Origin of the sequence: Haladaptatus sp. CMAA 1909, from assembly GCF_043952005.1 — an archaeon.
Classification (GTDB): domain Archaea; phylum Halobacteriota; class Halobacteria; order Halobacteriales; family Haladaptataceae; genus Haladaptatus.
Window position 1 is genome coordinate 1 of the sequence record NZ_JBIOAV010000004.1, and the last position, 56,128, is coordinate 56,128.

Annotated in this window: 57 protein-coding genes and 1 pseudogene (1 of these 58 cut by a window edge); 23 read left to right on the top strand and 35 right to left on the bottom strand. The window is 58.5% G+C overall.

What is annotated here, in order from left to right; translation table 11 throughout:
* The 5 genes from ACGYLY_RS24685 to ACGYLY_RS24705 all read right to left on the bottom strand — a co-directional run.
* Positions 1-258, bottom strand: a 258-nt coding sequence (locus ACGYLY_RS24685) for a DoxX family protein (protein ID WP_395285427.1), incomplete at its 3' end; no start/stop codon positions are given.
* A gap of 188 nt (positions 259-446) precedes the next feature.
* Positions 447-626, bottom strand: a complete 180-nt coding sequence (locus ACGYLY_RS24690; RefSeq protein ID WP_395285428.1) for a hypothetical protein — start codon at positions 624-626, stop codon at positions 447-449.
* A 21-nt stretch (positions 627-647) separates the two neighbouring features.
* On the bottom strand, positions 648-806 hold the full coding sequence (locus ACGYLY_RS24695) for a hypothetical protein (protein WP_395291292.1): 159 nt from the start codon (positions 804-806) through the stop codon (positions 648-650).
* Between the two features lie 88 nt (positions 807-894).
* Positions 895-1,158 (bottom strand): type IV toxin-antitoxin system AbiEi family antitoxin domain-containing protein, encoded by a 264-nt coding sequence (locus ACGYLY_RS24700; RefSeq protein WP_395285430.1) that lies wholly within the window; start codon positions 1,156-1,158, stop codon positions 895-897.
* Positions 1,159-1,487: 329 nt separating this feature from the next.
* The gene (locus tag ACGYLY_RS24705) at positions 1,488-2,267 is read right to left on the bottom strand and encodes a class I SAM-dependent methyltransferase (RefSeq protein ID WP_395285431.1); all 780 of its coding nucleotides are present in this window, start codon (positions 2,265-2,267) and stop codon (positions 1,488-1,490) included.
* 81 nt (positions 2,268-2,348) lie between these two features.
* Between ACGYLY_RS24705 and ACGYLY_RS24710 the strand changes: the two are divergent.
* The 3 genes and pseudogenes from ACGYLY_RS24710 to fer all read left to right on the top strand — a co-directional run.
* Positions 2,349-2,519: pseudogene (locus ACGYLY_RS24710) on the top strand (transposase); the annotation flags it as partial.
* Positions 2,520-3,307: 788 nt separating this feature from the next.
* Positions 3,308-3,694, top strand: coding sequence for a hypothetical protein (locus ACGYLY_RS24715; RefSeq protein ID WP_395291293.1), 387 nt, complete (start codon positions 3,308-3,310; stop codon positions 3,692-3,694).
* Positions 3,695-4,203: 509 nt separating this feature from the next.
* Positions 4,204-4,686 (top strand): ferredoxin Fer, encoded by a 483-nt coding sequence (gene fer, locus ACGYLY_RS24720; RefSeq protein WP_395285432.1) that lies wholly within the window; start codon positions 4,204-4,206, stop codon positions 4,684-4,686.
* A 61-nt stretch (positions 4,687-4,747) separates the two neighbouring features.
* Here fer and ACGYLY_RS24725 read toward each other — a convergent pair whose 3' ends face one another.
* The gene (locus tag ACGYLY_RS24725) at positions 4,748-6,466 is read right to left on the bottom strand and encodes a pyrroloquinoline quinone-dependent dehydrogenase (RefSeq protein ID WP_395285433.1); all 1,719 of its coding nucleotides are present in this window, start codon (positions 6,464-6,466) and stop codon (positions 4,748-4,750) included.
* A 349-nt stretch (positions 6,467-6,815) separates the two neighbouring features.
* On the opposite strand from ACGYLY_RS24725, the gene ACGYLY_RS24730 reads away from it, so the two are divergent.
* Positions 6,816-9,086, top strand: coding sequence for an AAA family ATPase (locus tag ACGYLY_RS24730; protein ID WP_395285434.1), 2,271 nt, complete (start codon positions 6,816-6,818; stop codon positions 9,084-9,086).
* A 77-nt stretch (positions 9,087-9,163) separates the two neighbouring features.
* Here ACGYLY_RS24730 and ACGYLY_RS24735 read toward each other — a convergent pair whose 3' ends face one another.
* Positions 9,164-9,457, bottom strand: a complete 294-nt coding sequence (locus tag ACGYLY_RS24735; protein WP_395285435.1) for an amphi-Trp domain-containing protein — start codon at positions 9,455-9,457, stop codon at positions 9,164-9,166.
* 99 nt (positions 9,458-9,556) lie between these two features.
* On the opposite strand from ACGYLY_RS24735, the gene ACGYLY_RS24740 reads away from it, so the two are divergent.
* A complete protein-coding gene (locus ACGYLY_RS24740; RefSeq protein WP_395285436.1) occupies positions 9,557-9,856 on the top strand; it encodes an ArsR/SmtB family transcription factor in 300 nt (99 codons plus the stop codon).
* Between the two features lie 94 nt (positions 9,857-9,950).
* Here the strand turns inward: ACGYLY_RS24740 and ACGYLY_RS24745 are convergent, their stop codons facing one another.
* A complete protein-coding gene (locus ACGYLY_RS24745; protein ID WP_395285437.1) occupies positions 9,951-10,769 on the bottom strand; it encodes a hypothetical protein in 819 nt (272 codons plus the stop codon).
* 70 nt (positions 10,770-10,839) lie between these two features.
* On the bottom strand, positions 10,840-11,139 hold the full coding sequence (locus tag ACGYLY_RS24750) for a DUF4242 domain-containing protein (RefSeq protein ID WP_395285438.1): 300 nt from the start codon (positions 11,137-11,139) through the stop codon (positions 10,840-10,842).
* A gap of 476 nt (positions 11,140-11,615) precedes the next feature.
* On the opposite strand from ACGYLY_RS24750, the gene ACGYLY_RS24755 reads away from it, so the two are divergent.
* Together ACGYLY_RS24755 and ACGYLY_RS24760 are read left to right on the top strand one after the other, a co-directional pair.
* Positions 11,616-12,674 (top strand): ABC transporter substrate-binding protein, encoded by a 1,059-nt coding sequence (locus ACGYLY_RS24755; RefSeq protein WP_395285439.1) that lies wholly within the window; start codon positions 11,616-11,618, stop codon positions 12,672-12,674.
* An 8-nt stretch (positions 12,675-12,682) separates the two neighbouring features.
* Entirely contained in the window at positions 12,683-13,459 is a 777-nt protein-coding gene (locus ACGYLY_RS24760) for an ABC transporter permease (RefSeq protein WP_395285440.1), read from the top strand.
* A gap of 2 nt (positions 13,460-13,461) precedes the next feature.
* Here ACGYLY_RS24760 and ACGYLY_RS24765 read toward each other — a convergent pair whose 3' ends face one another.
* Positions 13,462-14,220: an ABC transporter permease gene (locus ACGYLY_RS24765; RefSeq protein ID WP_395285441.1), complete on the bottom strand. Its 759-nt coding sequence runs from the start codon at positions 14,218-14,220 to the stop codon at positions 13,462-13,464.
* Entirely contained in the window at positions 14,217-14,957 is a 741-nt protein-coding gene (locus tag ACGYLY_RS24770; RefSeq protein ID WP_395285442.1) for an ABC transporter ATP-binding protein, read from the bottom strand. The genes ACGYLY_RS24765 and ACGYLY_RS24770 overlap by 4 nt, the downstream gene beginning before the upstream one ends.
* Before the next feature lie 212 nt (positions 14,958-15,169).
* On the opposite strand from ACGYLY_RS24770, the gene ACGYLY_RS24775 reads away from it, so the two are divergent.
* Positions 15,170-15,334, top strand: a complete 165-nt coding sequence (locus tag ACGYLY_RS24775) for a hypothetical protein (protein ID WP_395285443.1) — start codon at positions 15,170-15,172, stop codon at positions 15,332-15,334.
* Between the two features lie 9 nt (positions 15,335-15,343).
* Here the strand turns inward: ACGYLY_RS24775 and ACGYLY_RS24780 are convergent, their stop codons facing one another.
* The 3 genes from ACGYLY_RS24780 to ACGYLY_RS24790 all read right to left on the bottom strand — a co-directional run bounded on the left by ACGYLY_RS24780 (position 15,344) and on the right by ACGYLY_RS24790 (position 19,237).
* The gene (locus ACGYLY_RS24780; RefSeq protein WP_395285444.1) at positions 15,344-16,252 is read right to left on the bottom strand and encodes a hypothetical protein; all 909 of its coding nucleotides are present in this window, start codon (positions 16,250-16,252) and stop codon (positions 15,344-15,346) included.
* Positions 16,253-17,349: 1,097 nt separating this feature from the next.
* Positions 17,350-18,147 carry an IclR family transcriptional regulator gene (locus ACGYLY_RS24785; protein WP_395285445.1) on the bottom strand — a complete coding sequence of 266 codons (798 nt, stop codon included), beginning with the start codon at positions 18,145-18,147 and terminating at the stop codon, positions 17,350-17,352.
* A 118-nt stretch (positions 18,148-18,265) separates the two neighbouring features.
* Positions 18,266-19,237, bottom strand: a complete 972-nt coding sequence (locus ACGYLY_RS24790; protein ID WP_395285446.1) for a D-2-hydroxyacid dehydrogenase — start codon at positions 19,235-19,237, stop codon at positions 18,266-18,268.
* 249 nt (positions 19,238-19,486) lie between these two features.
* Between ACGYLY_RS24790 and ACGYLY_RS24795 the strand changes: the two genes are divergently transcribed.
* The 4 genes from ACGYLY_RS24795 to ACGYLY_RS24810 are packed head-to-tail and all read left to right on the top strand — an operon-like array spanning position 19,487 to position 23,730.
* Complete coding sequence (locus tag ACGYLY_RS24795; RefSeq protein ID WP_395285447.1) at positions 19,487-20,794, top strand: extracellular solute-binding protein; 1,308 nt, start codon at positions 19,487-19,489, stop codon at positions 20,792-20,794.
* 1 nt (position 20,795) lies between these two features.
* Positions 20,796-21,722 carry a carbohydrate ABC transporter permease gene (locus tag ACGYLY_RS24800; protein ID WP_395285448.1) on the top strand — a complete coding sequence of 309 codons (927 nt, stop codon included), beginning with the start codon at positions 20,796-20,798 and terminating at the stop codon, positions 21,720-21,722.
* Entirely contained in the window at positions 21,719-22,552 is an 834-nt protein-coding gene (locus ACGYLY_RS24805) for a carbohydrate ABC transporter permease (protein ID WP_395285449.1), read from the top strand. Before ACGYLY_RS24800 ends, ACGYLY_RS24805 begins: the two co-directional genes overlap by 4 nt.
* Positions 22,549-23,730: an ABC transporter ATP-binding protein gene (locus ACGYLY_RS24810; protein ID WP_395285450.1), complete on the top strand. Its 1,182-nt coding sequence runs from the start codon at positions 22,549-22,551 to the stop codon at positions 23,728-23,730. Before ACGYLY_RS24805 ends, ACGYLY_RS24810 begins: the two co-directional genes overlap by 4 nt.
* 274 nt (positions 23,731-24,004) lie before the next feature.
* Here the strand turns inward: ACGYLY_RS24810 and ACGYLY_RS24815 are convergent, their stop codons facing one another.
* From ACGYLY_RS24815 to ACGYLY_RS24840, 6 genes are all read right to left on the bottom strand, one after another.
* The gene (locus ACGYLY_RS24815) at positions 24,005-24,433 is read right to left on the bottom strand and encodes a transposase (protein WP_395285451.1); all 429 of its coding nucleotides are present in this window, start codon (positions 24,431-24,433) and stop codon (positions 24,005-24,007) included.
* A gap of 297 nt (positions 24,434-24,730) precedes the next feature.
* Positions 24,731-25,957 (bottom strand): CaiB/BaiF CoA transferase family protein, encoded by a 1,227-nt coding sequence (locus ACGYLY_RS24820; RefSeq protein WP_395285667.1) that lies wholly within the window; start codon positions 25,955-25,957, stop codon positions 24,731-24,733.
* A 257-nt stretch (positions 25,958-26,214) separates the two neighbouring features.
* Complete coding sequence (locus ACGYLY_RS24825) at positions 26,215-28,095, bottom strand: CocE/NonD family hydrolase (protein ID WP_395285452.1); 1,881 nt, start codon at positions 28,093-28,095, stop codon at positions 26,215-26,217.
* Between the two features lie 141 nt (positions 28,096-28,236).
* The gene (locus ACGYLY_RS24830; RefSeq protein ID WP_395285453.1) at positions 28,237-29,226 is read right to left on the bottom strand and encodes a TatD family hydrolase; all 990 of its coding nucleotides are present in this window, start codon (positions 29,224-29,226) and stop codon (positions 28,237-28,239) included.
* Between the two features lie 6 nt (positions 29,227-29,232).
* On the bottom strand, positions 29,233-30,120 hold the full coding sequence (locus ACGYLY_RS24835) for a fumarylacetoacetate hydrolase family protein (RefSeq protein ID WP_395285454.1): 888 nt from the start codon (positions 30,118-30,120) through the stop codon (positions 29,233-29,235).
* A 34-nt stretch (positions 30,121-30,154) separates the two neighbouring features.
* Positions 30,155-30,562, bottom strand: a complete 408-nt coding sequence (locus tag ACGYLY_RS24840) for a DoxX family protein (protein WP_395285455.1) — start codon at positions 30,560-30,562, stop codon at positions 30,155-30,157.
* A 284-nt stretch (positions 30,563-30,846) separates the two neighbouring features.
* On the opposite strand from ACGYLY_RS24840, the gene ACGYLY_RS24845 reads away from it, so the two are divergent.
* Complete coding sequence (locus tag ACGYLY_RS24845) at positions 30,847-31,734, top strand: fumarylacetoacetate hydrolase family protein (protein WP_395285456.1); 888 nt, start codon at positions 30,847-30,849, stop codon at positions 31,732-31,734.
* Positions 31,735-31,753: 19 nt separating this feature from the next.
* Here ACGYLY_RS24845 and ACGYLY_RS24850 read toward each other — a convergent pair whose 3' ends face one another.
* The 3 genes from ACGYLY_RS24850 to ribB form a co-directional block, all read right to left on the bottom strand.
* Entirely contained in the window at positions 31,754-32,758 is a 1,005-nt protein-coding gene (locus tag ACGYLY_RS24850; protein WP_395285457.1) for a TatD family hydrolase, read from the bottom strand.
* Between the two features lie 46 nt (positions 32,759-32,804).
* The gene (locus ACGYLY_RS24855; RefSeq protein WP_395285458.1) at positions 32,805-34,028 is read right to left on the bottom strand and encodes an iron-containing alcohol dehydrogenase family protein; all 1,224 of its coding nucleotides are present in this window, start codon (positions 34,026-34,028) and stop codon (positions 32,805-32,807) included.
* 128 nt (positions 34,029-34,156) lie between these two features.
* On the bottom strand, positions 34,157-34,846 hold the full coding sequence (gene ribB / locus ACGYLY_RS24860) for a 3,4-dihydroxy-2-butanone-4-phosphate synthase (RefSeq protein WP_395285668.1): 690 nt from the start codon (positions 34,844-34,846) through the stop codon (positions 34,157-34,159).
* A 171-nt stretch (positions 34,847-35,017) separates the two neighbouring features.
* Here ribB and ACGYLY_RS24865 point away from each other — a divergent pair, with 171 nt between their 5' ends.
* The gene (locus tag ACGYLY_RS24865; protein WP_231187650.1) at positions 35,018-35,566 is read left to right on the top strand and encodes an HIT family protein; all 549 of its coding nucleotides are present in this window, start codon (positions 35,018-35,020) and stop codon (positions 35,564-35,566) included.
* Between the two features lie 53 nt (positions 35,567-35,619).
* Here the strand turns inward: ACGYLY_RS24865 and ACGYLY_RS24870 are convergent, their stop codons facing one another.
* The 6 genes from ACGYLY_RS24870 to ACGYLY_RS24895 all read right to left on the bottom strand — a co-directional run bounded on the left by ACGYLY_RS24870 (position 35,620) and on the right by ACGYLY_RS24895 (position 41,721).
* Positions 35,620-36,009, bottom strand: a complete 390-nt coding sequence (locus ACGYLY_RS24870; RefSeq protein WP_395285459.1) for a DUF120 domain-containing protein — start codon at positions 36,007-36,009, stop codon at positions 35,620-35,622.
* Between the two features lie 87 nt (positions 36,010-36,096).
* The gene (locus tag ACGYLY_RS24875) at positions 36,097-36,996 is read right to left on the bottom strand and encodes an alpha/beta hydrolase (RefSeq protein WP_395285460.1); all 900 of its coding nucleotides are present in this window, start codon (positions 36,994-36,996) and stop codon (positions 36,097-36,099) included.
* An 82-nt stretch (positions 36,997-37,078) separates the two neighbouring features.
* Entirely contained in the window at positions 37,079-37,477 is a 399-nt protein-coding gene (locus ACGYLY_RS24880) for a VOC family protein (RefSeq protein ID WP_395285461.1), read from the bottom strand.
* A gap of 129 nt (positions 37,478-37,606) precedes the next feature.
* Complete coding sequence (locus ACGYLY_RS24885) at positions 37,607-38,770, bottom strand: LLM class flavin-dependent oxidoreductase (protein ID WP_231187642.1); 1,164 nt, start codon at positions 38,768-38,770, stop codon at positions 37,607-37,609.
* A 143-nt stretch (positions 38,771-38,913) separates the two neighbouring features.
* A complete protein-coding gene (locus ACGYLY_RS24890) occupies positions 38,914-40,389 on the bottom strand; it encodes a CoA-acylating methylmalonate-semialdehyde dehydrogenase (RefSeq protein WP_395285462.1) in 1,476 nt (491 codons plus the stop codon).
* Between the two features lie 99 nt (positions 40,390-40,488).
* A complete protein-coding gene (locus ACGYLY_RS24895; RefSeq protein WP_395285463.1) occupies positions 40,489-41,721 on the bottom strand; it encodes an iron-containing alcohol dehydrogenase in 1,233 nt (410 codons plus the stop codon).
* Positions 41,722-41,901: 180 nt separating this feature from the next.
* Here ACGYLY_RS24895 and ACGYLY_RS24900 point away from each other — a divergent pair, with 180 nt between their 5' ends.
* The 3 genes from ACGYLY_RS24900 (at position 41,902) to ACGYLY_RS24910 (ending at position 44,697) form a co-directional block, all read left to right on the top strand.
* Positions 41,902-42,627: an ABC transporter ATP-binding protein gene (locus ACGYLY_RS24900; RefSeq protein ID WP_395285464.1), complete on the top strand. Its 726-nt coding sequence runs from the start codon at positions 41,902-41,904 to the stop codon at positions 42,625-42,627.
* A gap of 2 nt (positions 42,628-42,629) precedes the next feature.
* The gene (locus tag ACGYLY_RS24905) at positions 42,630-43,328 is read left to right on the top strand and encodes an ABC transporter ATP-binding protein (protein ID WP_395285465.1); all 699 of its coding nucleotides are present in this window, start codon (positions 42,630-42,632) and stop codon (positions 43,326-43,328) included.
* Between the two features lie 265 nt (positions 43,329-43,593).
* The gene (locus tag ACGYLY_RS24910; protein WP_395285466.1) at positions 43,594-44,697 is read left to right on the top strand and encodes an ABC transporter substrate-binding protein; all 1,104 of its coding nucleotides are present in this window, start codon (positions 43,594-43,596) and stop codon (positions 44,695-44,697) included.
* Positions 44,698-44,766: 69 nt separating this feature from the next.
* Here ACGYLY_RS24910 and ACGYLY_RS24915 read toward each other — a convergent pair whose 3' ends face one another.
* From ACGYLY_RS24915 to ACGYLY_RS24935, 5 genes are all read right to left on the bottom strand, one after another.
* Entirely contained in the window at positions 44,767-46,104 is a 1,338-nt protein-coding gene (locus ACGYLY_RS24915; RefSeq protein ID WP_395285467.1) for a lactate racemase domain-containing protein, read from the bottom strand.
* A 72-nt stretch (positions 46,105-46,176) separates the two neighbouring features.
* A complete protein-coding gene (locus tag ACGYLY_RS24920; protein WP_395285468.1) occupies positions 46,177-47,184 on the bottom strand; it encodes a branched-chain amino acid ABC transporter permease in 1,008 nt (335 codons plus the stop codon).
* Positions 47,181-48,044, bottom strand: coding sequence for a branched-chain amino acid ABC transporter permease (locus tag ACGYLY_RS24925; protein ID WP_395285469.1), 864 nt, complete (start codon positions 48,042-48,044; stop codon positions 47,181-47,183). The genes ACGYLY_RS24920 and ACGYLY_RS24925 overlap by 4 nt, the downstream gene beginning before the upstream one ends.
* 197 nt (positions 48,045-48,241) lie before the next feature.
* Positions 48,242-48,862 carry an FAD-dependent oxidoreductase gene (locus ACGYLY_RS24930; RefSeq protein ID WP_395285470.1) on the bottom strand — a complete coding sequence of 207 codons (621 nt, stop codon included), beginning with the start codon at positions 48,860-48,862 and terminating at the stop codon, positions 48,242-48,244.
* Between the two features lie 52 nt (positions 48,863-48,914).
* Positions 48,915-49,727, bottom strand: coding sequence for an alpha/beta fold hydrolase (locus ACGYLY_RS24935; protein WP_395285471.1), 813 nt, complete (start codon positions 49,725-49,727; stop codon positions 48,915-48,917).
* A 112-nt stretch (positions 49,728-49,839) separates the two neighbouring features.
* On the opposite strand from ACGYLY_RS24935, the gene ACGYLY_RS24940 reads away from it, so the two are divergent.
* From ACGYLY_RS24940 to ACGYLY_RS24965, 6 genes are all read left to right on the top strand, one after another.
* The gene (locus tag ACGYLY_RS24940; RefSeq protein WP_395285472.1) at positions 49,840-50,616 is read left to right on the top strand and encodes an SDR family NAD(P)-dependent oxidoreductase; all 777 of its coding nucleotides are present in this window, start codon (positions 49,840-49,842) and stop codon (positions 50,614-50,616) included.
* Positions 50,617-50,859: 243 nt separating this feature from the next.
* On the top strand, positions 50,860-51,777 hold the full coding sequence (locus ACGYLY_RS24945) for a CoA transferase subunit A (RefSeq protein ID WP_395285473.1): 918 nt from the start codon (positions 50,860-50,862) through the stop codon (positions 51,775-51,777).
* Positions 51,778-51,779: 2 nt separating this feature from the next.
* Positions 51,780-52,538: a CoA-transferase subunit beta gene (locus ACGYLY_RS24950; protein ID WP_231187615.1), complete on the top strand. Its 759-nt coding sequence runs from the start codon at positions 51,780-51,782 to the stop codon at positions 52,536-52,538.
* Between the two features lie 190 nt (positions 52,539-52,728).
* Complete coding sequence (locus ACGYLY_RS24955; protein WP_231187613.1) at positions 52,729-53,685, top strand: VOC family protein; 957 nt, start codon at positions 52,729-52,731, stop codon at positions 53,683-53,685.
* Between the two features lie 90 nt (positions 53,686-53,775).
* Entirely contained in the window at positions 53,776-54,840 is a 1,065-nt protein-coding gene (locus ACGYLY_RS24960; RefSeq protein WP_395285474.1) for a 2,3-butanediol dehydrogenase, read from the top strand.
* Positions 54,841-55,060: 220 nt separating this feature from the next.
* The gene (locus tag ACGYLY_RS24965) at positions 55,061-55,828 is read left to right on the top strand and encodes an IclR family transcriptional regulator (protein WP_395285475.1); all 768 of its coding nucleotides are present in this window, start codon (positions 55,061-55,063) and stop codon (positions 55,826-55,828) included.
* 25 nt (positions 55,829-55,853) lie between these two features.
* Here ACGYLY_RS24965 and ACGYLY_RS24970 read toward each other — a convergent pair whose 3' ends face one another.
* Positions 55,854-56,128 carry the final stretch of an IclR family transcriptional regulator gene (locus ACGYLY_RS24970; protein WP_395285476.1) on the bottom strand. It continues 529 nt past the right edge of the window, so only the last 275 of its 804 coding nucleotides appear in the window; its start codon lies off the right edge, out of view; its stop codon occupies positions 55,854-55,856.

Here is a 56,128-nt window from a genome sequence, read left to right on the forward strand (position 1 = left end):
TATCGCAACTGCAAATGCGGCAAACCGGGTGAGGAAACCCACTAGGAGACAGAGACCGCCAACGAGTTCAACGAGTGCAACAATCCATGCAACGACAGATGGTGCGGGAACACCGAGACTGGCGAGAAATCCCGTAAACTGAGGTATCGACATCGCAGCTGGACCGACCGAAAACAATTTTCCAGTACCGTGGACGATCATGATGCTGCCAAGGGCTAGGCGAATCAAAAGCGTACCAATCGAGAGATTGATGGGCATAATTAGCATTTATCCAAGGATAAGAAATAAGTTCATAATGCAGCGAAATATTCCGACTACCACTCTTTTCAAGTATTATTCAATCGTGTTACTCTAGGAAAACGTAGTCAACCAGCTGTGACTTGAATATGACATATTCGACAGACAATAAGAACAAAATCAAGGTTGTATTTCGTTCCACCCGCCGTTCATTGCGCTCGGGTTAAGATATTCCACTCGAATGCATTGAACAGAAGTTCATGAAAATGCGCATCCGCGACGTCCGCCGCGTGCGCTTGCGCTCGGTCGAGCAGGGCGCGTTCGGTCGTATCTGCACACTCGGTTAGCGTTCGCTGGGCACCATCGGTCAGCGTTGTTTGGCGTGACATAAATGAAAAAGGGAGACGGGGTTAGTTGGGCAGTTCTTTGCGACCCGTTCGCACGCATGGCCAACACGGGAAGTCACCGAGGCCGTCACAGTCGCACTCCTCCGGTTCGGCATCGTCGTCGTCCTTGGAGGGGAAGGCGTTGAACGTTCCGTCGTCGGTTGCAGTTTCGACGGCGGCCATGTATTTGAGCATGTCTTTGCCTTTGATCGGGATTTCACGACGCTCGGACTCACTCGTGTGCCTGCGGATATTCACTTTCCAGAGTGAGCTATTCGTGTTCGGTATAGACGGGATTCTCGCCCGCAGAGAGTGGCAAAATGAGATACTTCCCGTGAGCGATCCGCTCCAGCCAGCCTTTCTCCTTGAGCGCATACGGCATGTCCTTAGCTGACTTCTGAGGGATGTCGAGGACTTCTGCAATGTCGCTGATGGTGATTACCTGCTGGCTTTCGCTTGCGAGCCGTGACAGCGCCTGCGACTCACGCGTCGACAGGCTTTTTCGTCGAGTCTCTTCGTCGTTTGTTGACCCCATAGCCGCTCATCGTACATAGAGTCTAAATATAGGCCGGAATTACATATTTTGAGATTCTGCGCCCAGAGAACCTCACGATCGCGGCGACGGTGTCGTAGTCTCGGAACGACACTTAGCAGGCTCTGTTCGCGGAACGTTCTTTGGCGTTATAGGTTGTATTCGCGCATTCGATGGCATTTCACCGAGGGAAGTAGTTGATACACCTCCGAAGTAGGGCCGACAGAGCCACGATAAGCCCAAAAACACGAGAAAGTAGTCCATCCTCCGAAACTGTGCATCTTCCCCGAAGCGTGGAAGTTGAGACTAGTGCGCTCAATGCATACGGCAGATCACTCAGCCAAATACACGGCAACGATGCGGAGCCTTCGATAGTCCGCAACCCATGTCCCGTCCCTGAACTGCCGATCCCGGAGATTGTCCTCGACGGTCGAGATGATCCCTTGTTGCTTTTCGGCCGGAATCGGGGACAAGAGACTATCACCAAACATTCTGAGCCATGACGAGAGTCCGTCCGCGCCGCCGTCGAGTTCTGTTGGCCGGTCAAAGAGGGTCGCATAGCGGACCTCAAAGCCGTGTGCTTCGAGTTTCGTAGTGTATTCGCCGACAGTTGGGAAATACCACGGGCTTTTGACGTCATATCCTTGCTCAGCCGCGACATCTTGTACTGTCTCAACAATAGAAGCGACATTTCCCACTCCGCCGAGTTCGGCAACAAGCCGTCCGTTGGGTTGGAGTACATTCGTGATCGATTCGAGGACGGCGTCTTGTTCGGGAATCCAGTGAAGGGCTTCATTCGAGAACACAGCATCGAATGACTCTGCGAACGAGAAGTCGCGGGCATCCGCATGGACGAAGTCGCATTCGGGGTAGGTCTCGCGTGCTTCTGTGATCATTTCCTCTGATGCATCGAGGCCGATGACATCCGCTCCGGCGTCGGCAATTCGATGGGAGAGATGGCCGGTGCCGCAGCCAAGATCGAGGATACGTTCGCCATCCTTTGGTTCGAGCAGATCGACGACGCCTTCGCCGTACTCGAAGACGAACGAGTGGTCCTCATCGTAGGTGGTTGTATCCCAGTTGTTTTCTTTCTCCTTGGACGGCTGATTCATATTGGTACTGTTCCTGCAAAGTCCATTTCAATCCGACGAACTGACAGTTGTTTTGTCGAGGTGTATTGCCGCAACGATATCGAGAATTTCGTCCTTCGATTCTTCTACTTCGCATTCGCGTGCTTGCTGTATTCGATTTGGCGTGCTGTTGATCTCTTGATACGGATCGAAGTGACCGGCGAATACGTCCGGTCGCCTGTTGTAACGGCAAACACGGTTCTCACGCTGTTGAAGCAGACAGGAATCGGCTAAGGTCGACGGATAACATAGTGAACGCCCGTCGGTGAGCGACTGCATTGGCTCAAGCAGCGCGAAAATCGTGAGAATATTAGAATACTAACTAGAATTGATTCTTAGATCCCGGTTTGCAATTGTTGTAGATCGATGTGCCCGCCGAAATCGTGCATCCTGGGTACGCTGTTTCCGGTGTAGTCTCATCTTCCCCCGAAGCGATTTTGATATAGCTATATATGATTCATGTCTACTTATTCGCTTCTTTTCGGCAGCTGTGGGGTCTGAAAACCTCGGTTTCAAGAAGGGCGGTGATATCCCTATCACTTCCGAATATTGCGCTAATCGGAAGTACAACTACCCCGGGACCGTTACTCAAAACGATGCGCGAACACTACTCCCCACCCGCACGCCGTCCAGGTGAGATGGGACCCACCATTACGAACGGAATCGATGGACTGTACCTCAACTGTGGCTCTCCGACGTCTCGAAAAAGCTCGAACAAATCGAGTAGTATCACGGGGAAGTAAACACCTCACCCTGCTCGCTCGCGGAGTACCCCGCTCGCCCTGAAGGAGGCTTTGATGTTGACTCCCGGCAACCGGCCACCTGCAACGTGCCGGTGGCTCTTGCTCTAGATTCAGCTCGGATGATCTACGACGGTTTGAGAATCCCAAGGGGCGAAGTAGCCTACGCTCGCTAAGCGAATTAGCCTCCCGCGATCCCCATATGTGACCACGATAGTCACTAGCGAAAAACATTCCGCATGTCGGCCACAGCGTTATCCCTTTCGTGCACCTATATCTGATATGGCGGACAACAAAAAGAGCCGAAACAAGCAAGCCCGTGACGAAGAAAACCGCCAGCGAGCGTGGGAAGTCAAACAAGCGCGTGAACGTATGGACGAAACTGAACCACGTGACGACCGGAACGAAACGGATGAATCCCGATACGAGGGAGAAGAACATTCGGAGCCACCTCCGACGTGTCACCGTCGTGGGTGCGACGAGCCAGCGAAATTCGTCGTTCTTGAACGCTACCAAGAAGAAACGGGTCACGGGGCCGTTGAGTCGGCGGCCCGTCTCTGTCAACGGCATACCGCTGAAGAAAGCCCCGCGAATCTGGATGGCGTCTATGCGGACTATGTGTTTCGTGTTGATCCGTTGACGGAGACAAATGATACAAGCACAGCGTGATTCCTTTCCCCCATCTAGCTCTTCACGGCATGAACGAACGGCAGATACGCTGGTGTACATCCTTCGAATCGTATTATTAATCGGCGTCACCCGCGCTACGATACCGTGCACAATCGGTCATCCATGCTCTTCGAGCACTGCTTTCGTCTCTAACGGCTCTGTCGCGATCCTTCGAGAGAGATCCATTTGTTCCCTCGTGGTCGGTACGGGGAACTCGGGAATCGCTCAGCATAGTTGTTCCGACAACTCTGCCTTGAGTGGTCGGTAGATACTCATAGAAATAATGCTCGAATGCTCCCAACCGCGGGATAAATAAACCAAGCGGTGGAAATCTGTAGTGGAACCCATCTACTGCACGATAACGTGTACGGACCGTGTCAATACTCGTGGCTACGACTGGAGTCGTCAACGGCGAAATACCCACATTATTGACGCAACTATTACAATCATGAATCACGACAATTAGATATCGATGCGGAAATCAACCGCGGAACGGTATGGGAGCACCGATGAATAGTGATTTCGATCTACCGAAAGTCGGCCCGGGAGCCGATTCCGCCGATGAAGATGACGCGGAGGCGCCGGACGAATCACCGGCGACCATCGAATATCTGGATTATCGGGTAGTCGATATCAACGATTGGGATATCGAGACGGATGACATCTTCGAGATGGCCGCGAACGCGGACCTTCCGGAATCACAGTACGGCGTTATCGATGTGGACCGTAACGATTCGCTGCTTCAGTCAGCCGAGAGTGAGGGGCTCAAGTGGCCATTTCAATGTCGCTCGGGCACGTGTGCGCGCTGTTCAGCCATCCTCGTCGCGGGCGAGGCTCAAATGGACATGAACCTATTTCTCGATGACGACGAAGTAAACGAGATGGATTATCGGCTCACCTGTACGTGTCGCCCCGAAAGCGATGACGTACGAATCGTTTTCAACGCCATTCACTCGGAATACATTCGCAAAATAGCACAGGACCGGGGCTGAACCCTGAATCCGTCGAGGACTCCACTCGGATTCGAAGATGGAAACGTCCGAACAGGGAACGTCAGGCTTGCAATGAGAACACGACGAGGCGGTCACCACGCGGGCCACGGCCGACGAACCCGCTGCCACCGACCTGAATGGCGATGTATTGCTTTTCGGTCTCGGGGTCGAACCACGAAACCGGGTCGCCACTGATCGCCTTATCACTCAGATCGAACTCCCAGAGCCTGTCGCCCGTCTCGCCATCGTAGGCGACCATGTTCCCGTTCTGTGTGCCCGCGAATACCAGCCCGGACGCGTTCGACATCGTTCCTCCCCAGAGGTACCGGTCGCTGTCGATCCAGTCCCGCCAGACGACCTTCCCGGTCGACGGGTCGACGGCACAGATGGCGCTAATGTGACCGTTCCATTCGTCCGGAATGATTTCCTCATCGGGTTCGACCTCGACGATTCCACCCCAGAACTTCTCTCCGGGTTTGTACTCCTCGTCGCGCCAATAAATCTCGTGAGGCGTGTTCAGGGCCTTGAAGTAGCACAATCCCGTCTCGGGACAGTAGGTCGGTGGCTGCCAGTCGACCCCGCCGAGCAAGCCGGGAAGCATGACGTAATCCCGCTGTTCCTCGACGTGCGGAACCATTCTCATCATGTTGATTTGCTGTGTCAGCGGTTCGCTCCTGACTTTGAGTTCGCCGGTTTCGATGTCGAGGGTGTACGCCCATGAGGTCTTCCCGGCGTTGTACGAGACGTCGCCTCGCCAGTCCAGGTGTTCGATTTCCAGGTCGCGGATGATCATGCGCTGGTTGGCGGAGTCGTAGTCCCAGGTATCGTGTGCGGACTCCTGATGCGACCACTGAATCTCGCCGGTCTCGATATCGAGCGCCACCGTCGAAGAGGTGTTACGGTTCGGTCCCGGACGGACGGTGCCGTTGAAGTCCGGGCTTGGATTACCGACGTTGATCAGGAGCAAGTCCCGTTCGGTGTCGAGCGTCGGCGTCATCCAGTTCGTCCCACCCGACTGTTTGACGCTATCTCCGACGTACTCTTCTTCCGGACAAGTGTCGGTCCGCCAGAGTTCCTCGCCGGTTTCGGCGTCGAAACAACAGTGGAATCCACGCACGCCGTACTCGCCGCCCGCACTGCCCGTAAACAGTTTGCCATCGTAGACGATCGGTGCCCACGTTGCGGAGTATCCCTCCTCGTGGTCGGCGGTACTCACGTACCATTCTTCCTCACCTGTATACCGGTCGAGTGCCTGCACGCCGGAGTCCAGTGAGGTCATATAGATTTTGTCCTTCCAGACCGCGACCCCGCGGTTGTTGTCGTCACAACAGAGCACCGCGTCCTCGGGTGCGGGATAGGTGTACGCCCAGAGTATCTCCCCTTCCCGAGCATCGATCGCTTTCACGTGACTCGGGCCGTTGGTTTGATACATCACCGGCGGGTCGCCGGGAACGATGACCGGGCTTCCTTCCATACTGGAGTTGGCCCCGACCTCCATATCGTACTCCAATTCGAGTCGATCGACGTTTTCCTCGGTGATGACTTCAGATGGATCGAAGCGGTGGTTTTCGTAGTTCTTGCCGAACATCAGCCAGCTTTCGGGGTCCCGCCCCGACTCGTTGAGCATCTCCTGGGTTACGTCGTACCTGGGAATTCGATCCGTGTCTCGCTGGGACAGAATCGCTTCGTCGGGTGCGTTGAACACCTGATATCCGAGTTCGGTCTCTTCCACTATCGTTTCGGCTGCGGCCTTGACGGCCTCGTCGTCTTCGATTGACATAGTTGTGTATCTCCAGTGATTACCTCGCCGCACGTGGCGCACGCTCCTCTTCGGTGAGCCGGAACACGTCCTTCATCGGTTCCTCTCGATCACCGATGAGCGTACCAGTAACCCGAGACTCGTGCGTTCTTGCCATGGGCCGAATAAACGATCTTTCTACATCATTATTAATGTTTTCTGTATCCAAAACAGGGATTTTTATTAGGAAATCAATATTATATGTATTGTATTCTATGGTTTTATATCTCAAATCGTTGTTGATCGAGAGTTGAGTAGCGTGTGTCTCGCGTACCGTTCCCGTGGGACCTCCCTGGGCATTAATTAGTGATGGCGAGAAAACCGATGACCGATGAAGCAGGTGGTCAAACCAGTCACGAAGCGTAACGCCGGACACGGATTGGTCGTCCTCGTCCCCGGTGCGATGGAGCAGCTATCGGTAGCGGAGGGCGACTTCGTGCGCATCGAAGGCGAGGAAGGCGACAGTGCCATCGCCGGAGTTCTCGCCGGTTCGATAGGCCGGGATGGCATCAGAATCGACCGACATCTCCGTCGGGCCGTCGGTACTGACGTCGGCGACACCGTCTCCGTCACGTCCGCGACGGTCAGCCCTGCAACAAGCGTGACCATCACGCTATCGACCCATAACTGGTCAATCGAACGCGAACGAACGGTGCGAAGCGAACTCGAAGGCCGAGCGGTAACGGCCGACCAAACGCTCGCGGTACCAATGGAGTTCACTTCGGGGACCAACACTGGCACCCACACTGCGGATACCGAACATCATCTCCTCCTCCACGTGCTGAAGACCCAGCCAACGGGTGTAGTGGTGGTTCGAGATGGAACGCACATCGAGTTCGTCACTGGCGATTCGGACGGTAGCGAGACTGTCACGGAGAAAACGAAACGAGGAGACACGAACGGGACGGTTACGACGGACCGGGATAGTGACGTCACAGTTCCGGGCTTGTATTCGGACCAGCGGGCTACATACGACGACATCGGGGGTCTCGACACGGAACTCGAAAGGGTACGTGAAGCGGTCGAACTTCCGCTGTGTCACCCCGAACGATTCCGTCAGTTCGATGTCGACCCACCCCGCGGAGTATTGCTCTACGGTCCCCCAGGAACGGGGAAAACGCTCATGGTACGGGCTATCGCCACCGAGCTCGATGTTCACTTCGAGGTCGTTTCCGCCACGACCATCGCCTCGAAGTACTACGGGGAGACGGAGGAACGACTTCGAGCGGTCTTCGAGCGGGCACGGGCGAACGAGCCCAGCATCATCCTCGTCGACGAACTGGATTCCATCGCCCGCGAGCGGAGCGAAACGACCGGCGACGCGGAATCCCGCGTCATCGCACAGTTGATCTCACTGCTGGACGGATTCGGTGACCGGCAGCGGACGACGATCATCGGGACGACGAACCGAGAAGACGCCATCGATCCCGCATTGCGACGCCCGGGGCGATTCGACCGCGAGGTAGAAATCGGCGTTCCAGACGTGGGAGGTCGGGAGGAAATACTCCGTATTCATTCACGTGACATCCCCTTCGCCCCGGACGTTACGTTGCGCGACTACGCGGAGAAGACGCACGGATTCGTCGGTGCCGACCTAGAAAACCTCGCACGAGAAAGCGTAATGCACGCACTCCAGCGGGTCGATCTCCCGAACGTCGGTGGCGATTCGGCCATCGACAAATCGGCACTCACGAATATCGAGGTTACCGCGGACGATTTCGACGCCGCGATGAGGAAAACCGAACCCTCGGCCCTCCGAGAAGTGTTCGTCGAGGTGCCAGAAGTCTCCTGGACCGATATTGGCGGCCTCGAGGACGTCAAAACCCGTCTTCGAGAGACGGTCCAGTGGCCGTTCGAGTATCCCGAGGCCTTCGAGCGTGTGGATTTACGTCCGGCAACCGGAATCCTGCTCCACGGGCCACCGGGGACGGGTAAAACCCTGCTCGCGAAAGCCGTGGCGAACGAGGCGGAGTCGAACTTCATTTCGATACAGGGCCCGGAACTGCTGGACAAGTACGTCGGAGAGAGCGAGAAGGGTATTCGAGACGTGTTTACGAAGGCACGTGAGAACGCTCCAACCGTCGTCTTCTTCGACGAGATCGATGCCATTGCGACCGAACGCGGCGGAAATGTGGATTCGAGCGTCGGCGAACGCGTCGTTTCGCAGTTACTGACCGAACTGGACGGACTCGAAGAGCTCGAAAACGTGGTCGTCATCGCAGCGACCAACAGACCGGAATTGCTCGATGACGCCCTCCTGCGGCAGGGTCGCCTCGATCACCACGTCGAGGTGGGACCGCCCGATGAAACGGCTCGTCGGAAGATATTCGAGATTCACGCGGCAAAGAAACCACTCGATGACGTGGACTTCGAGGCGTTAGCACGAAGGACCGACGGGTTCGTCGGTGCGGACATCGAAGCGATCTGTCGCGAGGCGGCGGTGGGAGCGGTCCGCGAATTCGTCGATATGGAAGGAAGTGATCCGAAACGCATCGTCCTTTGCGAAAGCCACTTCGAACGGGCAGTTTCGAAAACGAAGGAGACCGAGAGTAACGAGGCCTTCACGCGCATCCAGGACCGGAGCGATGGTGCGACACGGTGATGAGTTTCATCGGTCCATTGGCGTCCGCTCGCCCGGTCCTGTCACACGGGTTTCCCGAGAGTGTGGAGCTAACACGATCAGTTCACGTTTAAGCTGTCGTCCTCGGAATCCCACTCGAACTCAAGTTCGACCTCTAGTTCCCGTTTTCCGTCGCCGATGAACTCTATTTCGACCTCGATGGGTTCGCGGAACTGAAACGGTATTTCCCACTTGTCACTCGAGATCGTGAGATCGGATCCGTCGTCGATCTGGTCGGCGAGGTCGCGCAGGAACGACGACGTCGCGGACGCCGAGAGTCGAACCTCGCGTTCGAAGTACCCCTGCGTGACGATTTTTTGCTCGTTCGTCTCGTTGTCCGGAAGTTCGACCATACGCGTCTCTCGTACGCCACCCACATAAATTGCTATCCACGGCTGATGAATGAGTACTGTCACCGAATTATTTTTTATGCCGAGTCGAGACCTACGACTATGTCGCTGCTCGACGTGCTGGGGAGCAAGTCACGAGTCAAGATCATCCGAGAACTGTCGACCAAGCCCCGATACGTGTCGGAGCTAGCCGAACGAGTGGGCATGGACGGCAGGAGCGCCGTGCATCACCTGTCGGTGTTGGAGGAGGCCGAACTGGTCGAGCACTATTATACGAGCCAGCGCAAGTACTATCGATTGACACACACGATAGAACTCAAAGCATCACCATCCGAGCGAACCTTCGTTCTCCGCGCGGACGAATCGGCGGACGCCGAGAGTCCGTCGCCGACTCTCGACTGAAACGAGCCCCTCGGCCCACTGGTACCGGAATATGTGGTATTCGACGTGTCTCCGGGCCGTTTCGGTCGCGAATCCGGTACCGTCCCCGTAGCGGTCATACTTGTAGCAACTCCGAACGGACGCCGACCGTCTCCCCGTCGTCCACCACGGCCGTATCCGCGAGTACTGCTCCACACTCTTCACACACTGACTGTGCCGAGAGGTGCGGTCTCTGACAACAGGGGTCGATGCGCGTTTCTTCGACCCCTAGCGGGCCGCCACACGTCGGACAACGCTTCAGACAGAGTCGTAGCCCCATTCGGACGGATTCACGCCGTTCGGTATCGATGCTGGTCCAGCGGTGAGTCCGTTCACGGAGTACCGTGTCGGCGGCGAGGTCGGCAACGAGGGCCGCATTCGATCCCCACCGAACCGATTTCCTCTCATCGACGACGAACGACTGGTCGCCGTGCTGGGAAACCGACGTCGCGTCGAACAGGGCCGCGACGTCCGTGGGTTGGATACCTCCGTCGGCCACATCGCGCATCTGTTCGGTCCAGGATTCCCGAAACTCATCCGTGAGCGTTACCCCGTCATCTCCGGTCACTCCATTCGCGGTCAACAGCGACTCGTTCTCGGTGTCCGTGTCGGTAGTGCGTCCCTCGAAGTCGCTGCTCACCACCTCCTTTCCGAACATAGCGAGAAGCCGCGACGGGAAGTACCGCTTCGTGAGCTTCGGCGTTCCGGGGACGAGGTAGCCCCGGAGGTAGATCACGATGACAAACGCCGCGAAGACGATCAGGCCGACTGCGAGACTGGTCGTTACGAATGCGAACCCGACGGCCATGGCTGCGGCGATGAGCAGGTTCACGACCGTACAGGGAATACATCGGTTTTCCCCGGTGTATGCGGACCGTTGGAGTCGTGCAGTCACGTCGGAAATCGTCATTTCGGAATCGACTGCGGAGCGTGTTCGAGGGGCGACGAGTATGGCAGACAGCGCATCATTCCCCTTCTAAGGGTTCACCGCGGCGCGTGATCTTCGTCGCCGGTAATCCGGCCCGTTCCGCGTGTTCTTCGATCACGTCCTCGCTTTCCGCCTCGTAGCGACAGAACGTTCCGACGATACCGTCGTTTTCGTTCCTGAGTACCTCCGAGGATTCCCATCTGATGTTCGATCCTTCCTCTCGGAGTTCCTCGAGCGCCTCTCCGGAGGCTTCGGCGGCCTCGTGGAGATCGGACTTGGAAATCGGGTCGTTTAGCTCTCGGAGGATGAGAAACTCACTCGTGCCATCGTTTGACATAGCTACAGCCATTCAATGGCGGGACTGTTTGTAATACTTTCGCTCGCCATGGAGAAATATCATCCCCTCTCACCGAGTTGCCGGAACCGGAGTTCGATAATCCGCGGTAGGTTCGACGACATCGAGACCGAATACTGGACCACCGATCGGTATCAATTCATCGCTGTGAGAACAAATCATTCCGAGGGCAAGAGACGACGACCGTAGATTGCCGCGGGAGAGCGCCGTTCCGAGCCCGAAGAAGCGGGCGAAAATGGAATGTTCCGAGTGCGGCGCGACGTTCCCACGAAGCGACGTCGGGTCGGCAAAGAAGGGATCGATAACGCGCCCGGAGTGTAGTTCGCGGGGGATTCGAACTGTCGACGATACCTGATCACTTGTATTCGATCAGCTCGATAATCGGTCGAAGAGACCTCCGCCCCCTATTTAAATATTACCTGGAATATTTTATACCGTAGAAACGTGTTAGTAGACGTATGAGCTACTCGCGCAGATCGCTGGTGACAGCGGTCGGGGTGACGGCGCTCGGCGGTTGCCTCGGGAGTATCGGTGGAAAGTCCGATCCCACCGATTCCTCGCCGTCCAAGACCGACGTTTCGCTGCTGCTGAACTGGAAACCCAGCGGACTACACGTACCGTACTTCGCGGCGAAGGCCAAGGGCTATTATTCGGACGAAGGGTTGGCGCTCTCGAAAATCGAGAGCGGGCAGGGGTCCGATTTCTCGGCCAAACAGGTCGCTCTGGGGAAGAAATCGTTCGGCGTCACGAGCAGCGATCAGGTCGTCACGGCCGCAGCACGGGGGCTCTCCCCGTTGTCGATCGGTATCGTCATGCAACGAACGCCCGTCGTCGTCTTCTCCGTCCGCGAGAACTTCGGGTCGAAACTCGCGAACGCCGACCGATTGAAGGGAGCGAAGATCGGAACGGGTCCGGGAATGGTTCGGATTCTGACGGAGTTGTTCCTCGAAAAACACGGCGTTCTCGATTCTGTCACCATGGTCGATACGGGATACGACACCGTCCAGCAACTTCTCGCCGGGAAGATCGACGCCGCTGGCGGCGTCTTCGGCGACGTGGTCGACACCCGCCAGCACAGCGACACGATCGATCGACTCTCCGTCGCAAATTCGATTCCGTCGTACGGCCACGTCCTGGCCACCGGATCGAAATTCGCGAATGACCGCCCGGAGACGGTGAGGGCGTTCCTGCGGGCGACCGCCAGGGGTGCCGTGTGGGCATCGAACGATCCCAAAGGGGGAATCGACGAACTGATCGACTCGGTACCGGCACTGAGCGAGTCACGCGACGTGGAGCGGGAAAAGTGGGAGGTGATGAGTTCTCGATACATGCGGTCGGACGCGGTCGGGAAGCACGGATGGGGATGGAGCGAATCGACGCCGTGGAAGGAGACGCGCGACGCCCTCGATTCGGCCGGTATAATCGACGAGAAGATCGACACGAGTTCGACCTGGACGAACGAACACCTCGACACGAACTACCGGTACATCGGTTCGTACGCGAAGAAGACGGGGTAACTCGGCGGATGAGCCTCGGTACCGACCGCGACGCGTTCGTCGTCGGTTTCGGTCGACGGACGACATCCGTGATCTTGCTATCGATTCTGCTCGTCGGCTGGCAGGCGTTCACGGTGGTGACCGGCGTCCCGTCGGTGATCTTTCCCTCGCCGGTGGCCGTCGCGCGCGCGACCGTCGCGACGGGAACCGTGCTTCTCGGTGCTGCCACAGTCACCGTGCTCACCGCTGGACTCGGACTCGTCGGCGGTACCGTCCTCGGGCTTTTTCTCGCGTTCGTGATGACCGCTTCGCGCAACGCGGCAGCGATCCTCCATCCGTACGTGGTCGCCCTGCGTATCGCACCCATGATCGCTATCGCGCCGCTGTTCTTCCTCTGGCTCGGACACGGTATCCCCGCACGGGCGGCGCTCGTCGTCACATTGACCGTCTTTCCGGTCGCTATCGCCTCGCTCGACGGCCTCCAGTCGGTGCCGCGGGAATACCTCGACCTCACCCGGTCGGTCGACGCGTCGAAGGCGCGAACGTTTCTCACGATTCGGCTCCCGGCGGCGGCACCGAGCGTCTTCGCCGGAATCAAACTCGCCGCGGCGCTCAGCGTCGTCGGAGCCGTCACCGCGGAGTTTCTCATCCTCGACTCGGGACTCGGATACCGAGTGTTCGACACGTCGAGGACGCTCCGGACCGCACGCATGTTCGCTGCACTGTTCGTCCTCGCACTACTCGGTATCGGATTTTTCCTCGTCCCCGTACTGATCGAAAAGCGGATCCGCTGGGGTCGAAACTAGAGTCACCCGGTCGTCCAGAGAACGCGTCTTTGGACGAGAACGACCGCTCCGTAGAGGAACAATCCTTCGACGAAAAGCATCGTCACCGCGGCGAGCATGATATCGGGCCTGACGTCCTCGGACGCGAACAGGACGAGAAATCCGAGACCCTCGTTCGCGACGATCCACTCGGCGACGACGGCACCGATGACCGAGAGCGTGAGTGACTGCTTCAGTCCTGCGAAGATATCCGGCAGCGCGTACGGCAGCCGGACGAACAGAAAACTGTGCGTTGAACTCGCATCGACCGAGTCCAGCAAGTCCTCCGCGTTCCGTGGGACGTTCTCGAATCCGGCGGCCGTGCTCACGACCATCGGAAAGAAGGCGATCAGGGCGACGAAGACGACCGCCGTCGAGAAGCCCGTTCCGATGTAAATCAGTAACACCGGTGCGACGGCTATCTTCGGCACGACGCGCGCGGCCACGAGATACGGATATATCGTCCGGCGAAACCACGGAACGATCGCGATGAGAGCCCCCAACCCGCCCCCGAGGACGATTCCGATCGTTCCTCCCACGACGATTTTGTCGAACGTGATTCGGGCGTTACGGAGGTACAGGTCGGGACTGTTCAGCAGACGTTCGAAAACGGCGACCGGTGACGGCAACAGGTAGGGAGGAATCCCCACGGTAACGACGATTCCCCACCACGTGAGGATGAGACCCACGAGCGCACCGACCGGGAGGAACACGTCCCGTGGATGACTTCGTACCCTTCTCATAGGTGATCGTGAAGCGTCTTCCTGAGCGTTGCGACGTATGACTGGAAACGGTCGGACTCGTAAATAGATGCATCACGCGGACGCGGGAGGTCGATGGTAAACTGGGCACTAATGTGTCCAGGATGGTGACTCATCAGGAGACAGCGGTCGGCGAGGAACACCGCCTCGCTAACGCTGTGGGTGACGAACAGGACGGTCTTTCGTTCGCGCTGCCAGACGCTCCGAACCTCGATTCCCATCTCCTCGCGCGTTATTTCGTCGAGTTCGCCGAACGGTTCGTCCATCAGGAGCACGTCGGCGTCGAGGTGGAGCGCCCGCGCGATGGCGACGCGCTGTTTCATCCCACCCGAGAGTTCCGTCGGGTGAGCGTCGACGAACCCGTCGAGGCCGAACGATTCGAGGAGGTCGCGGGCGTCGTCCGGTTTCGACGGTTTCCCGGCCATTCGCCGGAGAAACGTGACGTTCTCCAACGCCGTCTTCCACGGGAGGAGGGTATGCTGCTGGAAGACGAATCCGACGTTACCGTCGTGCTGTGCGACGGCAGGTGGTTCACCGTCGATACTGACCCGTCCGTTCGTCGGTTCAACGAGGCCACCGATCGTTCGGAGGAGCGTCGTTTTTCCGCACCCGGACGGCCCGATAAGCGTAACGAACTCGCCCGGTTCGATCGAAAGGTCGTTTCCTTCGAGGGCCGTGACGTCGTCGTATCTAACCGTGAGGTCGGTGACGTCGATCACCGTCGATCCCCCGGTCGCGTCTCGTCTCTTACGAATGGTTGCACTCGTCCCCCGTCGGCGAACACCCAAGGCGTTCCGTTTTCCATTGTGCACGGTAAGCAATCCTGGAACGTAAAAATTCGCCTCTACATCAGGAACGACCCCGAAATGGGCGACCGGTTCGACTGATACATCACCGGTGGGTCGCCCGAAACGACGAGGGGTGTCCCTCCATGCTCGACCCCGCTCCGACTTTTTTTCTCGTATTCGAGTTCGAGGTCGGTGTCGTGTTGGTGGGTGACCGATTTGTCCGGGGATCCCAGTACCCGATATCCGTTGTCCGTCTCGCGTACGACGGTGTCCTGTGCGGCTTTGACCGCTCTGTCTTCTTCGATTGATACCGTGTGTTATCTCGCTTCGCTCGGGGCGCGCACGTCCTCCGTGATGTAGTACGCGTCCCGACAGAGGTCTTCTTGATTGATGATCATGATCGCGGCACCGGCGGTCAGTGCCGCGGTTAGTTGGCTATCCGTGAGCGAATCGCGCTCGGAATCGGCGATTTCGAGGGCCGCCCTCGACAGCAGGTGAAATCCTGCGAGCATCGCCTTGATGTCCCGGAACGCGTCATCCAGGATCTCGTCCGTGATGAGAACCTGTTTCTGCCAGAGATGGACGTCCATCGTTCGAATCCACAACAGTCCGCCTCCGGCGGCCCGCTGGTGGAGCGGTGGAACGTGTTCGAGTTCGAATTCCACACCCTCCGGGATGTCGGCGGTCGGAACCCAGCGCGAGAGTCGCAAGTCGTTGTTGGTCACGTTCATCACCAGTTTGACCAGTTCTTCCTCGTCGTACCCAACCTCGGTCAATCCCTCCGTCAGCGGATCCGCCCGGACGATTTCCCGTGCCGTACTCTTGATGTGCTCCCGCGTAAATCGCGGAACGTTGACGTCCACGCTCTCGAAGAAACCGACGTCGACGAGGTGGTCGTACACGCGCCATCCCGGTTCGACGAGTTCCCGGTAGAGTCGTTCGGGTTCGCGTTCTCCGTCCGGAATCCCCGCAGTTCGAACCTCCGGAAGGCGTCCGATCTGCGTGCCGAGATCCGAGAGTGCCTCGTCCAACAAGTCAGCGTCGAGTCGTCCTTCGATATCGTTCCGAATCGCTTCGCCGACGGAGGCGAATTTCGGATCCAATCCGGAATCGAGTACGGTTTTCATCTCGGACAGGTTCAACGTATGATCTGCCGAGACGTCATCGATACCGAGCGCTCTCACCATCTGTCGTTGTTCTTCGGAATTTATTTGTTCCGTGTTCACATGGATCACCTCACCATGGACAATAGATAAACGCCCAGCATATTATATTTTGTCTAGGTTATGTGATCGAATATCGACCGAGTTCGGGTCAATTAGCCCAGAGAACAGTTCGACCGCTGACGCGTGGGGACGGCAGACGAGGCGACCAGCGAGCGGCCAGCGAACGGAGTACGGGAGTCGGTCGGCGAGACGATTCGTCGAACGGACACCGATCGGTTGATGTATCCGGCACCGTGACTGCTACTGCATGCGCTACAATTTCGGCCTCTACCACTGGCGGCGACGCTTCCGGTCGCTCGCCGTGAAGTTACCGTAACGCTATCTCCCACGAATCGCTTTCCCGTTTGAACGCGGATTTGTACGTCGAAGCAGAAGTGATCTGGAACTGATAGCGGATCGAGTACCGATCACCGCTTCCTTTCTCGTACGGAGCCCGATGAGCATCGACCCCGGTCATCTCCGAGTAATAGTGTGGAAGTCGAGGAATACACTGTCGGCGACGCATCGTGTAACCCCACACTATCGAACCCTCTTACCGCCATCCATTAGTGAATATCGGAGTTCTATCTCATATAAGGTGTCTATGACAACTATATACTTCATATATGCGAATGTTGGGTTTTTGGCCCCATCACTATTGTGTGAGAATTTTACAATATTATCTCAAAATACGTGGTCGACGACATATATTTTTCCTCATTGAATTGATTGCAATATTCATTGGTGGTCTATCCCCGATCTGATAAAATGGACAAACAGTAATTCAAATTGCACGCTCGACAAGGTATATCACGAAATAGTGTTCAATAGTATTGAATACCTCGTCGAGAGTTGGATGAGAAAGCCGGTGGGAGACGTTTCCAAAATTGGCTTCCTCCCGCTGTTATCGGCCTTTCACACCGAAATTCGCGCCCTATCGTCCGATTCGAAGCGGAACACCGGGATTTTCCGGTGATCTCGTAGTTGGGAACGGTATTACAGACCTATGTTTGTAATCCCAAATGCGCCGGGTGGGATTATACCGTGGGGAAGTCGAAGCTCGTTCAAAATGGTTGAATCCACCGAGATTCGCCGTTTATCGATATCACACGGCGGAACTAGTAGTGTGAATAGCGGAGTTCGATCACGTTTGCCGCCTGTTTGACCGCGCTGACGAGGTCGTCAAACGTTTCGGTGGCGTCCAGACGGCTTTTCGGACCCGAAACCGAAATCGCGCTGATGACCTCGTCGGAGCTACGATTCATGATCGGCACCCCTATCGTGAGGACGCCCCGTCTCCGTTCTTGATCCTCGACGGAGTATCCCTGCTCCCGGATTCGCTCCAACTCCGTGAACAACGCATCCGCCTCCGTTATCGTGTGCTCGTTCGCTTTCGGGAGCCCGTGGGTTTCGATGATCGATTCGACGCGGGAGCGGGGAAACTCCGCCAGCATCGCCTTCCCGAGCGCAGTCCAGTGCATGTGTGTATACTCCCCGATTGGAGCGTTGTCGTGAATAGCGTCCCGACCGCCGGCCTTGTAAACTAAGATACGGGATCCATCCTCCTCGATGCCCAGATTTGCGACTTCGCCCGTGTCCGTCGCGAGCTGATCCACTTCCAATTTCGCGACCTGGTAAAGCTTCGAACGGTTCCGTATCCGTCCGCCATATTCGAGAAACCGATAGCTGAGCGCGTAGTCGTTTCCGTCCCGCACGACGAATCCCAGTTGTTGGAACGTCTGAAGGTAGATGTGAACCGTGCTCTTCGGAAGATCCAGTTCGTTCGAGAGGTCCGAAACACCCGCCCGTTCATCGGCCTTCAGCTGTTCGAGGATGGAGAACGCCTTCTCGACCGACCCGAGCGTACTCGGCCCGGTATCGCTCGTGATGTCGTCGTTCGTCGTCTTCTCGTTCATACCCTATCGATGCAGCAGTTCGATTTAAACGTGATTCCTCCGCGGGAGGAGCCTTCGAAAGCTGAAGCGGCACGTTCGCGTACTCCGAGCGAAGAGACGCCGGTTGGCTGGCGGCTTGTTACGATCGAACGACGTTTTCCAACCCTTCCGTACCGTCCGTTTCCGAGAGCCGATTCACGTTACCCGCAACGATTTCCGCCAACCTGTCCCAGTGTTTCGGGCTGTGGCCCGCGTTGTGAGGTGTAATCGCGACGTTCTCGAACTGCCAAAGGGGATGGTCCGCCGGTAGCGGTTCGGGGTCGGTGACGTCGAGTGCGGCACCGTTGATCTGATTTTTCTGGATCGCGGAGATCAGGGCGTCGGTGTCGATTATCTTCCCTCGGCCGACGTTGACCACCCTCGCGTTCGGTGGCAACGTCTTGAACTCCTCCTCCGAAACGAGTTCACGCGTCGTGTCGCTTAACGGTGCGGCGATGAGGAGATAATCCGTCCTCGACAAGGCATCGTGTAACGCCTCCCGTTCGAACCCGATGACCTCGTCTGTCGAACCGCCCTTTTCGGGCGTGTACCGAACCCCGATAGTGTGGACGTCGAATCCGGCGAATCGGTCGACGATGGCCGTTCCGATGGCTCCCAATCCGACGACGGTGACGGTGCTACCTTTCAGCTCCTCGGCTTGATAATGTCGCCATTCGTGGCGCTTTTCGCGCTCCCACCCCTCTCGAAGGCGGCGCGAAAAGGAAAGCACGTAGCCGAGGACCTGTTCCGCGATGTTCGGCGCGTGAATACCCGACGCGTTCGTCACCGTGACGTCCATCTCGGAGAACGTTTCGAGCGGGAGGTGGTTGTAGCCCGCCGCCACGCCGGCGAACAACCGCAGGTTTTCCGCGTGTTCCAGTAGCTCTTCGTCGATATCGACGCCGGTGACGACCCGCGCTTGCTCGATTCCGTCTCGCTCTTCCGCGGGAGTACGGGCGAGATGGACGCGGTGATTCGGCAACCGTTCGTCGAGCATGGCCGCGTACTCTTCGGCCGGCAATCCGTGTGTGTCACTTCGTAGTACGAGGATGTCTGCTGATTCGTCGTTCATAGTGTAGCTCGCCAACAGGTCCGGTCCTGTGGCAGTAGTCTAAACAGTTCGAAGGGAGTATATCAATGTTTTTCTCCCGATTTTATATAATAGGAATGTAATCGAGAGTGAAAGTATTACATACCCACCAAAGATTTATATAGGTATGTTTGTTTGTGACAAACCATGTCGGTTGAGGCATCAAGACGACAGTTTGTCAAAACGATTGGAATCGGTGGAATCGCTGGACTTTCCGGCTGCCTTAGCTCCGTGACCGATGGGAACGGCTCCGGCGGAGGCGGGAAGGATTTCGAATACTGGGAGTACTTCCACTCCCAATCGGAGGTCGCAAAGCAGTTGATGGAGTCGTCGGTCGACGAGTTCGGGACGAATCACGACGTGACGATGAAGATGAACTGGGCGAGTTGGGACGACATCAACGGCGGGAAGTGGAAGAACAACATCAAAAACGGGAACCGTCCGGTCATTTACGACTCCACGAACTCGCTCAACGGGCAGTTCATCGACCCCGGCTGGGTGAAACCGGTCGACGAGTACAAGGACAGACTCGACTCGAACGCGTTGAAAAACGTCGAGTGGGCGTTCGAAATGGCCGAGAGTTGCTATCGAGGCTTCGACGCCAACCTCTACGAAGTCCCGATCGGATTGGAGGTGGGTGCGCCGTTCATCGCGCGAGCCGACCACTTCGAGAAGGCCGGACTCTCCATCGAGGACGATTTCCCGCCGAAGGACTATCAGGACCTCCTTCGGGTCGCGAAACGGCTACAAAAGAACGGACCGGGGGACTACGGCTTCCAGATTTACGGTGCGCAGGGCGACGTCACCGACGAGGCCCTCGTGACGTGGGCCGCATCCGATGGAGGGTACGACGGGATGTACCTCAACAAGGATTGGTCGGACGTGAACTACGACACCGACGCTTGGAAGAAGGCGACGAGGCAGTACGTCGACATCTACCAAAAGCACGGGCTCTCCTCGGACAAAGCCCCGACGGCGTCGAACGAGGCCGTCGCCCAGAGCCTGATATCCGGTTCCGTGAGCATGTATCAGGGGAGTACGAAGGATTTCGGCCTGTTCCGAAGCCGTGCAAAGGACATGCTCAAGGATGGAAAGATCGTTTTCGCCCCCTCGTGGAAGGGCAAGGCGGGCAACCGCGGGGATTTCTTCACGCAGTGTGTCGCTCTCATGCGAAAACCGGATGGCGTCAAAAAGAACGTCTGGAAGAAACACGAGGACGCGGCCATCGACTGGATAAACAAGCTCCTCTCGAAGGATTTCCAGAAGGAGGTCCCCCGTTCCTTGGCGACGCTCCCGGTCAGGAAGGACGTCTGGGACGGGTTGAAAAACGACGAGGCGTTGGGGAATAGCAATTTCATGTCGACGTTGGAGACGACCGTCGACGGGATGGAGAACGGATGGGCCAGCCATCCGAAGATGAACGCCATCCAGTACAACATCGCCGGTCCACTCTTCCAGGAGGCCGTCCGCGGGAAGATATCCCCCGAGGAGGCGTGTGATCGCTCGGCGAAGCAAATACGGAACCAAATAGATATCTGATATGTCGACACGAAACATCTTCGACGTGGGGAAGCGGACCGAGCGGTATCGGAACCGACTGTCGGAGAACTGGTTCTCGTATCTACTGATACTCCCGGTGCTCGTCTTCCTCGTCGTACTCATGTGGATGCCGTTCATTCAGGGTATCTACATGAGCTTCAACGATTGGCCGTTCGGCGGCGATCCGACGTGGACCGGCTTGGAAAATTACAAGTTCCTGTTCGGTTGGAACCCGTTCTACACATCGCTGAAGGCGACGCTGATTTTCACCCTAACGACGGTGTTTCAACTGATTGTCGCCATCGCCGCGGCGCTCGCGGTTCGCGAACTCCGTCGCGGCAAGGGGTTCGTTACCGGGATGTTCCTCATCTCGTACACGGTTCCGCCGCTGGTGACGGGTACCATCTGGGCGTACATGCTCGAACCGGACCTCGGCCCCGTCTTCGGCTATCTCACGAAGTGGCATATCCTGAACGAGACCATCTACTGGGGTAGCCACGGCGATCTGGCGCTCGGAGTCGTCATGTTCGTGACGACGTGGACGTTCTGGCCGTTCATGTTCCTCATCATCTCCGCGAATCTGGAGAGCATCCCCGAGGAGATGTACGAGACGGCACGGATGTACGGCGCGAATCGGTTCCAGACGTTCCTCCGCGTCACGCTTCCCCAACTGAAAAGCGCGATTCTCGTCGCCGTGAGCATCCGCCTCATCTGGAACATGACGAAGATATCACAGGTTCTACAGCTCACGAACGGCGGTCCGGGATACGACACCTCCATCCTGGCGGTGTTGCTCTACCGATTCGCGTACGGTCAGGGTCGCATGGGCGTCTCCTACGCCGTCGGTATCATCCTGCTCCTCCTGACCATCGGCTTCGTGTTCGTGTTCATCCGCGAGTTCGAACGCGCGAGCGAGGAGGGAGCATGAGTACACAGGAGTACGACGCCGTCGGCGTGACCGTCAAGGCGACCACGTACGGCGTCGTCGGGTTTCTCGTCCTGGCGAACCTCATTCCGCTGCTGTTCATCGTTTCGGTGTCGTTCATGTCGCCGAACGAGTTCTTCGGCGCGCCGCACATCGTCCCCCACTCGCCGACGCTGGAGGCGTGGACGAGCGGCTATACGGAACTGAAGGACAACCTCGTGAACAGCTTCCTCATCGGTGCCGGGACGGCGATACTGGCGCTGATAATCACCATTCCGGGTGCCTACGCGTTCGCTCGCAAGGAGTTCTACGGAAAAACCGCGGGGTTTTACGCCATCATCTCGGCGATGATGTTCCCATACATCCTCCTCGTCATCCCGATCATGGACCTGTGGAACGACTTGGGACTGTACAACACCCTTCCCGGAATGATCCTCGCATATCAGGTGTTCGTCACCCCGTTCGCGATTTGGATCCTTCGGGATTTCTTCGAGAAACTCCCGGACGACATCGAGGAAGCGGCGCAGGTGTACGGCTGTACGCAGTTCACGGCGTTCCTGCGGGTCATCCTCCCGCTGGCCGCTCCCGGAATCGTCGCCGTCGGCTTCCTCGCCTTCCTCACCGGGTGGAACGACTTCCTCTTCGCGAACCTACTCACGACCGGAACCGGACCGGTACCCGCCGTTCCGGTGCTGTACGGCACCATCGGAGGCGGTTCGGGCGAGCGGGTGTATTGGGGTAAGCTGATGGCCGAGACGCTCATCATCGGCATCCCACCGACGATGATCTATCTCGTCGCGAGGAACTACTTGGAGAACGCATTCACCGTATGACTCACACAACGATGACTCGAACCACAGACGCTACTTCGAACGAATCGACGGTCGCATCGAACGCCAACCAACCCTCCGAAACGAACGGGGGAACACACATCCAAATCGACGAAGTCCGGAAGACGTTCAACGAGGGGCAGATCGTCGCCTGCGACGATGTGAACATCGACATCGATGAGGGCGAATTCGTCGTCTTCGTCGGCCCATCGGGATGCGGGAAAACCACCACGCTTCGTTGCATCGCCGGATTGGAGGAACCGGACGAGGGTCGGATCCTCGTGGACGGAACGGACATCACCGGCCTGAAATCGAAGGACCGAAACCTCGCGTTCGTCTTCCAGAGCATCGCCCTGTTTCCGCACATGAGCGTGCGGAAGAACATTCGGTTCGGTCTCGACATGAACACGGACCTCTCGAAGGACGAGAAGAATCGTCGCGTCGAGGAAGTCGCCGAAACGCTCGACATCGGGCCGATGTTGGACCGAAAGCCCTCGGCACTGTCGGGGGGACAACAGCAACGCGTTTCGCTCGGGCGTGCGATGGTGATGGAACCCGCAGCGTTCCTGCTCGACGAACCGTTCTCCGCGCTCGACGCGAACCTCCGCGACCACATGCGCGTCGAGGTGAAGAAGATTCAACGCGAACTGAACACGTCGATGATCTTCGTCACCCACGACCAAGAGGAAGCGATGACGCTCGGCGACAAAATCGTCGTAATGGACGACGGTCACGTACAACAGATCGGCAGCCCCTACGATATTTACAACGACCCCACGAACCGCTTCGTCGCCGACTTCATCGGGTCGCCATCGCCGAATTTGATCGAGGGAACGGTCGAAAACGGTTCCACCGGTCTCTCTTTCGTCACCGACGTCGGCACGATTCCAGCGACGGACGAGCAAACCGCGGTGATGAAAGAGCGCGTCGGGGAAACCATCATTTACGGCATCCGACCGGAGTACCTGAGTCTCGATAGCGGTCCGGGCACGTTCGCCGCGGATGTCGACGTGATCGAACCGCTCGGCGACAGGGATGCGATCCACCTCTCCGCAAACGGAACGTCCCTATCGGCGCTCACGTCGCAGGGCGAAATCCCACGGCATACTGACCGCGTTCAGGTGAAATTGGAGACCGAAGAGGCGTGGCTATTTGAAAAATCGGGGGCTCGAATAACCTGAGTTCACCGATCACGGGCACTTTCCGGCGCATTCGTGGAATATATTTATTGTGAAAGGAGCCGGACGCACACGGGTACGACTGGAACCCCATGACACGTCAGGAACCCATGACACGACGAGATATCACGCTTCGCGCGGCAGTCGAAGGTGCGATCGTTGCTCACAGGTCGTTCCCTACCGAACTCGACGTCGAAACCAAGGGCTAAAATTCGCCACTCTGTGTTTGCTTTGATATTTATTATGAGATACGATGAGTAAACAAAAATTATTGTACTCATTTCCGATCAACGGACCACTTCCGGACGAGCCGCCGAATATGCCCGAGCGAGTAGGAAACGCCGTACTCGTCCTCGATATGGCGGCGAACGAGTTCGGGTGACCAGTCGGTGGCATCGTATCCCGATTCGGTCGGTTCCCCCATCAGATCCCGTCGAAGCGCGGTTCGTTCCTCTCGGTCGAGTTTCGTAGGACGACCGGGACGATCGTCGTCGTGAATCGCGGATTTTAGCGATTTCGTACCGACCCTATCGATCCAGTAGTACAGCGTCGATTCCGGGATGCCGTAGATTTCGCTCTGCGTAGAAATCGAGATACCGCCGTCGTACGCCAACGCGACCATCAGCCGCTTTGCCGCCTTCGGATCCGACACGTCGGCGAGTTCGTCCCGCAGTACCTCGGTTGATACGTCCGCGAGTTTGTTCATGGTTGGCGATTCTCATTGCTGGGATAAAAATACAACTATTTATGATCATCGACTCACCGAGCACCGCCTTTCTCGAATCTGGAGGACTCTCGGGGATTTGACGATCGTCCGGTGGATCGTTTGAACGAAATCCCCTCCACGATCGCGAAACGGATGAAGAAATCCGAGAGCATGGGTGTTCGATCCCCCATATCATGCTACCAACTCTATCACGAGTCGGACGACCGACTCGCGATCATAATCACCACTGTGATATCGACGAATCGCGGTACGGTGTCGGAAAACGCTTCGATACCATCACTCGGTATCGTCGCTCTTCGTCCCATGGATTCCGGCCTCCTCGAGTCGGTCCACCTCCTCGTCGGAATATCCCAATTTTCGTAGGACCGCACGGTTGTGCTCCCCGAGCGTCGGCGGAGGGTCACTGAATCCGCTCTCCGCATATTTGTATCGGAGCGGATGTTCGATCACGGGAATCGTTCCGAGTTTGGGATGGTCGATTTCGACGAGCGCGTCACGAGCCTCGACTTGCGGATTGTTGAGCGCTTCCTCGACGGTGAACACCGGTCCAGCAGGAACACCGGCGTCCTCAACCAGAATCTCGATCCACTTGTCGGTGCCCTTCGTCGAGAGTGTATCTTCGAGTTCCTCCTCGAGCGCACCCATGTTCTGTACCCGATCGGCGTTCGTTTCGAAACGCTCGTCGATCGGGAGATCCGGGCGATCCAACGCTTCACACAGTTCGTACCAGAGCTTCTGGTTCAGACACGCGATGTTGATGTAGCCGTCGGCCGTTCTGAAGGACTGATACGGTGCGAGCACCGGATCCCTCGTCCCCATTCGCTCGGGGGATTCGTCCGCAAACACCTTGCCTGCCTGTTTGGTGAGCCAGGGGAGAGTCGACTCGAGCATCCCGAGATCGATGTACTCACCCTCGCCCGTGGTCTCGCGCCTGTAAAGTGCGGTAACCGTTCCGAACGCGCCCCACATCGCCGTGATGAGGTCCGTCATCGGGAGTCCCACTTTCACGGGTTGTCGTCCCTCCTCTCCGGTCACACTCATTATCCCGCTCATTCCCTGTATCAGGAGGTCGTAGCCCGGACGCTCGCGCCAGGGGCCGGTCTGTCCGAACGCGGAGATGGCCAGATAGATGATGTCGTCGTTGTACTCGGAGATCGTCTCGTAATCGACATCGAGACGTTCGGCCGTCCCCGGACGATAGTTCTGAATAAACACGTCCGCCTCTTCGGCCAATTCATAGAGCGTTCGCTTCGCATCGTCGTTTTTCAGGTCCAGTTCGATGCTCCGTTTTCCGTAGTTCACCGTCCAGAAGTACGGCGATTCGCCGTTTATGAATGGGGGACCCGAATGGCGGTTATCGTCACCGATTTCAGGGCGTTCTATTTTGATGACTTCTGCACCTTGGTTTGCGAGCATCGCGGAGCAGAAGCCACCGGTTACAAACGTGGACAGATCGAGAACCGTAATTCCCTCTAGGATCCTCTTGTAAGTGGTCACGACTATATCGTATTATGATAGTGGCCGGGTATAGCATTTTCTATCACGAAACGATTATATTTACACGACGAGCTCTCGGGCCGTGGGAGGCGGCCTTCCGACCGAACAGCATGTGCATACACGTAGCCGTCATTGGCGGCTCAATGGCTACATTTGGCCGGCGGGACGCTCGCGGAAGCCGGCGAAGTATGCCCGCGAGACGATGGGAGTCTCCCACCGGTTGCCGATCAAATTTACGTCCCGGAAACGCCCCGACCACACTGTCAGCGTGAAAGTACGGACAACTCGACGTGGGTCGGGTGTTCCCGGTCGTGGTAGAGCGTGTTTTCGGCGACTTCGAACTTCCTCCCGTCGTACAGCTCTCCGCCCGTATTTCGGTTGACGTCGTACCGCGGGAAGTTCGAGGAGGAGATGTCGACTCGAATCCGGTGGCCTTCTTTGAACACGTTCGCGGTCGGATACAGTTCGAGTTCGTACTCGTACACCTCGCCCGGTTCGATGAGGGCTGGTTCCGTTCTGTGGCCGCGGTACCGTGCCCGACAGATCGAATCGGTGAGATTGAGGGCGAACCCGCCGGTGAAGTCCTCGGTCGGAGGATATTCGTCGATCAGCTTTGCGGTGAAATCCGTGTCCGGAGCCGTACTGGCGGCGTAGAGTCGTACCCGCACCGGGCCGGCGATTTCGAGGTCCGTTTCCAGCTTTTCCGTCCGAAATACCACGACATCGTCACGGCGTTCGAGCGGTCCGTACGGAGGGTCGGCACCGAAGGTGCTCGCTCGGGTTCGTTGATCGTACCCGCCGCTCCCCGTGATGTTCACGAGATAGCGCTCTTCGAGCGGGTATTCGAGGATCGACTCGTCGCGTTGCTCGTATGTGACATACGAAGAACAGTTGCCGCCGATAGTCGGAACCGGATCCCGAGGGTCGAACGAATACGTCGTTTGCGCCGATCGAACCGTCGGTTCCGTACGGGTAAGCGACCCATCGGGACGAGCGAAAAATCTCGTGGGCTGCGCGTCGGGGAGGGGCCACTCCTCCGCCGTGTCCCACTCCCCGCCGTGGAGGAGACGGTCATCGGCACATCGGGATCCGTCGCCCGTCCCCATACGGAAGTATTGAACCGGCGGTTCGTCCCACGTATCCCGTCCTTTGAGGTAGCGGTCGAAGAAACGCAACCTCGTCTCCTGATAGTCTCGAAACGACAGTTCCCCGAACTCGATCTCGCCGGAGTAGGTCTTGTTCCACGAGGAGAGCGGATACTCGTTCCAGCCGTGGGTCCACGGCCCCATGAGGAGGAACTGATCGGACGATTTCAGGTCCGAGAGGGCCTCGAAATTGTTGCAGGTGCCGATAGCATACGAATCGTACCACGCGCCGGAATACACGGTCGGAACGTCCGCCATCTCCTCGTAGTACGATTCGAAATTTATTCCGGGCGAGGACCACCGTTCGTCGCTTTCACTCCCCGTGGTGAGCATGTCGAACATCCACTCCTCGTATTCGGGTAGATGCCCGAGCGGAGACTGCCCTCGCTTGACGGGTGCTCCGGCCAGTATGTCACGGACGTCGACGTTCGCCAAGTGCTCTTGGAGCGCCGAGTCCCGGAGCGCCCGTTTGGCGAATCCGCCGCCCAGCGTGAACGCCCAACAGAGCCATCGGAGTTCGAACGCCCCGTGATGTCGAAGCGTCGCCTTCCGTCCGTTCGCCGGCCCCTGATTGACGAACATCGCTTCGAGATGCGGTGGGTCCTGCGTTGCGAGCGCACTCTGTACCCAAGCCCCGTACGACGACCCTATCGTCCCGACCAGACCGTTGCAGTACTCCTCGTTCGCGATCCACTCGACGGTGTCGTAGCCGTCTTCCGGTTCGTCGACGAACATCTCGAACGTCCCGCCGCTATTGAACCGCCCTCGACAGTCCTGGAGAACCACGACGTATCCACGCTTTGCGAACCACTCGCCGTGACGCGTCATCTCTCCCCGTTTGTTGTACGGAGTTCGGCTCAGAAGGGCCGGCTTTGGCTCGTCAACCACCGCACCGTTTTTTGCGGGTCGGTACACGTCGGTCGCCAATTCGACGCCGTCGCGCATCTCAACCATCACGTCCAGTTTCGCGTGAACCTCGAACGAGGGTTCAGAATCCATACGTATGGATGAGGTACAACTGTACTTAAAATATATCCACGATTTGCGGCGTTCCCCGTCGACCGAACGGGGGGTTTGCCGCTTTCGGGAAACGTCGATCGCTACAAAATTCCCGCGGGTGCAAAATACGGCCGATGGTGGTCACGCGAGAATCCGTTTCGGATTCTCGTACACTACCTGTCGGATCGTATCGACGCCGAGTCCCATGCGATACATTTCGAGAATCGTTCGCTTGAATGCGAACACGTCACTCCGGAGCACTCCCGCGCTATCGGTTTCGACGAGGATACGGTCAGGCCCGTACTCCGCAACCACCTCGGCGACGTGATGGGGCGAAACCCCGAGGAGCCACGGATAGCTGACCGTGAAACTCAGATAGCAATCCGTGTTCTCCAAGACGTACGGGGCGATCTTTTTGTCGGCGTGGGAGAGCACCATCCGATCGTCGGGGAGTCCCGCCTCGTCCTTCAGTTCGATATCCATCTCGATCGCCTCCCGTTTCGGATTCTCCGCGGTCAACACGGGTTCTTGCTGCAAAGCGAGTTCCAACTCGTATCCGGGAACGTCCCCACGGGTCCGGTCGGGGAACTCGACGTCCCTGAGATCGGCAGGCGTGTGCAGTATCGCCGAGAGGCCGTGATCGGCCGCCACTTCGAGTTGCCGTCTAGTGACCTCTTTTTGTTCTTCGAGGGACCATCCGGCGACGTGTTGTGACTCCGTGATCCCGATTTCGCCGACCGCCGCGACCTCGTCGAGGGCACAGTACTCGGGGAGCACCGCGAGGATTTCCTCGTAGTCATCCACGCGAGCGCCGGTATGAACGCCGACACCGATCTTCGCGTCGATCAGGTGCGACTGGCGGATCGATGAGAGTCGATTGAGCGCATCGTCCCAGAGATACCGGATATCGTCGGCCTCGACCGGTTTGTACGGCGTCCAATAGTACGCTGCCGCCATCATCACCATCGACTCGCATCCACTCAACGTGAACTTCTCGCGATCGTTCCACGACAGGGTGTGTGCGTGGTTGTGGATGTCGATCCACGGCATGCTGCTCAGTTCGGTCGGGACTATATCCTCGGCCTCGCTGTACTCCGCGTCCGTCGGACGCCGGGTCGGGTACGTTCCCATGGTTGCTTACCCAATGTAGCGGCACCCGTTTGTAAGTTCCCCGAGACCCTCGATGCCGACGGTCATCGTGTCCCCCTCCGAGAGAAGGACCCGTGGATCACGGAAGTAGCCGACGCCGTCGGGCGTTCCGGTGAATAGCACGTCGCCCGGAGACAGGGTGAACGCCCGACTGCAGAACGAAACGAGTTCCGCTATCGGGAAGATCAAATGTTTCGTGTTGGAGTCCTGTAACAGTTCGCCGTTAACCTCCGTCCAGATGTCGAGGTCGCCCACGTCGTCGATCTCGTCCGGGGTGATGAGATGCGGACCGATCGGTGCGAACGTATCCAGACTCTTCCCCCTGACCCACTGCTCATCGGCCAGTTGGAGATCGCGGGCGGAAACGTCGTTCCCGATGGTGTATCCCGCCACGTAGTCGAGGGCATCGTCCTCGCTCACGTTGCGCGCTCGTTCGCCGATTACGACCACCAGTTCGCCCTCGTAATCGACCGCCTCGGTCAGCTCCGGATCCCACTCGACCGGCTCGTCCGGCCCCACGATGGTCCGCGGGAATTTGGAGAACACCATCGGAGAATCCGGGGTGTCCTGATCGCCCTCCTCAGCGTGTTCCATGTAGTTCAGCCCGATGGCGACGACCTTCTCCGGTTCGGTGATCGGAGCCACCGGTACGACGGCGGAGTGGGAACGCATCGCATCTCCGGTCTCCTCGGCGTACGCGGTCGCGAATTCGACCTTCTCCCGCCAGTTCCACGTCTCGATGATTCCGCGGAGGTCGGACGGCAGCGTAACGCCCGACCGCCTGCCCGCTACGTTCAGGTCGACGATTCCGCCGTCGACGACGCTCCCTGCCCACGGCCGTTCGTCCTCGTTCGTTCGAAATTGTCCGAGTTTCATGCGTATCTAACTGTATTCGGTCCAACCTTCTCGGTCAGAACAACCCGATGTTGGCGGCGTACGCCCACGTTTCACCTCCGACGGCCAAGAGAATGAGCGTGCCTCCGAGCAAGCCGACGTTCTTCAGGAAGTGGTTCAACTCGTTCTGTCGGTCCTCGCCGGACTGATCCCAGAAGTCGTGGAACAACAGCGTCGCGACGATGAGGAACACCGCGAGAGCGCCCGCGGAGATCACCGGATAAATTCCGGCCATGATGCCGATGGATGCGAGGACCAGCACCACTCCCGACGAGATGACCGATAACGAGGGGGCGGGAATGTCCTTGTACTCCGAATATCCGACCCTGCCCTCGTAGTCGACGAAATGGTTGTATCCGTTATACAGAAACATTCCGCCGAGAAGCAGTCGCCCGGCCAACAGGAACTCACCTTCAAGCGCCATTCCCGACCACCGGTTGCGATTTTTTAGCATCTGATGCGCTCACCATTCGATTATTAATTGTGGACATCAAGCTACGTTATGAAGGATTGGGTTATAGCTGTTTGGAATCTTGCCATTTTCTCTGCAAGACGATCCCTGCACTGACATCGTCGATTTCGGAGACGTTGACAGAAATCCACTGGAGGACGAACGCAGCGGACGAACGGCCGAGTAATCGTGTATCGGAACCCGCCGTGAAGGGCCATCATCGGGATTAAGTATAGTGGCGGTTTTACTTAGCGACGATGCGAATAGGTTGTTACAGTTCGAACGGAACCGGCCAACCGTGGTGTGGTGCCCGCACCTCGGACGACGACGTAGTGGACCTCCACGCGGCAGGAAAGAAGGCGGGAGTCGAGATTCCGCGACGACTCCCCGAACTCCTCGAAACGTGGAACTGGAAGGAGAGAGCCTCCTTCGCCGTGGACTACGCGATGGAAAACGAGGTGGACTGCCACGCCATCGACGACCTCGAACGACACGCACCGATAGGAGACCCCCAAAAAGTCGTGTGCGTCGGATTGAACTACGAGGAACACGCCGAAGAAGGGGAGAACCCGATTCCGGACGAACCGGTGTTGTTCTCCAAGTTCCCGACGGCCGTTCGAGGTCCGGATGACGACATCACGTGGGATCCCGAGTACACGAATGAAGTGGATTACGAGGCCGAGTTAGTCGCCGTGATCGGTCGTCGAGCCAGGGATGTGAGTGCCGACGAGGCGCGGGACTACGTGGCGGGAATCACGGTGGGGAACGACGTCTCCGCCCGTGATCTACAGCACGGCGATGGACAATGGGTCAGGGGGAAGAGTCTGGATTCCTTCGCACCGACCGGGCCGGAACTGGTCACGCTGGACGAGATCGACGACGTGCACGACCTCGACATCTGGACGGAGATAGACGGGGAACGATTACAGGATTCGACGACGGCGAACCTCATCTTCGACATCGACGATCTCGTCTCGTTCTGCAGTCGGGCGTTTACGCTCGAACCGGGCGATCTGCTATTCACCGGAACGCCGCCGGGAGTCGGCGTGTATCGCGACCCGCAAGTCCTCCTCGACGACGGGACGAAGGTCACGGTCGGTGTCGAAGGGGTCGGAGAGCTAACGAACACGTGTCGGCACACCTGAATCGATCCGCGACGTGAGGTTATTCCTCCAGGTCAAAGACGTCCCGTGGATTTTCGAGGACGACTTGCCGGATATCGCTCTCATCGATCCCCATCCGATAGAGGTCGAAAATCGTCCGTTTTACGGAGAACGCGTCCGTCCGGAGGATATTCGCGCAGTCCGTTTCGACCAGAATTCGATCCGGCCCGTACTCGCGAATCGTCTCCGCCACGTCGGCGGCGGTCACACCGGTCAACCACGGATACCCGACGGTGAAACTCAGATAGCACTCCGTCTCCTCCATGAGGTAGTTCGCGTTGTTCGGATCCGCGTGTGAAGCGACGATCCGTTCTTCGGCCAGACCTGCCTCCCTGGCGGTTTGAACGTCGATCTTGACCGCTTCGAGTTCGGGATTATCTCCCGCGATGACGGGTGAGGATGCGAGGGACGCGTTCTTCTCGTATCCCGGCGTGCTGGCCCCGACTCGATAGGTCGGGCTATCACCGGTTCCCCGATTCGGGGTGTGGAGGATGATCGGGAGGTCGTGTTCGTCCGCGAGCTCCATCTGCGCCTGAACGACCGCCCGCTGTTCGTCTACACCCCATGACTCAACGTGCTGGGATGGAGTGATGCCGGTTTCACCGAGTGCCACGACTTCGTCGAGTCGGCAGTACTCGTCCATCGCGGCCAGCAACTCGTCGGGATTCTCGATTCGAACGCCGGTGTGAACGCCCACCGCGAGATTGGCTTCGAAGAAATGGTTGGTTTCGATCGCTCGGCGGCGATTGATCGCATCGTCCCACAGGAACCGGACGTCGTCAGCGACCACCGGTTTGTAGGGTGTCCAGTGGTACCCCGATGCGACCATCACCATCGACTGACAACCGGAAAGCGCGTACCGTTCGCGGTCCTCCCACGAGAGCGTCTGGGCGTGGTTGTGGCAGTCTATCCACGGGAGGTTGAGCAGGGACGAGGGTAAATCGACCGTCTCGTCGGAGAGATACTCCGCGTCGGTCGGCCGGCGAGTCGGATAGTCCGATGGCATACCGGAAGAAGACGCTCATCCCGCATGAAACTTTAGGAGGATCGGCTCACCACATCCGCTCGAAAACGGTTTCGACGCCCGACTGGGTCGCATCGAGATCGGTCGGACCGGCTTGCATAAACGGATCCTCGATGACCGCTCGTGCGAGGTCTTGGAAATCATCCCGTTCGGTCCCCTCGACCGAACGCAGCCGAGACGGTAAATCGAGCGCATCGCGGGTATCGACGACCGATTTCACGATCGCGGCCGCCGTCTCTTCGTCGGAATCGTCCGCATTCCGGACGTCGAACGCCTCCGCCAACAGATCGCGTCGTCCGTCGACCCGTTCGAAGAGGTAGCGGAGCACGTGCGGTGCCGCGATCGCGTGTGCGACCCCTTGCTGAACGTCGTAGTTCCGCGCTAGGGCGTGGCCGAACGAGTGGATGACGGAGGCTCGGTATGCGTTCGGGGTCGAAAGCCCGTACTGCGCCGCGGCGATACCCTGCAGAATTCGAGATAGCTCCGCCCGACTCGTCGAGCCGGTAGTGAGAGTCGGGAGGTTCTCGTACAGCAGTCGAACGCCGCGAACGGCCGTCCCATCCGTGAGGGGATTGTGGTGACGGGTGTACAGCATTTCGATCCCCTTGTCGAATCCGTTCATCGCGGAGCGAGCGAGGATGTGGTCGGGGGTCGTTTCGAACAGGTCCAAGTCGTGGAAGACCGCGGTCGGCATCAGACGACTGTCCGATACGCCGGCGCTGGGAATCTCGGATTTCGAACGTCCGTCCGGGTCCAAACTCAGCTTGACGCCCGCGACTTGCGAGAGATCGGCACCGGGTAAGGTCGTCGGCACGGCGAAGATATCCGGTAACGGGCGGTCCTGATCGGGAACGAGAACCGCCTCCCGATCCACAATCTCGGTAGCGACTTCGTCGAGGGGTCGGTCGTGCCCGGCGAGGACGCAGATCAGTTTGGCGGTGTCCAGGCTACTTCCGCCACCGACCGGGACGAGCGCATCGACGTCTTCCTCCTGAACCCGTATCGCACCGTCGTAGGCCGATTCGAGGTATTTTTCCGGTGTCACGCCATCGAAAACGCCGACGAGGGACTCCCCGAGACCCTCACGAATCGGCCCGATGACGGGATCGACGTCCCGCAAAGTGGCGTCCGTAACGAGTAGCGCCCGCGAGAGTCCCCGTCGTTCGAGTTCCGTCTCGAGATTTGCAACGACACCCGACCCGTGATGGATCGTAGCTGGTTGATACTCGAACGTATAACTATTACCGTTCATTGTACGTAGATATCAATGGACCACATAGGTATATAAGAGTACCTCCCACCCCGATTGGACGCCGAAACGAACCGGTATATCGGCGTCTGACACCGATTTTACCGTTCTGAGGCACCGATGACTACCGGTCAATCGGTACGGACTTCGTCGATGATCGTCGATTCATCGAGGAAGACGAAGTCGTTGTGTTTTGCATACGACGCCGCGTTGGATCGGGAGAGTGCGCCCCCCGTTTTGTCGTCGAGCATCTCGCAGACGACGACGGCCGGCGGAACGTCCGCCAACTCCGCGAGCGCGATGCCGAGTTCCGTGTGACCCCGCCTGTCCTCAAGGAGGTTCGGCGCGGCTTTGAGCGTATGTACGTGTCCGGGCGTGTCGAACTCCGCCGCGAAGTCGGTCGTTTCCGGATTCCGCGCCGCGTGACCGAGTTCGGAAATCGTCCGTGCTCTGTCGTTGTCGACGATACCGGTATACGTCTCCCGGTGGTTTACCGTCAGGGAAAACGAAGATCTGTCGTCGTAATCGATAGTGGTCTCGTTACCCGCCGGGTGCTCGATGAGCTCTTCCGCGAACGGGAGGCCGAACGTTTCAGCCACCTCGTGGGACAGGGCCACACAGATCAATCCGCCAGCGTCGTTTCGGAGTCGAGCGACGTTGGACGGCGTGACGGCGTGTGCCGGATACACGATGTCCACCTCGTTCTCCCGATCCGCTGCATCGTGAATCAAAACCGGGTCACCGGCTTGGAACGCTTCGATAGCGCTATCTAACCCGTTCACGGGCTCCCTTCGGCGATAGCTGTAACTATCGGGGAGCATGCTATCACTCAACATGATCGATCGACTCGGTCCGGTTTCTCGATATCCGATTCATAGATCGAACTCGTCGGCGTATATAATAAATATTCCCCCGATCCGGGATGTGGTACGACGGGGTGACTTCTCGAACGGGCGGAGATTTTATACTAACACCCCCCGATGTCTGTAACAATGGACTCGCTGTTTGCTCCATGGCGGATGCAATGGGTGACCCGGGATCGTCCGGCAGATGGTGACGACACGGAGTGTATTTTCTGCCGTCTTCCCGCGGGCGATGACGACCGCAAAAACAACATCGTGGCCCGTAGCGAGCACGCCTACGTTCTGCTGAACAATATGCCGTACAATCCGGGGCATACGATGATACTGCCGTACGAACACACGGGACGGTTCTACTCCCTCGATGAGGGTGCACTCGTCGATTACATGAAAACCGCACAGATGGTCATCGAGGTGATCGAGGAGGCGCTCTCCCCGAACGGGTTCAACATCGGGTTCAACGTCGGCGCAGCAGGGGGAGCGTCGGTGACCGATCATCTCCACATGCACATCATTCCACGGTGGGAGAGCGACACGTCGTTTCTGCCGCTCACGGCGAACACCGCGATCGTCGAAGAGGCGGTCGATGAAACCTACGAGCGGCTTCATGACGGTCTGATCGATCTCACTTCGACGAACGCGCGTGGCGAAAACGAAGCCGTGGAGATAACACACGAATAACCCACGCGGCGGGGGGAGAATGAGTAGCCGGACGGTCACGGGGTTCGGTGGGGCTAAACCTCGGTGTCCCCGGATTGGATTCGAATTTTGAAGGCTGTCCCATCGGAGAGGCCGAACCGCTCCCGAAGGTTGACGGGAGAGATCAGTTCGATGGTGGACGTATCGTAGTCGGTGCGGTGGGGGAGAACGAAATGGAGGGGAACCGAGTCCGTACTCCCGGGAACGACGGCAGGATAGCAGTCGACGGCACCAAACGAGCGGCCATCCGCTTCCCAGCCGTCGAGACGCGTCGGGTCGAGACGCGCCAATCGTTCTCGAACCGGGGCATCCAGTTCGAGATTCAAGGTACCTGGATGCGGTTCGTACCCTAACTCTCGCTCGAACTGATGGGCGTAGCCCTCCATCGCGACGAATTTCTTTCCCCTCCCGAAGCCACTGGTCACGATTCCTCGTACTGTGAATGTCATTTGTCGGTTGCGTGAGTGATCCATAATCGACGACGTACGGGTCATTGCGGAGCCCACTCGGTTCTATTCGAGCGCGGATCGTAGATCCCCGGCGATATCCGCGAGTGCGTTCTCCGACGGGTCGAATTCGAACGGTTGGGCAGCCATCTGAACGAAGGCGTGTATGACGTCTTCGTAGTGGTAATGGGATACATCGACACCGGCCGCTTCCAGCCGATCAGCGTACGCGATGGCCTCATCGCGGAGCGGGTCGAACCCACCCGTTACGATCGTCGCAGGGGGGAGGTCCCCGAGATCAGCGGCGAGAAGCGGTGACGCGTACACGTTCATCTCGTCGATGGGATGCTCGAAGTAGTGATCGTCGAACCACGTCAAATCCTCCTTCGTGATGAAGTATCCCTCCCCGTTTTCGTCGACCGAGTTCCAGTTCAGGTGATGTGAGACGGGAGGATAGAGCAGGACCTGATGCTCGATGGACGGACCGTCCCGGTCCCGTGCCATCATCGCGACGACCGCCGCGAGGTTTCCACCCGCAGAGTCACCTGTTACAGCGAGACGATCGGTGTCGAGGCCGTATTCGCCCCCGTTCGCAGCGACCCACTCGGTAGCTGCGTACGCGTCTTCGACGGCCGCTGGGAAGGGGTTCTCCGGAGCGAGTCTGTAGTCGACCGCGACGACAGCCACCTCGGTGGTGTTCGTCAGTCTCCGACAGAGTTCGTCGTGGCTATCGAGTCCGCCGGAGACGAATCCGCCGCCGTGGAAAAACATCGTCACCGGAAACGGCTGTTCGCCCTCGGGTAGGTAGATTCGGATGGGCAGATCGCCGCCCGGACCATCGATCGTTTCGTCGAGGACCTCCCCGACGGGTTCGGGGTCCTCGACGGCGAAAACCCCGGACGTAATCCCTCGCACTTCCTCGACCGGAAGTTCGTGGAACGCCGGTGCGTCTTCGGTCTCTGCCATGAAAGCTTTTAACTGCGGATGTGGCTCTTGTGCACGCATCACATAAGGAAGTGTTCTCCCACGATATATAACTTCAGGTGTATCACGCCGAAAGTGAGGCCGAAACCTCGATGGTGTAGCCGTCGGGGTCCGACAGAAGGGCCATTCGACGTCCCCAATCGACGTCCATCGGCCCCGTTCGAACGACGTCTCCCGCCTCCGAGGCGCGTTCGCATACGGCGTCCACGTCGTCCGGAGTCCCGACATCGAGGGCGACGATGACCCCCTTTCCTCTATCGTCACCGGGGTCGTCCAATCCGAACGCGTCAAGCACCTCGGGGTCGAAATCCTCTTCGAGCACGAGGGTCCCTTCACCCGTTGTGAACTCCACGTTCCCCTCTTCGACCCGATCGGTCTCCAGACCGACGATGTCCTCGTAGAACGCCGTCGATGCAGTCAGATCCGTTACCATTAACAGCGACTGATGAAGCGATGGTAGCATACGATCCACACTTCCCGCTGGGGGACCAAGAGGTTTCGGGACGTTCGGGGTATGGTTTAAATACGGATGATGGAGGAATCCGATCGGAAAAGAGAATCTGTCGGTTATCGAGGGAGACGAACCGGACGATTAGGGGTTTACCTCGCCGATCTCGTCGACTTCGGGTTTGACCTCGTCGGCGTACAGTCGGAGGTTTTTGCGGGCTTTCCAGTCCGGCAAGTCGCCGAAGTGGAATTGCCCCACGATCCGACCGAATCCGCCGACCTCCTCGTACTGTTTTTCGAGCGTTTCGACGACGTATTCGGGCGTGCCCACGATCGTTTCGCCGTACTCCTGGAACTCGTCGAAATCGTAGTTGAATGCGAACTCCCCGTGCGGGTGAAGCTCTTCGACGTACTCGTCCCACTTCTCCGGGTCGTACGGTTGGTCGCCCATCATGTTCGCAGAGACGCCGATGTGAACGCCAGCGGTGAGCGTCTGGTAGAACTTCCGTAGGTGGGGTTCGGCTTCCTCGCGGGCCTTCTCCATCGTCTCGGCGACGTAGATGGCTCGCATGACGCTGAAGTCCTCGTCGCTCGGAGTCCAACCGTAGTCCTCCTCCGCGTAGTGGCGGTATTCATCGAACTTCTCGCTGATCGTCTCGACCGGCTGGAAGACGAGTCCGGTAGGGACGTGATTACGGGCAGTGAAGCGAAGCGATTCTTCGCTCTCCGCCGGCATCCACATCGGCGGATGCGGATCCTGATACGGACGCGGCCAGATGTACACGTTCTCGTATTGGAAGTACTCACCGTCCCAGTCGAACGGTTCGTCGGCGGTCCACGTTTTCATGATGAGGTCCCACGCCTCTTCGAATCGACCTCGGGATTCGCCCATGTCCACGCCGTAGGCAAAATACTCGCTCGGAATTCCGCGGGGGAAACCGCTGATGATTCGGCCCTCGGTGATGTTGTCCAACATGGCGAGTTCCTCCGCGAGCCGCACCGGATTTTCACGGAGCGCCGGTAAATTGCCGAAAAACGCGATGGTGGTATCCTCGGTTCGGGCGGCCAGATTCGACGCCGTGATGTTCGGACCGGGTTGCAACCCATATGCGTTATAATGGTGTTCGTTGACGCCGACGCCATCGAAACCTAACTCAGCGGCGTATTCGAGTTGGCCGAGGTACTCCTGATAGTACTGAGCACCTTTCTCCGGATCGTAATCGTACTCGGCCCACGGCCAAGCTGATTTCTTCTCGGACAGGTCTTCGATATCCTGATACGGCATCAGGTGGAACGCAAATGTCTCCATGGGAAAATTATGTGTGTTAGTACTACTTAATAGTATATGATATTTCGCCGACCATGGGAGAGAGACGATCTTCGGTGCGCGGAGAGCACTCCGGAATCCCGGTCGTGAAACGCAAAGAAACCCATGAACACGGACCGAACGCCTCAGGCGTCGGGCCAACGCTCGATGTACACCGTCTCGTCCGTGTAGAATCGGACCACGTCCTCCGCTTGCGCATGGAGGTCCCCGAAGAACGAATCTTTCCGCCCGCCGAAGTGGAAGAACGCCATCGGTGCAGCGGTGCCAGCGTTGACGGCGAGATTACCGGCCCGAGCGTTGTGTCGGAAGTTTCGTGCTTCCGCTCCACTGCCGGTGAACAGGCTCGCAGCGTTCCCGAAGTCCGACGCGTTCAGCACCTCGATACCCTCGTCCACGTCGGCGACGGGCATCAAACCGAGAACCGGGCCGAAGATCTCCTCGCGGGAGATGACCATGTCCTCGGTGACGTCCCTGAACACGCACGGCCCGAGGAAGTTCCCGTCCTCGTAGCCGTCCACCTCGACGTCCCGTCCGTCGAGGACGAGGGTCGCACCCTCTTGAACCCCCGTTTCGACGTAGTTCCGGACCCGTTCTTCGTGCTCCGGCGTGATGAGAGCGCCGACGTCCGTCTCGCCGTCGAGTCCGTGGCCGACCGTCTGATCGCCCGCGATATCGACGACGAGGTCGACGAACTCCTCGTAGACGCTCTCTTCGACGCAGATAACGTCGTTCGCGAGACAGCGCTCGCCGCCACAGGCGAGCGCCGAGGAGACGCTCTTTTCCGCGGCGAACTCGAGATCGGCGGTCTCCGAGACGACGATATGGTTTTTCGCGCCGCCCTGTGCCTGTACGCGCTTGCCGTTGGCCGCCGCCCGCTCGTAGATGGTCTTCGCGACGGGCGTGCTGCCGACGAAGGAGACGCCCTCGATACCGTCGTGGTCGAGTATCGCGTTCACCGTGTCGACGCTTCCGTTGACCAACTGAACGACGCCGTCGGGAAATCCGGCTTCGTCGATGAGTTCGAACAGTCGTTTGGCGGTCAGCGGGTCGCGCTCGCTCGGCTTGAGGATGAACGAGTTACCCGACGCGACGGCGTAGGGCAGGAACCACAGCGGAATCATTCCGGGGAAATTGAACGGGGTGACGGCCGCGAAGACGCCGAGCGGCTTCCGGACGGCCGTCTCGTCGATGTTCGGTGCGGCATTTTCGACGTGGCCAGCCTGCATCAACGTCGGCATTCCGCAGGCCGTTTCGACGTTCTCGATGCCGCGACGGAGTTCCCCCTTCGCCTCGCCGAACGTCTTTCCGTGTTCCCGGACGAGCAGTTCGGCCAGTTCGTCGATGTTCGCCTCGAGGAGGGTTTTCAGTTCGAACAGCGGTTGGATGCGCTCCTCGATCGGTCGCTTGCTCCACGATTCGAACGCCTTCCGACCCTGCCGTACGGCGTCGTCGACATCGCCCTCGGTACTGAATCCAACGTAGGATAACGGTTCCCCGGTCGCCGGATCGATTACGTCCATTCCGTCAGCGCCGGTGGCGTCCGTCCACTGTCCGCCGATGTAGTTCCCGACGCTGTCCTGGTCGCTCTTTGTTTCGGACATACGTATCAGTTATCTACCACCCTCATTAGTAGTTTTGATTCGACCAGTTCGGTCGTAACGGGACGTAAAATCGGAACCGTTCGGGAGAGACGGGAGGTTTCAGGAACGACGCCGACCGTCGGGAGCGAGCGCGTCGTCGTAGAGTTCGACGTACAGTTCGCGGATCTCCTCGGCCGTCGGCTTCCGCGGATTGTTGGCGGGCGAGCCCGAATCGATGGCGTCCTGCGTCATCTCCTCGATGACGTCGAGGTACTCTTCACGAGCGGGCACCTCGCCGAAGTCGTCGAGGTAGCCGGTCAGGTCGAGGTCGTCACAGAGTCGGAGTATGCCGTCGGCCGCCCGGTCGGCGGCGGTACGGGTGTCGTCGTCATCGTCCGCCGCACCGAGGATGCGTGCGACGGTCGCGTACTTCTCCGGCGCGGCCATCGCGGAGAAATCCGCGACGTACGGGAGGATGAGTGCGTTCGCCAGCCCGTGTGGAATGTGAAGTTGCGCCCCGAGCGGGCGTGCGAGGCCGTGGACGAGCGCCACGGAGGAGTTGGTGAACGCCTGCCCGGCTTGAAGCTGCCCCACGAGCATGTCGGCGCGAGCGTCGAGATTCTCGCCGTCCGCCCACGCGACCGGGAGGGAACGTGCGATGCGCCGCATCGCTTCCACCGCGTATCCGTCGGGAATACCGTACGAGTTCACCGACACGTAGGCCTCGATGGCGTGGGTGAGCGCGTCGATACCGGTAAACGCGGTGTGGCTCCGAGGGAGCGAAACGGTGAGTTCCGGATCTTCGATGGCGACGTCCGGGACGACGTTTTTCGAGACGATGAGGAACTTCGTCGCCGTCGATTCGTCGCTGACGACGACGGAGCGGGTCGCTTCGCTGCCGGTTCCGGCCGTCGTGTTGACGGCGAGAAGCGGCGGCGTCGGGTTCGGAACACCTTCGTATCCGGCTTTGTCGACGCCGAAATTCCGAATCTCGCCGCCGTTTCCGGCGAGGATACCGACGCCTTTGCCGGTGTCGATGGACGAACCGCCGAGGGTGACGACGATGTCGCAGTCGTGTTCCTCCCACGATTTGTATGCCTCCTCGATGTTCTCTACGGTCGGGTCGGGACGGACGTCGGTGTAGACGACGGTTTCGATTCCCTGTTCGTCGAGCGTTTCGAGTACCACGTCCCCGTGAACGTCGAAAATCCGTTCGGTTGCGACGAGCAGCGCCGTTGTCCCGTAAAGGGACGCATAGTTGCCGACTTCCTCGACGGCATCGGCACCGACGACGACGTTGCTTGGCGATACGACTGTTCGCGTCTCCCGTGAAAGGACGGTCTCGTGAGACATACTCTCACAAATCCCCGGTTTCTAATTAATTCTTCCGGATGGTGTCAACCCGCATCGTGGTTTGTCTTCATCACGAAATCGACGACGGGGGACGTTCGCTGCCGACCGTCGACAACCCAGTTCGCTCCCGTGCGGAGGGATACCCTATGATTTATATCGTGGTGCAGGAAAACACTACCCATGTTAACGGCTAGCGAAGTAACCAAACGCTTCGGCGGTCTAACCGCCGTCGATGACGTGGACTTCAGCATCGACAGTGGCGAAATAGTCGGTCTCATCGGCCCGAACGGTGCGGGGAAGACGACGCTGTTCAATTCGATCGCCGGCGTCTACACGCCGGAACACGGCAGTATCACCTTCGACGGCGAAGAGGTGGTGGGGAGATCGCCACACGAGATCGCTCGCCAAGGGATATCCCGGACCTTTCAGACGGCTCGGACGTTTAACGAGTCCACGGTACTCGACAACGTTCTCGCCGGAGCCGTGTTCGGAAAGAAGGACTCGGGATCGCTCGACGAAGAACGCGAAAAAGTGTGGGAGTACCTCGAATTCATCGGCCTCGAAGACGAGGCCGAAGAGGACGCAAGCAGCCTCACGATCGCCCACCGAAAACAACTCGAACTCGCTCGGGCACTGGCCTCGGAGCCCGAACTCATCCTGGTCGACGAAATCGGGAGCGGACTGACGCCGGCGGAACTCGGGGAGCTCTCGGCAAACCTCCAGAAGACGCGCGACGAGTTCGGTATCTCGGTGTTCTGGATCGAACACGTGATGGACGCCATCATGGCTGCTACCGACAGGATAATCGTCCTCAACCAGGGGGAGAAGATCGCGGACGGGACGCCGAAACGGATTCAACAGGACCCCCACGTGGCGGAAGCGTACCTCGGCGGGGTGGAGGTGTGACGATGATCACGGTTAACGATCTCAACGTCCACTACGGGGATTTGCAGGTCCTCTGGAACGTCTCGCTCGAAATCGATGATGACGATTCCGTCGTCGCAATCGTCGGCCCAAATGGTGCCGGAAAGACGACGCTGCTCAAAACGCTCTCGGGCGTGCTCGACCCCACGAGCGGCGAGATAGAGCTGTTTGGCGAATCGGGGTCGTCGATGGCCCCGAGCGACAGAGTCAGTAACGGGTTCGTCCACGTCTCGGAAAAGCGGAACCTCTTCGGCGATCTCTCGGTGTACGAAAACCTCCGGATGGGTTCGTACACCCAACGGGACGATTTCGAGCGGACGCTCGAGGAGGTCATCGAGATGTTTCCCGTCCTCGAAGAGCGGCGGGAGCAGAAGGCGAGCACGCTCAGTGGCGGGGAACAACAGATGCTCGCAATCGGCCGAGGGCTGATGGCGAAGCCGGAAGTGTTGGCCCTTGATGAACCGTCGGGCGCTCTCGCGCCGCAACTCGTCGAACGGGTGTTCGAAAAAATCGACGCGATCAGTAACGAGGTTACGGTCGTCCTCATCGAACAGCACGTCGATCAAGCACTCGATCTCGCGAATCGTGCCTATCTTCTCGAAAACGGACGTATCGCTGCGGAAGGAACCGGACAGGAGCTGCTCGATAGCGACCACGTCAGACAGAGCTACTTGAGCGGATAGCGGGCCCCTGATATAAGGTTTTGAGTTCATGTTTTAATATATTCTAGGCTAGTAGATGATTTTATCGCTGTTTGCACTTCTTATATTAAAGAAAGAGATAAATACGTTCCCTTTGCGCCTAGAAAGGAGCAGCATGACTCACAATTCCCCCCCGGGTACGAAGAGACGTACGTTTCTGAAAGCAACCGGTGCAGGCGTATCAACGACACTCGCCGCAGGGTGTCTTTTCAACGGTGGTAGTAGCGGTGACGGCGACGGACCCATCGTGATTTCCTCGCTCCAACCACTCTCCGGACCGTTCGCCGTGTACGGACCGCGTCATCGGGACGGCGCGGAGTTTGCGGCCAAACAGATCAACTCGGACGGCGGCGTCAACGGGCGCGATATCGAGGTCAAAACCGTGGACACGGCGAGCAGCGGGAAGACCGCGGAGAACGCGTTCACCGAAGCAATCGAGAAGGACAACGCCGTTGCGGGCATCGGCCCCGGCGCATCGGAGGCCGCGATCAGGGCGAGACGGATAGCCGAAAAGAAGCAGGTGCCGCTGTATCTACACGCGGCGGGCGCAGTGAAAGTCGTCCCACAGGACGCGCAGTTTACGTTCCGAACCGCACTGCCAGCGACACCGACCGTCGGTCGAGCACAGGCACAAATCGTGAGGGACCGTGGGTACACCAACGTCGGAGTCATCTTCGAGGACGGCGTCTGGGGTGACGAGTACGAGGCGGCGATGAAAGCCTACTTCCCCGACGATATCAACGTGACGAGGGACACGGCACCGATCTCCCAAACGGACTTCGTCCCCCAACTACGAAATTTCCCCGACGACATCGAAGTGTTCCTGGGTACCGCCCACCCAGCGGGGGTTAGCTCCCTCTATCCACAGATGTACGAGATCGGTTTGGACCCGGACCTGTTCCTCGGCGCTATCACCCCGATGGAAGCGGACTACAACGCCATCGGTGACAAAATCGATCGGTCGTTCGCTTCGTTCAACTCGACGGATATGTACACCGACGACTATGCGGAAGTAGCGTCCAGTTTCAACGAGGACGTCGGTGGACTGTTCGACCACGCGCAGGTGAACGGATACACCGCGGTTCAACTCGTCGCGAAGTCGATAGAGCAGGCGGACTCCACGGACCCCAAGGACGTCGCCGAAGCGACACGAACGGGGTCGTTCGATCTCCTCTACGGTGCAAACATCGAGTACACCGACTGGGGAGAACCGAAGGGTTCGGTTCAGGTGTACAACTCGTTCGACGTCGGCAGTTCCCCCGAGTACTGGTCGGACGGGGCGTTCTCACCGAAAGAGGAGTTCCGGACCGATCCGCTCCCCGCGTTCGAGCCCGGCTCGCTCGACAAGTGAACGACGGTACGAGGAGCGGCATATCACATTCGAACAGCCCGCGAGTCCGTCGGAGACGAGACGGCCCGGCTATCGGTGCGGGTCGGGTGACGGCGAAGCGAACCGTCCGTCCTCGAATCGCACCGATTTCGGTTCTTGGACGACCCGAAGGTCGTCCCTGTCGCGTGCTTCCTCGACCAATGCCTCCGACGCGTACAGTCGTTTGAGGCGCATCGTATCGGTGGCACGGAGGACCCGAACTGACTCCGGTTTGACGATGCCGACGGTGGAGAGGGACGCGACCAACCCTGCCCGGTCGGTTTCGACCACCGGTGGAACACGAACACCGCGGGTCGTACTCGCGGTAATGGCGTTGATGAGCGATTTGGTGGCGTCTATCTCCTCGAAGCAGTCGCGGTGGATGAAATCCGCGGACCCGATTCCCATGGCGTTTCCGTTGGTCGTTCCGGTGAGTGACCGGACGTAAATGCGCTTTATCGCCGGGGTATCGGGGGCCGGTTCGTTGATGCTGAACGGCCGTCGGCCGATGACGTTTGTATCGATTCCCTGTCCGCTGATGTCCTTTCCCTGCCGATCGATGACGAGGACGTCGACGGACTCGAACGGAATCTTTGGCATGATGTCGTAGGCGGTTTCGAGCAGTTCCCGTTCCCGGTCGAGGAACCCCGACGGCGGAATCGCTTCGAGCAATCCGGTGTCGTCGTGTTGGTTCTCGACGATGGCGACACCGCCGACGATCGGCAACTCTTCGAGGAGTTGTTCGGCGATCTCGGGAATCATGTTTCGAAAACTCCAATCGACAGCCCAATCGTGTGCGGTCTTCGCACCGCGTTGTTTCCCGAGTCCGATGACTATCATCTTCGAGAGGCCGCTTTCGACGCTCCCGTCGAAGTCGGTGTGCGGCTTGATTCGGTTTATCGGGACGATCGCGTCGGCGTCAGCCGCTATCGCATCGAAATGAAGCGGTACGCCTCGATCGGGCGTCGTTCCGACGGTGACGACGTCCATACTCGATCGAACCTCGCAGCCGACGGTGTCCCTCGACACACCGAGCGACGCGAGCTTCTCCCGCTGTCCGTCCGCAGTTGCACCGCCGTGACTCCCCATCGCCGGCACGATGAACGGATCGTATCCCATGTCTCGAACGCCATCGACGACGCCGCGGACCACGTCCGGGAGGTTTGCGATTCCACGGCTCCCGACACCGAGTGCAACCGTCCCCCCTTCGGGGACGTCTTCGAACGGTAGATCCTGGACCGTTTCCGCCGCCCGGGTAGCGATTTCCGGCTCCGGAATCGCATCCGTTTCCCAGACCTGTTCTATGATTCCGAGCTTGGGGAGTGGAGTTTCCCCGCACGTCTCCTCGATAACGTTCTGTGGTACCGTTAAGTCATTTCCATCGGCCATATCTATGCTGTACGAGTGATACCGATAAAAAGGTATTCGGGCGAGGAATCGGGCGGGACTGGATGCGAGTTCTTACGAGCCGGGGCGGAAGTTCGCCACTCGCTTTGCCACCCGCTGTCTGAGGTTCCACTTCTCCAGACGCTCGTCGACGAAGGGAACGATGCCGTCCCTGAAGTAAAGGAAGAGAACGATCAACAGCGTTCCAAGGAGAATCGAACGGTACTCCGCGAACGACCGGAGTTCCTCGTTCAGGAAGATGATCAGTGTTGCCCCGACGAGCGGGCCGTAGGTCGTCCTGAGTCCGCCGACGATGAGCATGATGAGGATGAGAACGTCTATAGAATTGAACGAGAACAGGTTCGGTGTGATGTACCCGGAGAGTTGTCCGAAGAACGGCCCGGTGAGACCCATGATAAACGTCGCGACGAAGCCGGCGAAGGTCTTGTACTTCACCACGTCGAGACCCGCCGACTCGGCTGCGGTCTCGTCCTGCCGAATCATCTCGAATGCCAACCCGTACTTGGAGTGCATGAGATACCGATACAGGAGGAGAACGGCGAGCAGTATCACGGAGATCGTATAGAACAGCACGACCTCTTCGCGTAAGCCGAGGGCGTTTTCGATCGCTTCTAGGCGCAGCCCCGAGAAGGAGAGTCCGGTTACTCCGCCGGTGATATCGCGCAAACTGTTGATGAGTTCGATGATGGAGAACTGGAGTGCGAGGGTGAGGATCGAGATGACGATGACCGTGAGTTCGCGGATGGCCGCGACGTAGCACACGATGGCTCCGATGACACCGGCCACCGACGCTCCGAGGAACAACGTTATCCAAGGGGAGATACCGTACCCTTGCGCGACGAGTACGGTCGTATACGTGCCGACACCGGTGATTGCACCGGTGAACAGGAGCAGTTGGTCGGTGTGGCCAAAGACGATGTTGAGCCCGACGGTCAGGATGGCGTACAGCGCCATGAGGATGAAGACCCGCGAGAAGTAGCTCATGCCGGGCGCGAAGAACAGCTGTGGAATGGCGAACAGAATAACCGCCACGGCCAAGATTCGGGAATAGTTCCAATTCATTGGATTCCCTCCGGTTTCAGAAGGAGTACGACGATTGCCGTACCGAACAGCGAGATGGTGGCGACGTATGACCCGAAGAACGCACTGACGAAGGTGGTCAGAATCCCGATCAGAACACCCGCAGCCACGACGCCGGGGATACTCGTGACGCCACCGACGATGGAGACGATAACGGCGGTGATGGTGAGATCGAAGGAGTCGGAGACGCCGGCCTCGAACGTCAGCCCGTAAAGCACGCCCGCAAAACTCGCAATTGCGATACTCAGGACGAACACGAAGGTTCTCATCCGTCTCGTATCGATGCCGCAGTAGACTGCACCGATCTCGTCCTGCATTATCGTCCGGGTTGCCATTCCGGTGTACGTCCGGCTGAAAAACAGGTACATCGATAACAGCGTCAGCAGCGACAGTGCGAGCGTGACGAGCGAGCCGCCTCTGATAAACGCGCCGAAGACCTGTACCGAGGAGATTTCGGCAGGGACGGAAAACAACCCGCTGTACTCGATCGAGAGAACCCCTTGGAGTAGGATCGAAAGTCCGAGCGTCGTGAAAATGCCGAGCATTAGTCGGTCGTCACCTTCGGATCGATACACGAGCTGCAGGAGCGTTCGTTCGAGAATCAACCCCACCGCCGCCACGCCAACGATCGCGACGGCCGCGGCGACGACGATCGGCAACGATCCCGTCAGTTCAAACGTTACGATGAGCGCGGTGATGCTGAACACACCCAACGCGAGGTTCAAAATGCCGCCGAGACCGAACACCAGCGTGATTCCGAGCCCGAGCATCGCGTAGAGCAGTCCAATACTGAGGCCATCGATTAGCAGTGCCCCTATTCGGACGAGTTGATCGCCTGCCATGTGATATTCTAATTTGCGTATGTGAGGAGAGGTATCTTATAGATTGGGGTGTGTTATCCACGAACAGGGATCATCACGTCGTAGCGGACGATGACTTCCTCCACGTACATCCGCCAAACGAAGGCCGTTACCGAGTACTACGACGACTGCGTGTGGATTACAGCCACCGTTTCTACGAGGGGAGTCGCCGTGCTAAATTACGCGGGACCGAAGCTCTCTATTTCGACATCGGCGAGGTCGACGCCAGCAGCGACGAGGGCGTCTTTCACCTCCTCGACGAACCCCTGAAACCCGAAAACGTACGTTTGGTTCGCGGCCACCGACTCCACCGTTCCGGCGAGGTCTTCCGTGAGGACGACTGTCGCACCGCGCTCCTCCAAATCGGCGAGACGTTTCCGGTGTGGTGGTCGGTTTCCGCCGTGGACGATAGTGACGTCGCGCCCTGACTCCCTCGCACGTTCCCCGATACCGACCGCCGGTCCGATACCGGGGCCGCGTGCAAACACCAACGCGTCAGCGTCCCCGGTGTAGCGAACGTCGCCGAAGGGCCCCTCGACGGTGATTTCCTCTCCGAGCGTTCGCTCGCCGAGCCAGGGTCCAAGCGTCCCGTCGGGGTCCACCGCGACGGTCATCTCGAAGACCTCCTCGACATCGGACGAAGAGATAGTGTAGTAGCCGGTTTCTTCCTCGCCGTCGATGGTCGCTCGAACAAGGACGAACTGGCCAGGATGGGCCTCGAATTCGGTCGGCGTCTCGACTTCGATCGCAACGGTCTGCTCGCCGACGTCCTCGATCCGGGTGATACGCAATGCGGGCATACAGTACCATCCCGAAGACCAATATAAAAAGATTCTGTCAACCGTATGTTATCTACAGGCCGAGCATGAAGTTCCGGAGTTCGCGGTGAAACCGCTCGGGATGCTCCCAGAAAGGCGAGTGGCCCGTCTTCGGGTACATCGACAGCGTCGCGTCGTCGATGAGCTCAGCGTACTCCCGTGACGCCGCCGGGAGGACGACGGCATCCGATTCGCCGTGGGACAGTAGGACGGGAACGTCGAGCGCCGCGAGATCGGAGTCGTGTCTCACCGTGCGGTCGCGGAGCGCGTCCCTGACGTGCGGTGGAACGACCACGTTATAGCCGAGCATGTAGGACCGGTCCGCGGGTGAGAGTTCGTCGTAGACGCACAGTTCGACGAACTGCCGCAACGTCCGAACGCTCACCTCGGCATCGGTAGAGACGAAGCCCTCGATGAGATCGATGTATTCGGAGCCGAGCCGTGCGGTGCCCGCCTCGGTACCGATTTCCGAAACGCCCCCGACGAGATTAACGCCCGCAACCCTGTCCGTCCCGAACGCCTCGATGTAGTCGAGGACGACGAGCCCACCGTACGACCACCCGACGAGGACGACGTCGTCCAATTCGAGTTCGGTGAGAACGGAGTGGACATCCTCGGCCCACAACTCCGAATCCGAGTACGCATCGCGCGGTTTGTCCGACTCCCCGTGTCCGCGAATATCGAATGCGACGAGTCTGAAATCGTCGGTCAGATCCGACTCGAACTGATTTCGCCAACAGAGCAAGCTCTGGGAGTAGCCGTGGACGAACACCACTGGCTTCCCGCTCCCCACGTCCTCTACCGCGAGGGTAACGTCGCCGCCACCGTCGATAGCGCGAGACACCATGATGATTCGTAATACAGGGATGGTGCATATATGCTTTCGTGGTCGGTAACGAACTGCTCGGGAAGGTCGGCGGACCGTAGCTTTCATATCAGCACCTGCGGAATGATACCGTATGTCAAGCCTTTTGGCCGACAAGACAGCCGTCGTTACCGGCGGCGCGAGCGGCATTGGTCGCGGAATCGCACTGAAACTCGCTGCGCATGGAGCGGACGTCGTCATTGCTGACGTACGGGAAACGCCCCGAACGCCGAACACGGCACCCACATTGGAAGCCATCGAGGACGAAACCGACTCGCGGGGTCTGTTCGTCGAATGCGACGTGACGAACTACGACGACCTCGTCAGCGCGGTGAACGCCGCCGACGAGTTCGGCGGCATCGACGTGATGGTCAACAACGCCGGTATCGTCCACTCGATCGACTTCTTCGAGACGACCGACGACGACTTCGCGACGCTGATCGACGTCAATTTGAAGGGTGCGTATTACGGCTGTCAGGCCGCGGGTGAGCGGATGGTCGAACGCGGTAGCGGCTCCATCATCAACGTCGCCAGCACCGCCGCCGAACAGGGATTCGTCGAACCCGGCTCCATCCTCTACAGTGCGGCGAAAGGGGGCGTGAAATCGATGACCTTCGGCGTCGCTGAACTGCTCGGACCCGAGGTCCGCGTGAACGCCATTCAGCCGGGATTCACTGACGAAACCGGACTCGCCGAAAACCACCCGGAGGAGGCCGCTCGTGCCCGGGCGGCCGAGACGTCGCTGGACCGGTTGGGGACGCCCGACGACCTCGGTAACGTCGCCGTCTTTCTGGCGAGCGACCTCTCATCGTACGTGACCGCGGAGGGAATCCTCGTCGATGGGGGCTGGGTCAACACCGGCGGCCCCTGAAAGAGACGCCGTAACCCACCGTCCAGGCGGGGTCTTCGTACGTCCCACGTGTCCGTTGTTGGGTACGATACGGAGAATTCCGGCAACAACGTCGATGATCTCCGGATCGTTCTCGTGGAAATCCGAGAGGAGGACGGGACGACATTTCGGAGAACCCGAGATTTATTACATCACACGTGATACCAATCTCCATGGAAGTTGCCGGTGAACACACGGGCCCCCACCGACGGAGGGGAACGTAAAATGGACAAGGTAATGGATATGACGGAGGCGATATCGGTCGCTATCGAGGACGGACAAACGATATATCTCGGAGGATTCACCCACCTCATCCCCTTCGCTGCGGGACATGAAATCATCAGACAAGGGTACCAAAATCTCACGTTAGCGCGGGCGACGCCGGATCTGATTTTCGACCAGATGATCTCCGCGGGCTGTGCGAGCAAGCTGATCTTCTCGTGGGCGGGGAATCCCGGCGTCGGGAGCCTTCGTGGCTTCCGCCGCGCCTTCGAGGACGGGGTGCCGTGTGAGATATCCATCGACGAATATTCGCACTTCGGTCTCATCTCTCGCATGGAGGCCGGTGCTCGTGACCTGCCGTTCCTGCCGCTTCGAACCTTCGTCGGGTCCGACTACCCCGAGCACATCGATGCGATCAGAACGGTCGAGAATCCGTACGGGGAGGAGCCGGGCGAAATTCCGGTCGTCCCACCGTTAAAACCGGACGTCGCAGTCGTTCGAGCACAGCGAGCCGACGAGCTTGGAAGCGCGCAACTGTGGGGTATCGTCGGTGAGATGGTCGAGGCGGCTTTCGCGGCCGACACGGTCGTGTTGAGTGTCGAGGAAATCGTCGACACCGACGTCATCCGGAGCGACCCGAACCGAACGCTCATCCCTGACACCGTGGTGGATTACGTGGTGGAGGAACCGTACGGTTCACATCCCTCTTACGCACAGGGATACTACGATAGGGATAATCAGGCGTATCTCGACTGGGACCAGCAGACCGAAACGCACGAGTCGACGGTGGACTGGCTGGACGAGTGGGTGATGGGCGTCGAGGACCGCACGGAGTATCTCGAAAAACTGGATACGGAGCGGTTCGCGGGGCTACAGCCGCGATCGAACTATGCGACACCGATCGATATGGGGGAGTACTGACGATGACGGACTACACGGATACGGAACTGATGATATCTCGTGCATCACAGGAACTCCAAAATGACGATACCACGCTCGTCGGGGTCGGTATTCCCAATCTCGCCTGCAATCTGGCGAAACGAACCCACGCACCTGATTTGGAGATGATTTACGAATCGGGGACGATCGACTCGAATCCATCGAAATTACCGCTCTCCATCGGCGACCCGGTGCTCGCTTCGAACGCCAAGAGTATCGTACCGATGGTGCACGGCTTCGGGTACTACCTGCAGGCCGGACGCATCGACGTCGGATTCCTCGGTGGTGCCCAAATAGACCGGTTCGGTAACATCAATTCGACGGTCATCGGCGACTACGAAGACCCGATAGTTCGACTCCCGGGAAGCGGCGGAGCCTGTGAAATCGCTAGCAATACCCGCCGGACGATCATCATTACGCCACACGTCGAACGGCGGTTCCCGGAGGAAGTCGACTTCGTTACGAGTCCCGGCTACGTCGGCGGTCGCGAGAACAGGAAGGAACTGGGGCTACGAGGAGGCCCAGACGCCGTCATCACCGATATGGGGGTCATGCGATTCGACGACGACGGCGAGATGTACCTCAACTCGATACACCCGGGCGTGACGGAAGGGGCGGTCCAAGCGGCAACCGGATGGGACCTTCGTATCGGGGACGAAGTGACCGAGACGCCACCACCGACCGAGAAAGAGATCGAGTTGATTCGTCACGACCTCGACCCCGACGGAGTGTACACGGGATAACTGGCAGAAGTTGTAGATCTAAATACTATTCGTGGTGAATTTTCACACATTCAAAGGGAAATGTACGCCGTTCCCGGGAGTAAGTGCGCTTCGCTCCGGAAACGGCCGACGATCGCTCCCTCGAAACGATACTCATCCTTTACACAAAGTATTATAGTGTTTCCCTCTATACGTTCTGTTGTACCATACCATGCCAGAGATAACAGGCATTCACCATGTGACAGCGTTCTGTGATGACCCGCAAGAGAACTACGATTTCTTCACGAACGTTCTCGGAATGCGATTCGTCAAGCGCACGGTTCGATTCGACGTACCCGAGAAGATTTACCACCTCTACTACGGAGACGAGGCGGGAACTCCCGGTACGATCGTCACCTACTTCCCGATGACCAACATGCCGATGGAAAAGGGAATGGTCGGCAAGGGAATGATGAGTTCCGTCGGGCTGACTATTCCGGAGGGTTCGGTCGACTACTGGACGGGTCGGTTCGACGAAAACGACGTGAACTACACCGTCGAGGAGCGGTTCGACGAGACAGCAATCGGATTCACCGACCCGGACGGACTCCCGTTCGAACTGGTGACGGGCGAATCGGACATCGAACCATATACGGACGGCAGCGACGTCCCGGAGGAGTACGCCATCCGCGGAATGTTCAACACGACCCTGCACTCGAACGACCCGGCGGGAACGATGGACGTCCTCGAAACGATGGGATGGGACCGCGTCGGAGAAGGGACGCACCCGCAGGCGGGGGACCGCATGCGCTACGAAGCACCCGGTGACGCACCGTGTGCGACCACGGTCGACGTCCTGATCCGCCCGAACGCACCGCAGGGCGTGATGGGCATCGGGACGTACCTACACGTTGCCTACCGCGTCAAGAACGACTGGGAACAGGACGAGGTCAGCGATATTCTCCGTGAGAACGGATACATCACGACCTCCACGAAAGACAGGGACTACTTCCACTCACGGTACATCACCGAGCCCGGCGGAGCCGTCTTCGAGTACGCCACGGACGGGCCCGGCTTCGACATCGACCAGGACCCCGAGGAGTACGGCGAGGAACTGAAAGTGCCGGATTGGCTCGAAGTCGACGTCGAGCGCATCAACGAGATGCTCCCACACCTGGAAACCAACTAACCGGTCGTCGTTCCATTTTCGTACTCCGGACGTTGACTCGACTTGTCAGGTTACACCATCTTTATTGCGGAGAGAGAAATGGGTACCAGTATGCGTGCAGCACGTTACTACGGACCCGAAGACGTCCGTGTCGAAGATGTAGAACCGGACACCGTCGGTTCGAACAATGTCCGCGTGGAAATCGCCGTCTGTGGGATTTGCGGATCGGATCTCGGCGAGTACGTCGGCGGTCCGATTACGATACCCGACGAACCTCATCCCGTGACGGGAGAACGACTCCCGATCACGATCGGACACGAAATGAGTGGAACCGTCACCGAAGTCGGGGAAAGCGTCGATATCGATGTCGGAGCCCACGTCGTGGTGAACCCGATCATCTGGTGTGGGGAGTGTCGGTACTGTGACGAAGGCGAATACCGTCTCTGCGAGTCCGGCGGATTCATCGGGCTTTCGGGCGGTGGCGGTGGTTTCGCGGAGAACATCGTCGTTTCGTCCGAAAAGATCGTTCCAGTTCCCGACGGCATCCCGGCACATCTCGCTGCGCTCGTCGAACCGTTCACCGTCGGGGTCCATGCCGTCCAACGGTCCGGGCTCAAAGCCGGTGATTCCGCAGCGGTGTTCGGAAGCGGCCCGATCGGACTGACGGTTGTTCAAGCGGCCGTCGCCGCCGGTGCGAATCCCGTGTTCGTCTCCGAACCGAAAGCGAACAGGCGGTCTCTCGCAAAGGAGTGCGGCGCTGATGAGGTCATCGACCCCACCGACACGGATCCAGTCGAAACGATTCGCGAACACACCGACGGCGGTGTCGACGTTTCGTTCGAGGTAGCCGGTGTCGAACCGTCGGTCAACCAATCGCTCGCCGCCGTCAAGTCCGGTGGTACGACGACTATCGTCAGTATTTTCGAAGAGACGATCGATATCGACCCCAACGATATCGTGATGCCCGAGACGACCGTCGTCGGAACGGCGGCGTACCGGGGCGGCCCGCTTTCCAGTCGGGAGTTTGGTACGACCATGAGGAACTTCGCGACGGGTGCGTTCGATCCGACACCGCTCGTGACGTCGGAAATAGAGCTGGAAAACATCGTTCGAGACGGGTTCGAGCGGTTACTCGACGGTGAGAGCGAGGAGATTAAAATCCTGGTTCGTCCGTAGGAGTACCGACGGACCGTATCGAACTATCCTAAGTAATAGGTCTGGGTCCGTAGCCAAGGACGGAATCGCACGCTTGCTCTGGTATCGATCGACGTCCGTTTCTCTCCCCGAACGGCCGAATCCGAACGATACGGCGGAGCTAGCGAAACTCGACGTCAACCAACCCGCAAGATAGTCCGATTATGTGGGATTTATAATTGATACCGTGTACCACAGTAGTATGGGAAACGAAATCAAAACCAGATCGAAGACAACCGAGACCTCCCTTGATATAGTGGATAGCATCCAGGTGCTAAACGGGGCCACGATCCCACGGTTATCCGAATATTTAGGATTGTCTGAAAGCACCATCCACCGTCATTTGGTCTCGTTACGGGAATACGGTTACATCGCCAAGTCGGACGAGGAGTACCGCATCGGATTCCGTTTCTTGACCTTGGGCGGGTATGCTCAACAGCAAGTCACGGCGTTTCCGATGATCAAGGAGAAAGTGGATCAGCTCGCTGCGGACACCGGGGAACGCGCGCAGTTCATAGTCGAAGAGAACGGGAAACGGGTCTATCTGTATACGGAGGTGGGGGAAAGTGCGGTGCAGACGGGAGCACATATCGGACGGAGAGGACCGCTCCACGTGAGTGCAGCGGGAAAATCCATCCTCGCAAACCTCCCCGAGAGTAGGGTCGACGAAATCGTCAACAGACATGGCCTCACTGGCGGTGCAAAGAGCGACATTTCCACGAGAGAAGAGCTGGACGAAGCGCTCGCGGAAGTCAGTGAGAAGGGGTACGCGTTCAACAGACAGGAATCAACGGAAGGCGTCAATGCCGTGGGCGCGCCCATTTTAGACAGATCGGATACGGTAATCGGAGCTCTGAGCATTTCTGGGCCCGCACATCGCCTCAAGGGGGAACGGTTGATCGAAACCTGTTCCGAATACGTGCTGGCAGCGACCAACGAGTTAGAGCTCCACATCACACACTCCGTATAGTGGGATTCCTTGCGTACCGGTTCGATCATCTATATCCGAACATATCGGCCGATTCTTGTGAGTGATTGATGTTCAGTTCCAGTTCGTTCACAACGCTCAGCAGCATTCCAACGATTTCATCATCCAACCGATCTCTCGGCATCCGGTGCCGTGGACCCGCAACCGAACACGCACCGATGACTGTGTCTTCCGGAACGAGTGGGACGGCGACGGCGACCAGTCCCTTCGTACTCTCCTCCACGTTAAAGGCGTATCCGCGTTCACGAACGGTTTCGAGTTCCTCCATCAGTTCGGCCTCCG

What these genes read in the sequence shown, in the direction of transcription:
- ACGYLY_RS24930 (WP_395285470.1), bottom strand. Translation starts at nt 48,862, where the DNA reads ATGCCCGCATTGCGTATCACCCGGATCGAGGACGTCGGCGAGCAGACC.
- ACGYLY_RS24965 (WP_395285475.1), top strand. Translation starts at nt 55,061, where the DNA reads ATGGGAAACGAAATCAAAACCAGATCGAAGACAACCGAGACCTCCCTT.
- ACGYLY_RS24695 (WP_395291292.1), bottom strand. Translation starts at nt 806, where the DNA reads ATGGCCGCCGTCGAAACTGCAACCGACGACGGAACGTTCAACGCCTTC.
- ACGYLY_RS24785 (WP_395285445.1), bottom strand. Translation starts at nt 18,147, where the DNA reads ATGAACGAGAAGACGACGAACGACGACATCACGAGCGATACCGGGCCG.
- ACGYLY_RS24905 (WP_395285465.1), top strand. Translation starts at nt 42,630, where the DNA reads ATGATCACGGTTAACGATCTCAACGTCCACTACGGGGATTTGCAGGTC.
- ACGYLY_RS24810 (WP_395285450.1), top strand. Translation starts at nt 22,549, where the DNA reads ATGACTCACACAACGATGACTCGAACCACAGACGCTACTTCGAACGAA.
- ACGYLY_RS24790 (WP_395285446.1), bottom strand. Translation starts at nt 19,237, where the DNA reads ATGAACGACGAATCAGCAGACATCCTCGTACTACGAAGTGACACACAC.
- ACGYLY_RS24900 (WP_395285464.1), top strand. Translation starts at nt 41,902, where the DNA reads ATGTTAACGGCTAGCGAAGTAACCAAACGCTTCGGCGGTCTAACCGCC.
- ACGYLY_RS24755 (WP_395285439.1), top strand. Translation starts at nt 11,616, where the DNA reads ATGAGCTACTCGCGCAGATCGCTGGTGACAGCGGTCGGGGTGACGGCG.
- ACGYLY_RS24865 (WP_231187650.1), top strand. Translation starts at nt 35,018, where the DNA reads ATGGACTCGCTGTTTGCTCCATGGCGGATGCAATGGGTGACCCGGGAT.
- ACGYLY_RS24895 (WP_395285463.1), bottom strand. Translation starts at nt 41,721, where the DNA reads ATGTCTCACGAGACCGTCCTTTCACGGGAGACGCGAACAGTCGTATCG.
- ACGYLY_RS24705 (WP_395285431.1), bottom strand. Translation starts at nt 2,267, where the DNA reads ATGAATCAGCCGTCCAAGGAGAAAGAAAACAACTGGGATACAACCACC.
- ACGYLY_RS24850 (WP_395285457.1), bottom strand. Translation starts at nt 32,758, where the DNA reads ATGCCATCGGACTATCCGACTCGCCGGCCGACCGACGCGGAGTATCTC.
- ACGYLY_RS24835 (WP_395285454.1), bottom strand. Translation starts at nt 30,120, where the DNA reads ATGAAACTCGGACAATTTCGAACGAACGAGGACGAACGGCCGTGGGCA.
- ACGYLY_RS24925 (WP_395285469.1), bottom strand. Translation starts at nt 48,044, where the DNA reads ATGGCAGGCGATCAACTCGTCCGAATAGGGGCACTGCTAATCGATGGC.
- ACGYLY_RS24830 (WP_395285453.1), bottom strand. Translation starts at nt 29,226, where the DNA reads ATGGGAACGTACCCGACCCGGCGTCCGACGGACGCGGAGTACAGCGAG.
- ACGYLY_RS24765 (WP_395285441.1), bottom strand. Translation starts at nt 14,220, where the DNA reads ATGAGAAGGGTACGAAGTCATCCACGGGACGTGTTCCTCCCGGTCGGT.
- ACGYLY_RS24730 (WP_395285434.1), top strand. Translation starts at nt 6,816, where the DNA reads ATGAAGCAGGTGGTCAAACCAGTCACGAAGCGTAACGCCGGACACGGA.
- ACGYLY_RS24800 (WP_395285448.1), top strand. Translation starts at nt 20,796, where the DNA reads ATGTCGACACGAAACATCTTCGACGTGGGGAAGCGGACCGAGCGGTAT.
- ACGYLY_RS24840 (WP_395285455.1), bottom strand. Translation starts at nt 30,562, where the DNA reads ATGGCGCTTGAAGGTGAGTTCCTGTTGGCCGGGCGACTGCTTCTCGGC.
- ACGYLY_RS24915 (WP_395285467.1), bottom strand. Translation starts at nt 46,104, where the DNA reads ATGGCCGATGGAAATGACTTAACGGTACCACAGAACGTTATCGAGGAG.
- ACGYLY_RS24875 (WP_395285460.1), bottom strand. Translation starts at nt 36,996, where the DNA reads ATGGCAGAGACCGAAGACGCACCGGCGTTCCACGAACTTCCGGTCGAG.
- ACGYLY_RS24825 (WP_395285452.1), bottom strand. Translation starts at nt 28,095, where the DNA reads ATGGATTCTGAACCCTCGTTCGAGGTTCACGCGAAACTGGACGTGATG.
- ACGYLY_RS24715 (WP_395291293.1), top strand. Translation starts at nt 3,308, where the DNA reads ATGGCGGACAACAAAAAGAGCCGAAACAAGCAAGCCCGTGACGAAGAA.
- ACGYLY_RS24890 (WP_395285462.1), bottom strand. Translation starts at nt 40,389, where the DNA reads ATGTCCGAAACAAAGAGCGACCAGGACAGCGTCGGGAACTACATCGGC.
- ACGYLY_RS24750 (WP_395285438.1), bottom strand. Translation starts at nt 11,139, where the DNA reads ATGTCAAACGATGGCACGAGTGAGTTTCTCATCCTCCGAGAGCTAAAC.
- ACGYLY_RS24955 (WP_231187613.1), top strand. Translation starts at nt 52,729, where the DNA reads ATGCCAGAGATAACAGGCATTCACCATGTGACAGCGTTCTGTGATGAC.
- ACGYLY_RS24920 (WP_395285468.1), bottom strand. Translation starts at nt 47,184, where the DNA reads ATGAATTGGAACTATTCCCGAATCTTGGCCGTGGCGGTTATTCTGTTC.
- ACGYLY_RS24950 (WP_231187615.1), top strand. Translation starts at nt 51,780, where the DNA reads ATGACGGACTACACGGATACGGAACTGATGATATCTCGTGCATCACAG.
- ACGYLY_RS24945 (WP_395285473.1), top strand. Translation starts at nt 50,860, where the DNA reads ATGGACAAGGTAATGGATATGACGGAGGCGATATCGGTCGCTATCGAG.
- ACGYLY_RS24855 (WP_395285458.1), bottom strand. Translation starts at nt 34,028, where the DNA reads ATGAACGGTAATAGTTATACGTTCGAGTATCAACCAGCTACGATCCAT.
- ACGYLY_RS24880 (WP_395285461.1), bottom strand. Translation starts at nt 37,477, where the DNA reads ATGCTACCATCGCTTCATCAGTCGCTGTTAATGGTAACGGATCTGACT.
- ACGYLY_RS24740 (WP_395285436.1), top strand. Translation starts at nt 9,557, where the DNA reads ATGTCGCTGCTCGACGTGCTGGGGAGCAAGTCACGAGTCAAGATCATC.
- ACGYLY_RS24960 (WP_395285474.1), top strand. Translation starts at nt 53,776, where the DNA reads ATGCGTGCAGCACGTTACTACGGACCCGAAGACGTCCGTGTCGAAGAT.
- ACGYLY_RS24935 (WP_395285471.1), bottom strand. Translation starts at nt 49,727, where the DNA reads ATGGTGTCTCGCGCTATCGACGGTGGCGGCGACGTTACCCTCGCGGTA.
- ACGYLY_RS24735 (WP_395285435.1), bottom strand. Translation starts at nt 9,457, where the DNA reads ATGGTCGAACTTCCGGACAACGAGACGAACGAGCAAAAAATCGTCACG.
- ACGYLY_RS24690 (WP_395285428.1), bottom strand. Translation starts at nt 626, where the DNA reads ATGTCACGCCAAACAACGCTGACCGATGGTGCCCAGCGAACGCTAACC.
- ACGYLY_RS24775 (WP_395285443.1), top strand. Translation starts at nt 15,170, where the DNA reads ATGCTCGACCCCGCTCCGACTTTTTTTCTCGTATTCGAGTTCGAGGTC.
- ACGYLY_RS24845 (WP_395285456.1), top strand. Translation starts at nt 30,847, where the DNA reads ATGCGAATAGGTTGTTACAGTTCGAACGGAACCGGCCAACCGTGGTGT.
- ACGYLY_RS24940 (WP_395285472.1), top strand. Translation starts at nt 49,840, where the DNA reads ATGTCAAGCCTTTTGGCCGACAAGACAGCCGTCGTTACCGGCGGCGCG.
- ACGYLY_RS24815 (WP_395285451.1), bottom strand. Translation starts at nt 24,433, where the DNA reads ATGAACAAACTCGCGGACGTATCAACCGAGGTACTGCGGGACGAACTC.
- ACGYLY_RS24700 (WP_395285430.1), bottom strand. Translation starts at nt 1,158, where the DNA reads ATGGGGTCAACAAACGACGAAGAGACTCGACGAAAAAGCCTGTCGACG.
- ACGYLY_RS24805 (WP_395285449.1), top strand. Translation starts at nt 21,719, where the DNA reads ATGAGTACACAGGAGTACGACGCCGTCGGCGTGACCGTCAAGGCGACC.
- ribB (WP_395285668.1), bottom strand. Translation starts at nt 34,846, where the DNA reads ATGCTCCCCGATAGTTACAGCTATCGCCGAAGGGAGCCCGTGAACGGG.
- ACGYLY_RS24885 (WP_231187642.1), bottom strand. Translation starts at nt 38,770, where the DNA reads ATGGAGACATTTGCGTTCCACCTGATGCCGTATCAGGATATCGAAGAC.
- fer (WP_395285432.1), top strand. Translation starts at nt 4,204, where the DNA reads ATGAATAGTGATTTCGATCTACCGAAAGTCGGCCCGGGAGCCGATTCC.
- ACGYLY_RS24725 (WP_395285433.1), bottom strand. Translation starts at nt 6,466, where the DNA reads ATGTCAATCGAAGACGACGAGGCCGTCAAGGCCGCAGCCGAAACGATA.
- ACGYLY_RS24760 (WP_395285440.1), top strand. Translation starts at nt 12,683, where the DNA reads ATGAGCCTCGGTACCGACCGCGACGCGTTCGTCGTCGGTTTCGGTCGA.